Genomic DNA, 57,671 nt, shown 5'->3' with positions numbered 1-57,671 from the left:
ATGCTTTTCAGGTTTTCAGGAGGAATATATTATCAAGCTCCATTTTACAAAGAAATTAAAGATTTAGACGGAAGTTTTAATAGTGATATCAAAGCTCAAAAATCAATACAATTTATTGCAGCTAATGATTATGAATTCAAAATGGTAGATAGACCTTTTAAATTAACGACCGAATTGTATTACAAAAAAATGAATAATCTAATCCCGTATTATCTTGATAATGTGAGAATAAGATATGCAGGTGATAACAATTCTGAAGGTTACGCTTACGGAGTAGATGCTAGGCTTTTCGGGGAGTTTGTACCAGGTGTAGATTCTTGGATTTCTGCAAGTTATGCCAGAACCAAAGAAAATATTGATGGTATGGGCTATATTGCAAGACCTACAGACCAACGATTTAGAATTTCGATGTTTTATCAAGATTTTATGCCGAAATTTCCAACCATGAAGGTCAATTTAATGTTGGTTTTTGCCAATGGTTTGCCATCAGGAAGTCCTATTGTGATTGATTCTAACACGGGTTTACCAAACATTGCAAGTAGATATGTTTACCAAAAGAATTTACCAAGCTACAAAAGAGTAGACATAGGATTGACCAAAGTTTTTATAGACCAAAAAGACAATAAAGCATCTGGAAATTTCTGGGGAAAATTTAAGGAATTAGCACTAGGAGTACAGATTTTCAATGCTTTTAATATTAATAATACAATTGCTAATCAGTGGGTTACGGATGTTAATTCTAGCAACATATATCCTGTGCCAGTAAGATTGACCGGTAGATTTTTTAATGTAAAATTAGAATTCAAATTTTAAAAAATATTATATGAACACAAAAAACACAAGAAACCATGAAAAATTTATTTATTGCAGTAATGATGATTGCATCAGTTTTGAGCTATTCTCAAGACTATATAGGCAAAAAAGAGTTTGATACTAATATTCAAGGCTGTTGGAAAGGAACGGAAAAAGACCAACAGTACGAAGGAATTACCAAGTATTGGGTAAGTTGTAGGCTGGAAGATGGTAGAAGTTTATTACTTTTCGTAACAATGGATAAGTTTGGAAATGTCAATCAGCATACAGAAAATGGAAATTGGTGGACTAACGACGGTAAGTTTTTTGAATACCACAAAAAAGCAGATGCTCTCGATATTTACGTTTATAAAATATTATCTAAAGAAAAAATAGAGTTTAGGTCTTATGAGATAAATGGAAAGAAAGATGACACTTATTTATTCACAGACGAAAAAATTGAAGATTTATAAATAATTTCATATTATTAAAGAAAAATATTGTTATTTTTGGAATTGAAAATTTAGAAAATGAAAAAAATTATTAGTGGTTTGAGTTTTTTGGCAATTCTATTTCTAAGCTGTAATTTGTCAAAAGCTCAATTGTATGACTTTGCTATTGGAGGTCAAGTAGATACTGGTGTAGGAGAATCATTAGTTGGGGTAAGTGCTAAATGGCAGCCTACAAGATTTATAGGAATAGAATTCGGTGGAAATTATGGTGGCGGATATACGGTAGTACAACTAATTCCTCAGTTTGTATACACCGTAAGTGAGCAAACTGATGGTTTGGCATTTTATCTTGGTGCTGGTCCTTCGTACATTACAGGTGGTCATCCAGAAAAACTAAAAACTTTCAACATTGTAGGTACTGCAGGTGCTGAATTTGAGTTGGTAGATTTTCCTATAAGTTTTTTTGCGGATTGGAGACCAAGATTATATCAAAAAGAGCCAGGTTTTTATAATACCATGCAGATTAAAAAAGGATTTGAGCCAGGTAGATTTAGTTTTGGTTTAAGATATACTTTTTAATTAATAAAAAAAGTCCTGAAATTTTTCAGGGCTTTTTTATGTATTTTGTTTTATTTTTCTTTCTGATAAATTTTTGAATCTTAGAACCAAAAGAACGGCAGAAATAGTAAGGCCTATTCCTAGTGCAATCCACATCCCAAACGCTCCCATTTTTAGAACTACAGTGAGATAGTATCCTAGCGGAATGGTTATAACCCAATAAGCAATAAAGGTGAGAATTGAAGGAATTTTAACATCTTGAATTCCTCTGAGGCAACCCAAAGCTGTAACTTGTATTCCGTCTGAAAGTTGAAATAATGCTGCAATAATCATGAGTTTAGAAGCTAATTTCACTACATCTAAATCTTCTTTTTTAGTGAAAAATGTTGGTAAAATATCTCTTCCTAAGATGAAGAAAATGCCACACATCAACATAAAAATGAATGCTATTTTTAGATTATTGAAACCTACTTTTTCTAGACTTACAAAGTCTTTTTCGCCTAGTTTTCGTCCAATCATCACGGTAGATGCTACGCTGAATCCTACACAAAGATTAAAGGTAAAGCTAGCCATAGAAAGCGCAATTTGATGGGCTGCAATATCTCTAGCAGATATTAATCCACAGATAAACGCTGCACCAGCAAAAGCTGTCACTTCAAAGAATAACTGAAGTGCAGTTGGGAAACCTAGTCTGATTAATTTTTCAAAAATATCTTTGCTGAAAAGGCTTAATTTTAGACTAAATTCTTTTACATACCTTCTTGTTTTGCTTTCTTTTACTAAGACATAATACAAGAAAACCAACATGCAAATTCTTGCAATAAAAGTTGCCCAAGCAGAACCTGCTACTCCCCAAGAAAATATTTTAATGAAAATATAATTAAGAATAATATTAATTACATTCGCAATAATTGTGGCTTTGGTAACTCCTATGGTGTAAGAAAGTCCTTCAGAAACTTCTCTCATGGTTTGAAACATCATAAAAGGTATGATACTCAGCGTTACAATACTTAGAAAAGTAATGGTGTCTGGTAAAATTTCTTTGGGTTGACCAAGATGAGGCAAAAATGGAATTAATCCGAAAATAAGTCCAACTAAAATAAGTCCAACGCTAAGATTGACTACAAAACCATGTCTGAAAACGGAATTGATTTTATCATGTTGGTGTTGTGAGTGAGCTTCTGAAACCAAAGGTGGAATTGCTAATGAAAATCCTAATCCAAAGATAAATACAGAAAAGAAAATAGCATTGCCCAGCGAAACAGAAGCCAAAGCTTTTGCGCCAAGAAGTTTGCCTACAATAATATTGTCGAACAAGTTTACAGAAACTTGTCCTACCTGCGTAAGCATCACCGGAAGTGCCAATTTCAAGGTTTCCTGTGTAAATTTTTTATCTAGAAATTTCATTTACTTATTTGTTTTTAGCCAAAGCTTTTTGTTCTTCTTTTTGTGTTTTTTTGTATACGTAGATGCTCATCATCACACTAAATTCATACAAAATAAGTAACGGAAAAGCTGCAGCCAACATACTGAAAACATCTGCAGGAGTAACAATAGCTGCAACTACCATAATCACTACAATGGCATGTCTTCTGTAGGTTTTTAAAAATTGTGGAGTCAAAATTCCTATTACTGTTAAAAAATATACCAAAACCGGAAATAGAAAAACAACGCCCATGCCTAAAACCACTTGTAAAAAAAGTGTAGTATAATCTGATAAATCGAATAATTGCGTGATAGAGTTGGATATACTGAATAAAAGTCCAAAATTAATGGCTAATGGTAAAATAAGAAAATAACCTACCAAAACCCCAAGCATGAATAAAATCCAAACAAAATTGATTACAAAAGTTGAGTTTTTTCTCTCTTTTGGATGAAGAGCAGGACTTATAAATCTCCATAATTCCCAAATAATGTACGGAAATGCCAAAACCATACCTCCAAAAATAGAGACAGACATCATCACGTCAAACTGTTGAAGGAGTTTTTTTTGTTGTACCTTGAATGTATCAGGAATGGTAAAACTCTGATGTCCAAAAAACTCTTGTGAATAATGATTGATTACTCTAAATGTGACAAAATCATTTTTTGTAGGTGCGAAAAACACATGGTCCATTATCCAATTGATATTAAAACCAACAATTAAAGCACCAATGATAATGGCAATAATAGAACGTACCAAATGCGCTCTTAGTTCGCCAATGTGTCCTAAAAAGGACATTTCTTTTTCTTCTGACATATTTATTTTAGTTCCGAGTTTTCGAGTTTAGTATTTTTGAAACAATTAATATCATTTTTATCAATTTATTCCTTCATCAAGCAATTTATGCAAATCGATAATTCCAAAATAATTTCCACCTTCAGTAACTATTAATTGACCTATATTATTTTGTTTCAAAATAGTCATTGCTGCTTTTGCTAGAGTGTCTTTTTCTATAGTTTTAGGGTTTTTAGACATAATGTCATTGGCGATAATTCCACCGATATTATCGGTTTTTAAGAGCATTCTTCTTAAATCTCCATCGGTAATTACCCCTACTATTTTATCATTTTCAGTAACTACAGTAATCCCGTGTTTAGAACCAGATATAGATACAATAACATCTTTTATACTAGAATTGATATCAACAACTGGTCTCTGTTCTGAAACAAATTGCTCTACTTTTGCTGTGAGATTTTTACCCAAATTTCCACCAGGATGGAATTTTGCAAAATCTTGGTCTTTAAAATTTCTAAGTTCCATTAAGCAAACTGCCAAAGCATCTCCTATAGCCATTTGTACAGTGGTAGAACTTGTTGGTGCTAACTTATTTGGGCAAGCTTCTACTCTTACTGAAGAATCTAGAATAATATCCGAAGCCTCTGCTAATTTAGATTTTAAATTGCCCGTCATCCCAATCAAAGCATTAGAATAATCTTTTAGAAAAGGCAATAGATAAGTGATTTCTGGTGAATTTCCAGAATTAGAAATACACAAAACCACATCATTTTTTTGGATAACTCCTAAATCACCATGTATAGCCTCTGCAGCATGTAAAAACTGAGACGGTGTGCCAGTGGAATTTAAAGTTGCTACAATTTTATTTCCCACATGAGCAGATTTTCCTATGCCTACTACAATTAATTTTCCTGTAGCTTTATATATTTCATTCACTACATTTTCGAAACGTTCGTCTATTCGCTCTTTCAGAGAAACTAATTCTGAAATTTCTACTGAAATCGCATTTTTTGCAAGTTCTATTATATTGGTCACTTTTATATTTTTTTTAAAATTTTATCAATTTTTTTTAAATTTGTTAAAGATAATATTTATTAAGATAGGTTTTAAAATATTAAAGTTTTCTTAAAAAAATCTATATAATTGCAGTAAAGTACCATTATTTCTTACTTTTGAATCATAAAAAAATATATTTTAAATATTTTAAATATTTTCAGATATCATTAAAAAATCTTATCTTTGGTAAGATGCAAATTTAGTAAAACTTACACTAAAAGATGAAGCCTAAACACGAAGATTTAACTATAGCCCTAAAAAAATACTTTGGATTTTCAAATTTTAAGGGCAGACAAGAGCAGATTATTTCTACATTATTAGAAGGGAATGATGTTTTTGTATTGATGCCAACAGGTGGTGGCAAGTCTCTATGTTATCAATTGCCTGCTTTAATTTCTGAAGGAACCGCCATTGTCGTTTCCCCATTAATTGCTTTGATGAAAAATCAAGTAGATGCCATCAATGGTATTTCTGCTGAAGAAGGAGTAGGTCACGTGCTGAACTCTTCTCTAAATAAAACACAGACCAAACAAGTTTTTGATGATATAAAAAGTGGAAAAACCAAGTTGCTTTATGTAGCGCCAGAAAGTTTGGTAAAAGAAGAATATCTTAATTTTTTGAAAGAAATTAAAATTTCTTTCGTGGCGATAGATGAGGCACACTGTATTTCTGAATGGGGGCATGATTTCCGTCCAGAATATAGAAACCTAAAGCTTATTATTGATAAAATTGCAAAAGTGCCAGTTATTGCATTGACTGCAACTGCAACTCCAAAAGTACAAGATGATATTCAAAAAACTTTGGGAATGAACAATGCAATGGTTTTTAAAGACAGCTTTAATAGACCTAATCTTTACTACGAAATTCGCCCAAAAGTAAATGTTGATAAAGAAATTGTAAAATTTATCAATCAGCACAAAGGAAAATCTGGAATTATCTATTGCCTTAGCCGCAGAAAGGTAGAAGAATTTTCTCAACTGCTACAGGTGAACGGGATTAATGCATTGCCTTACCACGCTGGTTTAGACCAAAAAACTAGAGTAGCCAATCAAGACAAATTCTTGATGGAAGAAGCAGATGTTATCGTGGCTACAATTGCCTTCGGAATGGGAATTGATAAGCCTGACGTAAGATTTGTAATCCATTATGACATCCCAAAATCTCTTGAAAGTTATTATCAAGAAACTGGTAGAGCGGGCAGAGACGGAGGAGAAGGCATATGTCTAGCTTTTTATGACCCAAAAGATATAGAAAAATTAGAAAAATTCTTAGCTCAAAAACCAGTTTCTGAACGTGAAATTGGTCTTCAACTTCTAAATGAAGTGGTAGGCTATGCAGAAACTTCTATGAGCAGAAGACAGTATTTATTATATTATTTCGGAGAAGAATTTGACCCAATTAATGGAGATGGTGCTAAAATGGATGATAATTCTGTAAATCCACCAAAACTGAAAGATGCTTCCAAAGACCTGAAAAAAGTCTTAGAAATTGTAAAGGATTTAGAAGAAAAATTCAGGACCAAAGATTTAATTTCTGTGATTTCTGGTAAAGAATCTGCTACTACCAAAGCGTATAAATTAGAAAATTCTAAGCATTTCGGAGTGGGTAAATCAGAAAGTGATAATTATTGGAAATCAATCATAAGACAAGCTACTGTTCAGAATTTCTTAACAAAAGATATAGAAACATATGGTGTACTGAAACTTTCAGAAAAAGCCAAAAATTTCTTAGCAGGAAAAGATAAATCTGAATTTATGATTGCCGAAGATAGAGAATTTGATTTAGCAGCTATCGCAGATGCAGAACAAGTGCAGGTACAAGCGGGTGGTGGACTAGACCAAAATCTATTCGGACAATTAAAGGAATTAAGGAAAAAAGTGGCCAAAAAACACGGAATTCCTCCTTACACCGTTTTTATGGACCCTAGTTTAGAAGACATGACGGTGCAATATCCGATTACTGTAGAAGAAATAGCTAAAGTCTATGGAGTAGGTGAAGGTAAAGCCAAAAAATACGGTAAAGAATTTGCCGATTTTATTGCCAAATATGTAGAAGAAAACGATATTGAGAGAACTCAAGATATGGTGCTAAAAACCGTAGCCAACAAGTCATCTCATAAAGTTTTTATCATACAAAATACCGATAAAAAAATAGATTTAGAAGATATCGCCAAAGCAAAAAATTTAACGATGGATGAATTGCTTTCTGAAATGGAATCTATTGTATATCAAGGTACTAAGTTGAATATTGATTATTATATAGACGAGAATTTTGACGAAGATATCGTAGAAGAATTTATGGATTTTATGAATGAATCTGAAAGCGATTCTATGAAAGTCATTTTAGCAGAATTTGGTGATGATTTGTCTGATGATGAAGTAAGAATGCTCAGAATTAAGTTTATTTCAGACGTTGCGAATTAGTTTTTAAAAATCTGAATAGAAACGGGCTTTAGCCCGTTTTTTATTAAATAAAATTTAATTTGAATTAGCCAAAATTTATAAAAATTTGTAGAATTGAAAAAAAAATCAATCCTTTTCATTCTTCCAGACCTTAATGCAGGCGGTGCAGAGCGTATTGTAACTACCATTGCCAATCATTTGCCAAGAGAAAAATTCTCTCCCAGCATTTTACTGCTTAGGAAAGAAGGTTTGTATCTAGATTTTTTGCAAAAAGATGTTGAAATTGTCGATATCAAAACACCTAGGATTAGGCATTCTTTAAAACCTATTTTACTGCAAATTAGAAAGAGAAAACCAGACATTGTTTTTAGTGGTTTTGGAGAAGTAAATGCCTATTTATCGCTCTTTATTAAACTTTTCCCAAAGACTAAATTTATAGCCAGAGAAACCAATGTGGTCTCTAAGCATGTTACCAGAAGAGAAATAAGATTTTTTTATAAATTTTACAACAATTATCACAAAATCATTTGTCAGAGTGATGATATGAAAAATGATTTGGTTGAAAATTTTAAAATTAAAAAAGAGAAACTTATCAAAATCAACAATCCCGTAGATTTCAGTTTTATTGAAGAAAAATTAGAAAATTCTGTAAAACCAGAAAGCTACAAAAGTGATTACAAAAATGTAGTAGCCGTGGGTAATTTATCTTCAAGAAAAGGTTTTGATAATTTGTTAAAAGTTTTTGGTAATCTGAAAGATAAAAATATCATATTGCATATTTTAGGTGACGGAAGAGATAAAGAATTGCTTCATCAAATGAAGAAAGATTTAGGATTGGAAAACTTAATTTTCCATGGAGTACAAAAAAATCCTTATCCATTTCTGAAGTTTGCAGATTTATTTGTTTTAAGTTCCAGATACGAAGGTTTCCCGAATGTTTTGTTAGAAGCAGGAGCTTGCGGAACTTATTCATTAGCCAACAATTGCAAAGGTGGAATTAATGAAATTATTCAACCAAAAATTAATGGAGAGATTTCAGATATTGAAAATCACGTAGAATTTGCAAAGAAAATTCTAGAAATTTTAGAACGAAAACACGATTCTGAAATGATTAAAAACTCTATAAACTCTAGATTTTCTAAAGAAATTATTTTAGAAAAATATTTTGAAGTTTTTGAAAAAATCTAAACAAAAATTTGTAAGAAAAATTCGATGAACACAATTCATAATTCCTTGTGAAAACACTTTGTGTCTTTGTTTTTAAAACCGTATTTTAGCCGAAAATAATTTATAACGAAAAATAAACATAAAATGTCACAATTCGATGTTACTGTAATCGGTTCTGGGCCTGGTGGTTATGTTGCTGCTATTAGATGCGCACAATTGGGCTTCAAAACTGCACTTATTGAGAAATATTCTACTTTAGGCGGAACTTGTCTTAATGTAGGTTGTATTCCTTCAAAAGCTTTATTAGACAGTTCAGAGCATTTTCATAATGCGGCTCATAATTTTGAAAGCCACGGAATTATCATCAACGAGCCAAAGGCAGATTTGGCAAGAATGGTTGCCCGTAAAAATGAAGTGGTAGAAATGACTACTAAAGGAATCAATTTCCTAATGGATAAGAATAAAGTAACGGTTTTTGAAGGTTTAGGAAGCTTCGAATCTGCTACTAAAATTATAATTTCTAAAAAAGATGGTTCTTCAGAAAGCATCGAATCTAAATATACCATTATTGCAACTGGTTCTAAACCAAGTAATTTGCCTTTCATTACTTTAGATAAAGAAAGAATTATTACTTCTACAGAAGCTTTAAATTTAAAAGAAATTCCGAAGCATTTAGTCGTAATTGGTGGTGGTGTAATTGGTCTTGAATTAGGTTCTGTTTATTTGAGATTAGGTTCACAAGTGACAGTAGTGGAATTTATGGACAAAATTATCCCAACTATGGATGGTGCTTTGTCTAAAGAACTACAAAAAGTTTTGAAAAAACAAGGCATGAAATTCATGCTTTCTACAGGTGTACAATCTGTGGAAAGAAATGGAGATTCTGTAAAAGTAACTGCTAAAGATAAAAAAGGTGAAGAAGTTTCAGTAGAAGGAGACTACGTTTTGGTTTCTGTAGGCAGAAAACCATATACAGAAGGACTTGGCCTTGAAAATGCTGGTGTAGATTTAGATGAAAGAGGAAGAGTAAAAGTAAACGACCATTTACAAACCAATGTTGCGAATATTTATGCGATTGGTGACGTGGTAAAAGGTGCAATGTTGGCTCACAAAGCGGAAGAAGAAGGCGTTTTCGTGGCAGAAACTTTGGCAGGACAAAAACCTCATATTAATTATAATCTTATTCCAGGTGTAGTTTATACTTGGCCAGAAGTTGCAGGAGTTGGCAAAACTGAAGAGCAATTAAAAGAAGAAGGAGCAGCTTACAAAGTAGGTTCTTTCCCGATGAGAGCTTTAGGAAGAAGCCGTGCTTCTGGCGATATTGATGGCTTAATAAAAGTTTTGGCAGACGAAAAAACCGACGAGATTTTAGGTGTTCATATGATAGGAGCGAGAGCAGCAGATATGATTGCAGAAGCGGTAATTGCGATGGAATTTAGAGCTAGTGCAGAAGATATTGCACGCAGTTCTCATGCACATCCTACATTTACAGAAGCGATAAAAGAAGCGTGTTTAGATGCAACAGGTAAACGTGCGATACATATGTAATTCATTAAAAAATTAAAATATTTTAAAATTAAAGAGAAGTTTCGGCTTCTCTTTTTTTGTAAATTTGATATAAAATATTATAATGCGAAAATTTCTAAAACATCTTTCTTTAATTATAATTGCTGGGTTAATTTGTTATTTACTTTTTGATTTTGGTGATTATTGTTCTAGTGTTGGACTTATTTTCATTATCCCTTTTTTAGTTATTTTGTTTATAATTAATGTTGTTTTGCTTTCAATTTATAATGAACATAAAAATGAAAAAAATAAATCAGATAGAAATAGAGTTACTAAATTGTATTTTTTATGTACAATAGGTGCTATTTTATTATTTTTTTTAATACGTTATCTTTATCATCATAGTTATGATGTAATTTGGATAGGAGAAAGTCAAGAAAATTACAGAGTAAGTCTTACTTTATTAGAAGACAATCATTTTGAATTAAAATATAGAGGCAATCATGGAAAATGTGTTAAAAAAGGTAAATATGAGAATAAAGGAAATTACATATTCTTAAAAAGAAAAGATTTAATTGAAAATTATGATGTAAAATTAGATAGTATTTACTTTTTCAATAAAGATAAAAGTGAATTAATTCCGCAAAATAAAAATTCAAGAACTTTACCTTTTGATGCAAGTAAATAATCATGAAAAAATATCTTTTATTCCTACTTTTACTAAGTTTCACTTTCGGTTTTTCTCAAAATATAGATTTGATTAAAAAAGAAGTTGAAAAAATTAACAACACCAAAAATTTCAAAATTAAAACCATTCCAAATGATTATTTTGTTGATATAAAAAAAGAAGCAAGAGATAACGGACAAGAATTAAAAGGATATTACAGGAATTATCAATTAAGGAAAATTACCCATTTTGAGGGACTTTCTGCTTGGAATATTGTAACTGAATATTATTATAAAGACAATCAATTAATTTTTGTTTTAAATTCTAAATATCAGTCAGTTAGCGAAAATGGTTTTTTAGAAAAACCAAAATTACTTTATAAAAATAGGTATTACTTCCATAACAATAAACTGATAAAGAAGTTAGAAGAGGAAAAATCTGAATCTTTTGATTTTATCAAACTTTCAAATGAATTTAAAAAAGATTTAAAAAACCAAAAATAGAGAGAAGTACTTTTGCTTCTCTTTTTTTATTCTTATCTTTATAGACAAGACAAAAAGTAATAAAATGCACAATATAGACATTGATTTTATTGAAATGACTTTGGATATTATGAAGTATTCCATCAATAGAGTTACGGATAATAGTCCAGAATTAGGAAGTCCCAAAAAAGCTTCAGAACTCAAAGAATTGGTAGGGGAGACCATTACCCCAGAAGGAATTTCAGGGGAAAAAGCTTTCAAAATTTGGACAGATATTTTGTCTAAAGCCAATGTTCCTATCAATCATCCCAGAAACTTATCTTTTGTCCCTTCTGCGCCTTCCAGAGCATCTATTTTGTTTGACTTGGTGACTTCTTCTTCCAATATTCACGGTTCGTATTGGATGCTTGGTGCTGGTGGTATTTTTGCAGAGAACCAAGCTATGGAATGGATTGTATCTCTTACAGGTCTTCCAGAAGGTGCTTTTGGTGTTTTTACACCAGGTGGTTCTGGCGCTAATCTTTCGGCGATTGTGACGGCTAGAGAATTTTGGAGAAGTAAAAATCCTGAAAATAAAAACAAAAAAGGCTTAATTATAACTTCTGGCGGTGCGCATTCTTCGGTAATTATGATGGCAAAAATTACAGATACAGACGTTTATCTCATTAATAAAGAAGAAAAACTGAATGCAAAAGATGTAAGAGATGAAATTCTGAAAATGTCTTTGGAAGACAGAAATAGACTTTTTGCTGTTATTGCAACGGCAGGAACTACTAACGCAGGTATTATAGATGATTTAGACGGAATTGCCAATCTTTGTCAAGAAATGGGACTTTGGTTTCATGTAGATGCAGCATATGGTGGTGGCGCTTTGGCCTCACCAAAAGTAAGACACCTTTTTAACGGTATAGAAAAAGCAGATAGCATTACGATAGATCCTCACAAATGGTTGTTCACCACTTACGATTGTGGAGCAGTTTTGTACAAAAATCCAGATTTTGCAAAGGAAGCTCTTTCTCAACACGGTTCTTATTTGGATATTTTTCAAGATGAAGGAGCTAAAGGCTTTAATCCATCAGATTATCAAGTACAACTAACCAGAAAATTACGAGGTTTATCGCTTTGGTTTTCCTTAGCCATGCACGGAACAGAAACTTATAGAAAAGCTGTAGAAATTGGCTTAGATTTAGCACAAAAAGCTAAAGAATTAATAGATGAAAACCCGAATTTAGAAATGGTAAGAGAACCGGGTTTAAGCTGTGTACTCTTTAGAAGAAAAGGCTGGAAACCAGAAGATTATTACAATTGGACTTACAGAAATCATAAAGAAAATATTGCTCTTGTGACACCAACCAAATGGCAAAAAGATAATGAATTAGAAACAGTTGCAAGATTTTGTTTCATAAATCCAGATACTACTGAAGAAGATTTGAAGATTATTTTAAAAACTATGAATTGATTTCAGATTGAAGCTTTCAAAAATAATAACTTACCTTTGCAATACTTTGTTAAAGTTTGAAATCTTTGACAAAGTTTTAAAAATAATACAATGAAATTAGGAAAAACTCAAACGTTAAAAATAGCAGAAATTAATAATTCTGGAGCTTTTTTGGAATCAGAAAATGGTGAACGCGCTTTTTTACCCAAAATATTTTTAGATGAAAACGCAGAAATAGACAATGATGTGGAAGTTTTCGTTTATCAAGATGATGATAGGTTGAAAGCCACTACAGAGATCCCCAATGCAGAAGTAGGAGAGTTTGCCGTGATGAATTGTGTGCAATCTTTGCCAAGTGGTGCTTTTATGGATTGGGGAATTATAAAAGATTTATTTGTTCCTTATAAACAACAAAAAGGTAAAATTATCGAAGGAAAACGTTATTTGGTTTATGTTTACATAGACGAAGCGTCTGGAAGAATTACAGGAACTACCAAGTTCAAAAGAAACCAAAATTACGAAAATGTACCTTTCAAAGCGGGTGAAAAAGTAGATTTAATTATCGCTGGACAATCAGAATTAGGTTGGAATGTGGTTATCAATAAAAAATATCTAGGATTGGTCTATACATCAGATGTTTTCAAAAAACTCTATCCTTTGTCCGAAGAAATTGGCTACATCAAAACCATTAGAGAAGATGGTAAAATTGATGTTACGCTTCAGAAACAAGGTTTTGTACAAAATATAGATGAGTTCAAACAAAAAATTCTAGATAAACTGGAAGAAAACTACGGGTTGCTTTATCTTACTGATGATTCTTCACCAGAGGAAATTAAAGAGGAGCTACAAATGAGCAAAAAGAATTTCAAAAAAGCAATTGGTGGTTTGTATAAAGAAAATATTATCGAGATTTTAGAAGACAAAATTAAACTCATCAACGAAGAATAAAAAAAGAGCAGTAATTACTGCTCTTTTTTAGTTTAATTTCTATTTTTTATCAATAATGAACCTTGAAACATTCTTCCATCTGAAACTTTGATGATGTACCAATAAGTTCCCGAAGGAAGTACTCTACCATTGAAATGACCATTCCATTCAAAAGTTCCATTCGTAATTGTGCGCAGAACAATGGTGCTTTGTCTATCTAGTACAGTAACTTCAGAATTAGGGTAGTTCTCCATTCCATCAATTTTCCAAGTGTCATTGATTCCGTCACCATTTGGTGTAAAACTATTAGAAATATTGAAAATTGTGAAATTCATTTGCCCGATGATACAACCGAGTTTAGTTCTTACAAAAACGGTATGGTTTCCGTTTCCTAAGTTTTTGAATTCATTAGAATTTTGCCAATTGATGTTATTCAAAGAATATTCAAAATCACCAGTAGAACTTAGAAGCACTTTGGCATTGTTATTAAAAATTTCAACCTTTAAAATATTAGCTAATATGGATTGTTTTACTAGGGTAGAGCTGGTGTTTTCACAGTTACTGGCATTGGTAACTTTTACGGTGTAAGTTCCTTCTTTATTTACAGATATTTTCTGAGTTTTTTCGCCATTATTCCAAGAGTACGAACTGTATCCACCGCCTGCGTCTAATTCTACAAAAAGACCTCTGCAATATTCTGCTTCGGCAGGCAAATTAACCAAAGGTTTTGGATTGAGCTGAAGAATGAGTTTTACGGTTTTCCAACATCCGTCTGTAGTTGAGATTTTTACATTGAAAATATTTTGCCCAATAGTGAGATTTCTATTTTTAAAATCTGAAATTTTTTGATTGTTTTGATCAAAATATTCGAAAATATAAGTGCTAGAATTGCTAATTAAATTTTCTTGATATTGCGTTAAATCTTCTAATTTTGAGTTAGAAGTGGTATCATTACAAAATGCCAAATTGTATTCATTGGCAGGAAGTGAATTGGCTGTAAGAGTAACTTTAATTTCTAGTTTTTGACTTTCGCAATTGTTGAGAGTTTGAGTTGCGAAATATGAAGTATTGTCTTGAAGTAATGTATTGTTATTTAATAAATTACCATTATTATCGTAAAATTGAATTGAAGTGCCTGAAATCACCAAATCTTTCACTTTTGCGTTTCTGGAAGTACAAAAATCTTGATTAGGATTTGCAGTTGGAAGTGGGGTAGAATTTACTTTCACTTGAATAGAAATCTTATCACTTTCGCAACCATTAATGGTCTGAGTTGCATAATAAGTATTTCCATCAGTCAATGGAGTTGTAATATTTAAAACATTTCCAGAGTTATCATACCATTTTATGTTTTGACCAGAAATTTGAATATCTGAAATTTTTGGAACATCAATCTCACAAAATGTTTGCGGTGATGATGCAACTGGTAAAGCTTGAGAACTAATAATCACTTTTTGAGTTTGGGTGAAAGTGTTTCCGTTACCATCATCATATTTCCAAGTAATGTTGTAAGTTCCGGACGCAAAATTAGATGTTTGATCATTTGTAGTTGCAGTTATAACATTTCCGCAACCGTCAGTTGCAGTAGGAGCTATTAATTTTGTATTACAATCACCTTTTATTTCTGGTAAATCTGTAATATCGGGTTTGGGTGGAGAGGGACTACCAATTACTACATTTAATGTGAAAATTCCACCACAAGTATTAGGGCCAGTTGCTCTTACAAAATATTCTCCAGAATCTGAAATTTGAGCATTTTTAATTATCGGATTTTGTTCAAATGAATGAAAGTTATTAGGTCCAAACCATTCATAAGTATCACCACCTTCAGCTTTTAATTCTAAATTTTTTCCGTTACAAATTGGGGTGTAACTTACTTTTACATTAGATTCACAATCTGCAAATTTTGCGATGTATAAATCATTACCATAACCTGTTTGCTGAAATGTTCCAGGAGTTGCAATTCCTTTTGTGTTTTGATGATTTAAACCAGTGATGTAAATGAAATTATTTATATCTTTAGTAATAAATCCAAGTTGAACTCCATAATTTTCTCCTCTGTAATAGGTAATCCAATCAATTTGGTTGTCTGGTTTAATTTTTATGTAAAAATCAGAATAGGGTTTAAAAATATTAATATATGCATTTGATGTTGCAATATCATAAGGATGCCATATTGTATTTCCTGAAAAAAAAGTATTTCCATTCTCATCTACATAGCTACAGTCATGTATTTCAATGTCCCAAAATTTTTTTTCAATAATATTATTAGATGGTATGTCAACTTTAACAATTCCAGCTTTATAAGGATCAATACCTTTTCTCATGAATTTGCCCGTAATGTATAAAGTATTGTTTATGATTCTACCATTAATTAGGTAGTCATTACCATCAAAACCAATATAGCTACTTTTAATAACACTTTTACCATCATCAGAAAAAACCACATATAAACCATCTCTTTCATACTGAATAGAAGAAGCTAAAGTAGGTTGAAATGAATCTTTAATAAATATTTTATTAGAACTTGTAGTTCCTAATAAATGTATTTTATTATTTGAAATATTAATAATTTTTAAAAAACCTGTTGATGCGTCTTCTCCTCCATAATATGAACTCCAAATCATATTTCCATCAAGATCAAATTTACTGAGGAATCCATCAGTTTCATTAGATTTATTATATTCTTGAAATGTTCCTAAAGTGCCTAGAGAGTTTTTACTTCTGGTCATACCTGAAATATAAATGTAATTTTCAGCATATGAAATGTCGTAAGGATAATCAACACCTGGTCCGCCAAAAAGTTTTTCATAAACTAAATATCCATTTGAATTTAATTTCAATAAAAATATATTTCTATTAAATTGTGTTGAGATTTTACCAGATATAGTACCAATAAAGTATACATTGGAATCATTATCAAAATCTGCTCCATTACCTTCATCTTGTAAAGCAAATCCATAATAAGTACCCCATTCTCTTTTTCCATCTTTATCTAATTTTGCAATAAAAGCATCACTATAACCACCTCTATAAAATGTTTGTGGAGTACCAGCTGTTGCGATGTTGAAATAGCTACTTGTAGTACCTACAACATAAACATTTCCATTTTTATCTGTTTCTATTAGTCCAAATTCATTTCCATTTCCACCATAATACGTTCCCCAAATTCTCGTAGGAACAGGATCTATAACTACTGTTTTATCAAAAGAATCTTGTGGAGCAGCAAACCCGAAAACGCCATTTTCAATTTCTCTGAATTGAACAGATAAATCTGTTTTTTTAGAAGGTTCTTCCATCCAAGAATGCGGAATATTTTCTTGCATCTCTCCGAATCTTAAATTCATAGAGAGTTTACCATCTTTGAGTTTGGTTTTTGCTCCTTTAAATTTGAGTTTGATATCTGAGATTCTTCCACCTGGATTTACAATGAAATTATATTCTACAGATTTTGTGGTGTCTTTTGGTTTAAAGAAAACCAAATCTACATTTGGGTAGATGTTTTTATATGTGATTTTTTGGTAACGGTGAACTTGGGTTACTCCTTCTGGTTTATTGGGAATGTTATAGTAGTTTTCGTAGTCGGTAGATTTTCCTTCGGCTATAATTTCGGGATTTTTATTGGCATTTAGAAAGTCTATGTCAACCCTATGAAATTTAAATTTATAATCAAATTCTTCTTTTGGCTTTCTATCTATACTGCTCAGAATATCATTAACCTTTGATTTTTTCTTTTTTTTTGTTTTTTCAACTTCGTAAACATCATAAGAAAATCCTTCTTTTTTAATCTGTACGTTCAACCCACCAGAATTGAATAAATATTTTACTTTTGGGTTTAGTTTTCCGTCTTGGTCTATGATTTGGCCTTTGTTTTCATAAAAATAATAGTCAGATTGAGCAGTGAAATTATTTTGAGAATAAATAAAAGTATTTACGAATAAAAATAATAATAAATAAAGTTTTTTCATGGTCAGATTTCGATGTTCAAAACTAAGAAAAACTTTAGTTTTTCACAACCAAAACCATATCATCATCTAAAAATTTATATCCATAATCATAAACAAAGTAATATTGTGCTCCATTTTTATACGTTTTGAGATGTGTAATGTATCGAAAATCAAAACCAGCTAGAGAAAGCTTATTCTTGGTTGTTTTGGCTTTATTATCTACAAAGTTTTGTTCAGAGAGAATTCTGAAGTTTTTGCGCAATTTATGATTTATATTGCGCATTAGATTGCTAGAATCTTTGTTTTGTTTATTGTTGTAAGCATTTCTACAAGCATCGTTGCAGAATTTTTTATCACTTCTACCTATAATTTTTTCTCCACATTCTAAGCAGGTTTCCATTGGTTTTTAGATTTTTATCAAATGTAAGGAAAAATAAATTTTTATAGCAAAACAATATAATAATTTATTGACTATATTTTATAGCCAAATTTTTTAAAAAACATTTTTTTTACAAATACCTTTGCCCGTAAAAAGACATCTTAATTTTTTTCTAATGAGTTTATTAGTAATTATTTAATTATGTTGTACTAAGTTTATTATCCAATTATAGTAATTCATAAAATTATAATTAATCCCATCAAAATTGATAATTCTTTCTCCAAAAAATTAGAAAAAATCAGAATTTTATATTCCGTTTCTTTCTATCACCATTCCCAATTGAAATAAGGTTTTTACTTGATGTTTTTTCTTAATTTCCTTAATTGCCTTTTCTATAGATGATTGAGAACCTATGCGAAGATGGCTTTGTTCTTTGAAATAATCTGATATTTGTTTCTGGTTATATCCTTCTTTTAAAAGACTGATAATGGTTTTTTCGTTGATATTCATAACATTCATTTTTTATTCTTGTTGTTAAAAATACAATTTTATTTTTTATGATAAGCATAATTTTTTAAAATGTTAATCCTTTTAGTGTCAAACTCCTATCAACTTAAGTTGGTATATAAAAAAATCCGCCCTAGAGCGGATTTCTCATATTTACATCTTTTATTGTTCTCTTTTGATGACATCTTTAGCTTTTGATGATGGTAGATAAACTTGGAAACCTAGACCAAAAGTAAGTCTGTGAGTATATCCTACGTTTCCGAAACCAGCATTGGCGTCATATTTTAACAATCCTTCTAATCCTACATGAGGAGTAAGGAAATAAGCATAACCAGGCCCGAATCCGAAATTTAAACCATTAGAAGAAGCTCCTCCTTTTGAGATTGAAGTTCCTCCAATACCTGCGTTAGCTTCTAAAAACCATCTTCCGTGTTTAAGGAAAGTGTCTACACCTTGTTCTCCTGGACTTAGGTAGTAGCGTCCTAAAGCACCTACATTATAAATAAAAGTGGTAGGAGCGTCTTTAGCTCCACTGAAACCTAAATTTACATATCCACCTACTGCTACATTGTCTTTGATAAACCATGCTGCTTTAGGTTGTATAGCAAAACTGTAACCAGCTCCACTATTAAGACCGAAGTCTGCTCCTAGTAAGTTTCCACCTACCATTACATTTCCTTTTTGGATTTGGGCGTTTGCCACTCCAAAAAGTGCAAATGCTCCCATGAATAATAATTTTTTCATCTTAATATATTTGTTTTGTTTAACAAATTTAATCTTTTTATGAATTCAATGTTGTTTTTTTTTGATTTTTTTTAATGTTTTCATTTTATGTTATTAAAAAATTAAATTTTTTAGTCTGTTTTTTTGGTTATTGATGTATTATAAAATGCTATGATGATTCAACGATTTCTAGTGTTTATAAGGTTCTATTTTTCAATTGATTTGTTTTTTCTTAATTAACCATAAACTTTTTTTTAACATTAGTATAATGCTAATGGTATTTTTTTAAATTTTAATAATAAATGAATATTTTTCATAATTATGTATTGTTTTTTTGTTTAATTTTAATGGTTGAAACAAAACTTAAAACAAAACGCTATGAAAAAAATGTTTTTATTACCAGTAATTGCTTTATTGGTAATTCAGGTTTCTTGCAATAAGCAGCCAGAAAAAGTAACAGAACTTAAAAAAGATTCTTCTGTGATTGAGAAAACTCCACCCGTTTCTACTTCTGAATTTAGCAAAGAACTGAAATTTAATAATTATTCTTTTACCATTGCAGCCAAAGACGGAGTACTTACCCTTACACCATCAGGTCTTACCAATGACAATATGCCTCTTACCAAAAATTTTACAGGTACTATTACTAATGTAGAAGTAGATGATATAAATGGAGATAATGCACCAGAAGTTTTTGTTTATTTTTCTGATGGTGATGATAAAAAAGGTTCTTTAGCCGCGTATTCATCTAATGCTGGTAAATCTATGAGCGAGGTTTCTTTCCCTGAAATGGATGCTAAATCTAAAGAGGGGTACAAAGGCTATGATGAATTTGCTATGGTGGAAAACTCTTTCGTTCAGCGTTTTCCTATTTTTGATGCTCAAGGAAAAAAAACAGGTAAAACACGCCAAATACAATACAAACTAAAAGATGGTGAGGCCATGCGTGCACTTGTATTAGACAAAGTAGTAGAATACTAGTTTTTTTATTTTTTTAATGTGCTTCGTTCAAGCCTAAAGATGATTTATAAATATAAAATGATAAAAATGAAAAGTAAAAAAATATTTTTCAAAATATTAATATTGAGTTTTGCTCTATCTCATAGTCTTTTTTTCTCTCAAGATACCATCGCTGTAACAGATACCTTAAAAGCTTTCCTTAATAAAGATTTTAAAAAAGAAGAAAAGAAAATTACCAAAAGCCAAGAGTTTTTTATTGATAATCAAAACAGTAAAAAGCAAAGAAAAATTTTAAGCGAAATCAATGAAGAAATTCAAAACGCTAATCTTATCTTAAAAAGAGGGATTGATTATAAGAATTTCACCTCTGAGCTCAAAGCAGTTTCTGATTTGCAAAAAATAGCTTTTAATGATGTTTCTGTTAATAAAGATAAAATTCAATCGGTAAGAAATCTTACTCTTACTTCTATTTGGCTAGATGAGATCTTGCTAAGAACAGAAGTTCAAATGAAGAAGATTAAAAAAAATAGTGACCAACTTTCTTCCAGCCAGACCAAATTAGATTCATTAATTATTAGTGATGTACTCTATGTGACGCCTAAGGATGAACAAGCTAAAAAATTATACTTACAAAGATTTGACCAGGTAACAAAGGATGTCGAAGGACTTAATGACCGTTTCAAAAAAGCATTAGACAGCATCAATGCTCTAGAAATAAATGCAGATAAATTTAAGTTTTTATTACAAGACAACATAATTACTACAGATAAACTGAGAAATAAGGTTCAGGAAGAACCTCTTAAATCTGATAAATCTTTGTTTGATAGTCATATCAATTCTAATAAATTTGGAGAAACTTTTATCCTTTCTACGGTAAAAGAATTTGCTTTGCTTATTTTTTATGTTAAAAATCATTTCGGACTAATTTTTCTAATGTTTTTTGTAGCATTTTCTATTGCTTCATACCTTAAAATTCTTAAAAGAAAATATATCTCAGCAGGCTTTTATGATAACTTTAAGTATCCAATACAGATTTTTAAAAAACCAATTTATACAGCAATTATCATTTCTGTTACTGTTTTACAATTCTTTTTTCCTAGTCCACCTTTTGCTTTTTTATCTATTCTTTGGGCCATACTTCTTTTTTGCCTAGCTAGATTTTCTAAAAATATAAACAGCAAAACTGAAAAAACTATTTGGAGAGTGTTCGGAGGAATTACATTAATGGGTTTATTTCTAAACAACATTCTACAGCCATCTATAGGAGAAGTAGTTTTACTAGCTTTAACTGCCTTAATTACTTTGGTAGCATCTCTTTATTATTCTTTTAAACATCCCGAGGAGTTTCCTTATCCATTAACCTTTATTTTAAAAGGAGTTGCAGTAATAGAGTTTTTAGGTTTTATCTTATTGGTTTTTTTAAGCAATTATAATCTTGGGAAAGTATTTATTACTACGGGTATTTTTATCATTTTCCTTTCTCATCTTTTAATTGTCACTTTATATAGGATTTTAGATATTTTGAAATTTTCAGACTTCTTGAAAGAACCTGAAGATGATGAAGAAAAAACAATTAATCTAGAGCAATATGAAAGTCATGAAATTTCAGGGTTAAGATTATTCTTATTATTCATTGCCTTATTTGTACTCATATTTAGAAATTCATATTGGTACCAAAGTTTCATTGGTCCATTTAGCCAAAGTCTGGGTGAAGAGCAAAAAATAGGAAGTTTTTCATTTTCTTATAGCAATATCATCTTGTTTTTTGTAGTGATTTTTGTATCCTCATTTATTTCTAAAATTGTTTCATTCTTATCTACAGGTAGTAGAGGTACAGATGCAAGTACCAAAAACCAAATTGGAAGTTGGATGCTCCTTATCAGAATTGCCATTATGTCTATAGGTGTACTTTTTGCTTTTGTTATTTCTGGCTTCCCTATTGATAAAATTACCATTATATTAAGTGCATTAGGCGTAGGTATTGGTCTCGGTTTACAAACCATTACCAATAATTTGGTCAGTGGTCTTATCATTGCTTTCGAAAAACCAATTAACGTAGGTGATATTATAGAAGTGGGAGGGCAATTAGGTAAAATGAAATCTATGGGCATCAGAAGTAGTGTAATCACTACTTTTGATGGGGCAGATGTTATCATTCCTAATGGTGAATTGCTTAATCAAAATTTAACCAATTGGACTCTTGGAAGTGCCAAAAGAAGATTCGAAATTAAACTAGGAGTTGCTTACGGTACAGACCTTAAAAAAGCAAAAGAAATTCTGCATGATATTCTAGTTTCTCATGAAGGAATTTTATCTGTGCCAGAACCTATGGTTTGGGTCATGAATTTTGGCGACAGTTCTATTGATTTTTCTATTAAATATTGGGTGCCTCATTTCGGGGTAGGTAATGATGTACACTCTGACTTGATTATAGAAATTGATCAAAAATTTAAAGAAAATAATATTGAAATCCCTTTCCCTCAGAGAGATGTTCATATCATTGATGAACAGAGTTTAAGCAATAGAGAAAATAAACAAAATAAATAAACTATTAATTTTTAAAACAAATCAAAATGAAACACAGTTTTCTTACACTAGTTGCGGCGTCTGCTCTTTTATGGAGTTGTACCTCACAAAATGCAACTGCTAATGCTACAAAAGACGAAGTAAATGTAACTTTGGATCTTGTCAATGTAAACAATGATAAAGTAAAAGTAGTGGCTAAACCTGCCAAAATTACTTCTACTACGATTATCTATCAGGTGCCTAGAATCATTCCTGGTACATATGCCATTGCAGATTATGGTAGATATATAGAGGACTTTAAAGCCTATGACAAATCAGGAAATGCACTTTCTGTTTCTAAAACAGATGTTAACTCTTGGAAAATTGAAAACGCCAATCAATTAGACAAAGTAGAATACCTAGTGAATGATACTTTCGATTCTGAAGAAGGTGGTGCTTTTGATGAAAATTCTAAAACCATTTTCTCTCCTGCAGGTACTAATATCTTGGCTGGAGAAAACTTCCTTCTTAATCTGTGTGGTTTTGTAGGATATTTTGATAATCAAAAAGATTTTCAATATAACCTTACCATAGACCACTCTGCTAATTTAGTAGGAACTACTGCTCTTACAGATCAAGATGCTAGTGCTAACAAAGATTTTTTCAAAATTCCTAGATATGCAGATGTGGTAGATAATCCTATCATGTATGCCAAACCAGATATAGGCACTTTTACGGTAGATGGCATGGAGGTAGATTTACATGTCTACTCTCCTAGAAACAAAGAATTAAATGCTAAAAAATTATTGCCAGAGTTGCAAAAAATGATGACAGCTCAGAAAAAATTTTTAGGAGATATCAATCATACCAAAAAATATGCAATCTTGGCTTATATCACTTCTATGCAAAAAGATGATGCCAGAGGATTAGGAGCTTTAGAGCACAATAATTCTACTACGGCTACTTTTGCTGATGAAATGAAGGTTGATGAATTGATTCATGTGATCTCTCACGAGTTTTTCCATACGCTTACACCGCTAAATGTACATTCTAAAGAAATTCATTATTTTGATTTTAATCAACCGAAAATGTCTCAACATCTTTGGATGTACGAGGGCTTTACTGAATATTTTGCTAACCTTTTCCAAGTAAAACAAGGATTGATAGACGAAAAGAAATTCTTTGCATTGATGGCTGATAAAGTTCACAATTCTAAAACAATGTACCAAGACGACCTATCTTTTACAGAAATGAGTAAAAACGTACTAGACCCAACCGTAAAAAAACAATACCCTAATGTCTATGAAAAAGGAGCACTCATGGCAATGTGCTTAGATATTATCATCAGAGAAAAAAGCAATGGCGAAAAAGGGGTAAGGGATGTAATGGGAGAACTTTCTAAAATTTACGGACCTAATAGACCTTTTGATGATGCAGATTTAATCCCAGAATTTACTAAAATAACCTACCCAGAAGTTGGTGAGTTTTTACAGAGCCACGTAGTAAAAGGTGTGCCAGTAGATTATAACCAATACCTTTCTAAAGTTGGAGTTGAAAATGCAACGGTAAAAGTTCCAGTTAATCTAGCTCTTTTGGTAGATAACACTCGTTACGTTAGAATTGATGCAAATAGAAATGTCTTTATTAATGCGCTAGATGGTAAAAATGAATTCATCAAAGCAATTGGTTTCCAAGATGGTGACCAAATCATTGAATTTGAAGGTAAAAAAATTGACGGTGGTAATCTTAATAGTGTTTTTATGCCTATTTATAAATTACAAGAAGGGAAACCTTTTGCTGCTAAAGTGATGAGAAATGGCAAAGAAGTTGATCTTAAAGGTAATGTTAAACTTAATTATGTAGATGGTCCAGGATTTGTAATAAGCAACCCAGCAAAAGAATCTCTAAAAAATAAATGGTTAAAATAATCTATAAAACAATTAAAATATAAACAATGAAAAAAATCATTTTCTCACTAGCAACTTTAGGATTAGTCTTAGTTGCTTGTAAAAAAGAAGCTTCTCCAGCTTCAGACGCAGTAAAAACTGATTCCGCGGTAGTCTCTTCAGATTCTTTAGCAGACCCTGATACTACAGATACTATAGCTGCTGCCAATTATACCGCTGCAGCTACCAACACACAAACCGCTGAAAAAGTAAGAAAATTCTTACAAACAGAATTCAAAAAAGATGTTGATTCTAAAGCACTTCAAGATAATGATAAAAAATTTATTCAATTCGAGTTTGATATCAATGATGATGGTAAAAAAGAAATTTTTGTAGGTCTTAATGGTCCTTATTTCTGTGGAACTGGTGGCTGTACCCAATACATCCTAAACGAAGATGGAACCAAATTAGCCAACTTTACAGTATCTGATTACCCTGTGGTGATTGATAATACCAAAACCAATGGTTACAAAGACTTATTCATTATGAGTGGAGGTAAATACAGAATTGTAAAATTTGATGGCAAAACTTATCCTTCTAATCCTTCTACACTACCAGAATTAAAAGTTGTACCAGGAGACGGATTGCCTAGAGCTCTAAATTATTTGAACGAACCATATCCGTGGTTTAAATTCTAATAAAGTAAATTCTAAAGCGTAAATCCGCTTTTTTACAAATACCTTAAATATTTTTTATTTAAGGTATTTTTTTTATAAATAATTATGATGAATACTATCAATCAAGAATTTCTTATTTTGTAACAATAGTAGCATTACATCTAAGAAGATTACTCTAGTTTTGTCCCAAAATCAAGCGTAGAGAATGAAAAAAATATGTCCCAACAAAATCAATACAATAAATGAAAAGGAAATTCTGGTAGTAGATGTCAGAGAAAATTTTGAATTTAAAGAGTATAGAATTGATGTGGAGAACATAGAAAATATTCCACTCTCTGAAATTGATAATAAAATCCAAGAATTTCCAGATAACCGAGAAGTCATCTTGGTGTGTAATAATGGATTAAGAAGCGAAATGGCGCTTAAATTTTTAGAACAAAGAGGCTTCAGAAACCTCAAGTTTATAGAAGGGGGTATTGTAAAATGGATTCAAAACCATCTCAAAATCATTGGTAATGCTCCCGACATTGTTTCTCATTCTTTGTCTTTAGACAAAACTTGTGGGAAATAATTATTCACTTGCTCATAGTTTTCATATTTTATTATTTGTGTGCGATAGATTAATTTTATCTATCGCTTTTTTATTTTTTGATGTGTGTAACCTATGTTACTGTATGATAAATGTCACTCTTTTACTTTTGTTGAAAATTTTAAGATAAGGTGTTTACTTTATCAAATACACTTCTTATTTTTTATATAACAATTAAAATATCAATATCATTAGATGAAAAGAGTACTGATTTTTACCATTGCACTGAGCTTTTTTTCTAAAGTTTCCGCTCAAGAAACCATTACCGTTTCTAAAGAAGAACTTTTACAAAAAGTGACAGAAAAAAACCTTCAACTTAAATTGGCCAACCAAGAAGTAGAAGTGGCTAAAGCTGAACTTTTGCAGACCAGAGCCATGTATCTCCCAAATGTTAATGCTTCATATACCGCAATGACCACCAATAATCCTTTGATGGCTTTTGGCTCTAGATTAAACCAAGGGAGAGTGACCATGCAAGACTTTGACCCATCTAAATTAAATAACCCAGATAACATTTCTAATTTCGCAACCAAATTAGAGGTGCAACAGCCTATCTATAACCAAGATATGGTTTACCAAAAAAAAGCTGGTCAAGTAAAAACGGATGCTCTAGCTATAAAAGCGGAAAGGACTTCAGATTACATCAAATTCGAAGTCGCAAAAGCTTACATGCAATTGCAATTGGCATACAAAGCCGTAGAAACATTAGAAAATGCTAAAAATACTACGCTTGCTAATAAAAAAGTTATTGATAATTATTTCAAAAACGGAATGATTCAAAAGTCTGATGTACTCTATATGGACGTAAGGGTTTCTGAAATCGAAAGCCATCTTCAATTCGCAAAATCAAACGTGAGAAATGCATCAGATTATATCTATTTTCTGTTAGGTGAAGATAGCAACAACCATATCTTAAAACCAACCGAAAAATTAGATTATCAATCTTATATGCTAGAGGAAACTCCCAAACTAAATGCATCTAGAAAAGACCTACAAGCCTACGAAAAATCTCTAGAAGCTTATGACCTGATGATTAAATCTTCTAAATCTAAGTTCTTACCTAGATTAAATGCATTCGGAAGTTTCGAAATGTATGACAACAAACCTTATCAGTTCGATTCTAGTGGCTATTTACTTGGTTTACAATTGTCTTGGAATGTTTTTGATGGATTGAAATCTAAATCAGAACAAGAAAAATATAAAACCGAACGCATAAAAGCAGAAACAGAATTACAACAATATACTCAGCAATCTCAACTCGAAATCAACAAAGCTTCTAGACAAGTAAAAGATGCAGACAATAAGGTAAATCTTACCAAACAAGCATTAGAACAAGCAAAAGAAGCCTACAGAATTCGAAAAAATAGATATGACCAAGGGCTTGAAAAATCATCAGACTTATTGGTTGCTGAAACCATGATGTCTCAAAAAGAACTAGACTACAATCAAGCTATATTTGAGTACAATACCGCTTTAGAATATTTCAAATTCCTTAAAAACTAGATAAAAGTCAGAAGTTTATTATTAATCAATCATCAACCAACATCCATTATGAAAAAACATATTTACATTACACTTTTGGTAGGAGCTATCACATTAGTGAGTTGTTCCAAAGAAGAAAAATCTGTGCAAAATCAAGACCAACCAATTTCTGTAACCCTAAGTAATACCACATTTAGCAATACTTCTTATGCTACTGCCAGTGGAAAATTGGTTTCTAAAAATTCAGTCAATGTAAGCACTAGAATGATGGGTTACATCACTTCATTACGAGCAGAAGTAGGCCAACAAGTATCTGCTGGACAAACCTTGGTTAGCATCAATAATACCGATATTCAGGCAAAAGGCGGACAAGCTTCTGCAGGTATAGCACAAGCTCAAGCTAATTTCAATATCGCAAAAAAAGACTACGAAAGATTCCAAAATTTATATAAAAATCAAAGTGCTTCGCAAAAAGAATTAGATGATATGCGAGCCCGCTACGAAATGGCAAAAGCAGGTTTACAAGCCGCTCAAATGATGAAAAATGAAGTAAACGCTCAGTACAGATATACCAATATCACCGCACCTATCTCTGGTGTCATTACCGCTAAATATGCTGAACAAGGGGATATGGCAAGCCCAGGAATGCCTATTCTTACCATAGAATCACCTTCTATTTTACAAGCGCAAGTATTGGTGTCTGAACAAGACATTACCCTTATCAAACAAGGGATGGCCGTAAAAGTAGTCATTAAAAATACCAACCAAGAAGTGAATGGAACAGTAACTGAAGTAAGCAGGTCTGCATCTAATACGGGTGGACAATATATGGTGAAAATTACAGTTGCCAATTCACAAAGTCTTTTGCCAGGAATGTACGTAAACGTACAGTTTCCTTTCAAAAGAAGCGGTAGCGTGAATACAGATTTCCAGCAAGGGGTTTCTGTACCTAAATCTGCTTTGGTAGAACAAGGTCAGCTCAAAGGAATTTATACCGTAAGTTCTAGCAATACTGCAGTTCTTCGTTGGGTGAAAACTGGTAAAATCATTGGTGATGAGGTTGAAATTCTATCCGGATTAGATGCCAAAGAGCCTTATATTATTTCCGCAAACGGAAAATTGTACAACGGTGCTAAAGTAAGTGTAAAATAAGAGGAGCATTAAAATTCGATTTTAAAATCTTAATTCTCAAATCTCGAATCTCAAATTTAAAAAATTATGCAAGAAGGATTTTCAGGACGTATCGCCGAGTTTTTTATCAATTCAAAATTAACCATTTTGTTGATGATTGCTTTGATGATTATTGGCGTTTACAGTTCTACATTAATACCAAGAGAAGAAGAACCTCAGATTATAGTTCCAATGGCAGACGTTATGGTAGGCTATCCGGGTGCTAGTCCTGCAGAAGTAGAAAACCGTGTGGTGAAACCTTTAGAAAAAATTATTTCTAATATCAAAGGGGTAGAACACGTACATTCTATGGCGATGAATGGTAGAGCCATGATTATAGTTCAATTTTATGTAGGTCAAGATACCGAACGTTCTTATGTGAAGTTATATGATGAACTCATGAAAAACAAAAACATCTTTCCGAAAGGTGTTTATGAACCGATGGTGAAAACCCGTTCTATTGATGATGTTCCTATGCTAGGTCTTACTCTTTGGAGCGAAAAATATGATGATTACCAAATTCGTCAGATTTCAGAGGAAGTAACTTCAGAAATTAAAAAAATAAAAGACGTCTCTTTAACCAGCGTTATCGGAGGTAGGGCTAGACAGCTCAAAGTGATTTTGGATAAAGATAAAATGGCCGAAAGTAATGTAGATGCTCTAGGCGTAATGCAGATGATTCAGGCCAATAACGGGAGTTCACAATCTGGAAGTTTCAGCAGTAATGATCAAGAATTTCTTTTAACCACGGGTCAATTTCTAGCTTCGCAAGAAGATGTAGAAAATCTGGTAGTAGGAACTTCTCAAAATATGCCAGTATATCTGAAACAAATAGCCAAAGTAGAAGATGGAGCTTCATCGCCAAGCAATTACGTAAGCTTCGGATATGCTAATAATACAGAAAAAGCTAAGAAATTTAAAGACGAATATCCTGCTTCTACCATCTCTATTTCTAAAGTGAAAGGAGCAGATGCGATGAAAATTTCAGAGCAAATTCTAGAAAAAGTAGACCAACTGAAGAAAACCATTATTCCAAGTGATGTACACGTAGAAGTAACCAGAAACTACGGTGAAACGGCCTCTCATAAAGTATCAGAGTTATTGTTGCACTTAGGGGTAGCAATTATTGCAGTTACAGTTTTGGTGATGCTGGCTATGGGCTGGAGAGGAGGTCTCGTAGTGTTTTTCTCTGTTCCTTTAACATTCGCTTTGACCTTATTCAGTTATTATATGCTAGGTTATACGCTGAACAGAATTACGCTTTTTGCCCTTGTTTTTGTAGTGGGAATTGTGGTAGATGACAGTATTATTATCGCAGAAAATATGCACAGACATTTCCACATGAAGAAATTGCCATTTAAACAAGCAGCTATTTTTGCGATAAATGAAGTAGGAAACCCTACTATTTTAGCAACGTTTACGGTAATTGCCGCCATTTTACCAATGGCCTTCGTTTCTGGGATGATGGGACCTTACATGTCGCCAATGCCAATCGGAGCTTCTATTGCCATGATGCTTTCATTGTTCGTCGCTTTGACTATTACACCGTATTTAGGTTTCCATTTATTAAAAGTAAAAGACGAACACGAGCATAAAGAAGAACAAGGCTTAGAAACAGGTTGGATTTATAAATTATACAAAAAAATAGAACAACCTCTTCTTGACAATAGCAAAAGAAGATGGACCATGCTAGGAATTACTGTTGTCTTATTAATGATTTCAGTAATGGCATTCTTTACCAAATGGGTTGCTGTTAAAATGCTTCCTTTTGATAATAAAAATGAAGTGCAAGTCGTGATTGATATGCCTGAAGGTTCTACGCTAGAAAGAACCAATGCGGTAGCCAAAGAAGTAGCACAATACTTAAAAACAGTACCTGAAATAGTAAATTATCAATCGTATGTAGGTTCATCAGCACCGATTACTTTCAATGGTTTAGTAAGACATTATGATTTGAGAGGGGGTAGCAATATGGCAGATATTCAAGTGAATTTATTGCACAAAGAAGACCGTGATGAACAAAGCCACGATGTAGCAAAAAAAATAAGACCTGAAATTCAGAAAATTGGTAAAAAACATGGGGCTAATATTAAAATAGTAGAAGTTCCACCTGGTCCACCAGTTTTGTCCACCATTGTAGCAGAAATCTACGGACCAAATTATGAAGACCAATTAAAAGTTGCTGACCAAGTTCAAAAAATCCTACAAAATACCGATGATGTGGTAGATGTAGATTGGATGGCTGAAGCACCACAAACCGAATTTAAGTTGGTGGCTGATAAAGAAAAAAGTATGCTGAATGGAGTAGCGCCAGCACAGATTGTGGGCAATGTAACTTATCTTCTGGGCGAACATCCTGTATCTTATCTTTATGATGAAAAAACGAACCAACCGGTAAACATCATCATGAAATTAAATGATGCCGATAAAACCAGCCTTCAAGATATTACCAGCCTTAAAGTGAAAGGACAAATGGGCAATATGGTTCCTGTGGCTGATTTGGTGAAAGTAGAAAAAGATTCTTTAGCTAAAACCATTTACAGAAAAGACCAAAAAAGAGTTGCCTATGTTTTAGCTGACATGGCAGGTGGATTAGAAAGCCCTGCTTATGCCATCTTAGGAATGGAGGATAAACTCAAAAAAATAAAATTGCCTGCAGGTTACAAAATCAATGAGTTGTACATGAATCAACCAAAAGATGAAAGTGATTTTACCGTAAAATGGGACGGAGAATGGCAAATTACACTAGAAGTTTTCCGTGATTTAGGAGCTGCTTTTGCTGTGGTAATCATCATTATCTATATGTTGATTGTAGGTTGGTTCCAGAATTTTAAAACACCTATGGTGATGATGGTAGCTATCCCGCTTTCTTTGGTAGGTATAGTGTTAGGGCACTGGTTACTAGGGGCATTCTTTACCGCTACTTCTTTTATTGGGATGATTGCTCTAGCAGGGGTAATGGTAAGGAATTCGGTACTCTTGATAGACTTTATAGAAATTAGATTAAATGAAGGAATTCCGATGAAACAAGCCATCATAGATGCAGGTGCTGTAAGAACCACCCCGATTTTATTGACCACAGGGGCAGTAGTGATTGGTGCTGTGATTATTTTATTCGACCCTATTTTTCAAGGTTTAGCTATTTCACTGGTTTTCGGGGCTATCGTTTCTACATTATTAACTCTTATTGTAGTGCCTTTAATCTACTATATGTCTGAAAATAAAAAATGGAGAAAAATTCATGAAGAAAGAGCTGCAGAATATGGAGAAAGCATCTCTGAGGAATAAAAATAAAAAGTAAAAAGAAAGAGTTGGAAGTGAAAACTGGAAGTTGAATCCACAAATAATCGATAAGATATTCTTTATTATTTAAAATTCAACTTCTAACTTTCAACATCATTAATCGAACACTCAATAATCCTAAAAATATGAAACTACTATTAATCACCACCATCAAAGAATTTGAAAAAAACGTAAAAGACCTTTTGGTACATTCTGGAGTCAATGTATTTTCTTACACTGCCGTTAAAGGTTATAAGGCAGAAAGCAAAGAAGCTCATGCAGACAATTGGTTTGCTTCTGAGGTTACAGAAAGCAATTCTCTAATGTTCATGGCTTTTGTGGCTGATGATAAAATGGACGAAATCTGTGGCAAAGTAAGAAATTTCAACGCCAAACAAGAATTTCAATCCAAAGTTCACGTAGCAACACTTGACATAGAAAAATCAATATAATCTAAATATGAAGACAAGAATTATACACGCTGTAGCCGGTTTTATGATTCTTTTAAGCCTAATTTTAGGACTAAAAGTAAACGAAAACTGGTTTTACCTTACAGGTTTTGTAGGGCTTAACCTTTTTCAATCGGCATTCACCAACTGGTGCTTACTGGAAAAAATATTGAAGAAATTCGGAATCGAAGATTAATCATTTGTGTTTTTAATGGCTGTAAGAAATAGATTTCTTGCAGCTTTTTTTATTTACTCTTTTTGCGTCAATTTTTCTTAGATTTTAATTTCAGAAAAGTTTTTTTATAATTTTAAATTAAGAATTTATAATTGTTTTATAAATTTAACTCACTAAAATTCAACAAATTATCCATTTACAAACGACTACAAACGAATTTAAATGGGTAAGTACCGATTATTTTTTCTACTTCCTCACAACTTTGCATCAGAGATTCGAGGGAATTACAGAACGACTCGTTTCTAACGTTTAATTTAAAATTTATTTATTATGTCTTTAAGAAACAAAGTGACGTTGATTGGTCACACCGGTAAAGAAGTAGAAATCGTAAATTTCGAAAAAGGAAAAATCGCTAAAGTATCTCTTGCTACCAATGATTTTTATACCAATTCTCTTGGTGAAAGAGTAGAAGAAACACAATGGCACAATCTGGTTTTCAACGGAAAACTAGCAGATATTATGGAAAAATACGTGCAAAAAGGAAAAGAAATTGCCGTAGAAGGTAAACTAACCTACAGAACGTATGACGACAAAGACGGACAAAAACGCTATTTTACAGAAATTAGAGTAGATGAATTGGTTCTTTTAGGTGCCAAATAGAGAAAAACACAAATGAAACTATCGCCTTGTCATTTTTTTGGCAAGGCTTTTTATTTTTAAGATTTCATCTTTGCATTCAAAATCACTATTTTTGAAAGATGAAAATCAATATCAGACCAATCCAATCCACAGACAACGTCGTTTTAGCCAAAATTATCAGAAGTTGCTTTCATGATTTCGAAGTAAAATGCACTGCAGGAACTGTCTATCAAGATCCTACAACAGATGATTTATTTGCTTTGTTTCAAACTCCGAAATCTCAACTTTGGGTAGCGGAATTAGACGATAAAATTGTAGGCTGTTGCGGAATTTTCCCCACCGAAAACTTGCCAGAAAATTGCACAGAACTCGTAAAATTCTATATTTCAGAAAACGGAAGAGGAAGAGGTATTGGCAGATTATTATTAGAAAAAACCATAGAAACCGCCAAAGAATTTGGCTATTCTCAGATTTATTTAGAAAGCATTCCTGAGTTTTCTACTGCCGTTACCATTTACGAAAAACAAGGCTTCCAATTTCTAGAAAAACCACTAGGAAATTCTGGACATGGAGGTTGCAATCTTTGGATGCTGAAAAGCATGATTGATGTTTCATAAATGATGATAGATAAATGATTAATGTTAAATTGATATTTAGGCAACAAGTATTCATCCAGCATCTAACATCCAGCATCCAGCAAATTTTTTTTGCGTATTTTTGCAAATCAGTTACCAATTATCATTTATCAATTACAAAAAATGAAGCCAAGTTTAGCGAAAGGAACCAGAGATTTTACAGCGCAGGAAGTTTACCGCAGAAAATACATCATCAATACTTTACAAAAGAATTTTGAACTCTTCGGATTTCAACCTTTGGAAACGCCAAGTTTTGAAAATTTATCGACTCTAACCGGAAAGTACGGTGAAGAAGGCGATAGATTGATTTTTAAAATCCTTAATTCTGGAGATTACGCAAGTAAAACCAAAGAGGAAGATTGGAATGCTAAAAATTCTCAAAAACTAATTGCTCAGATTTCTGAAAAAGCCCTTAGATATGACTTAACCGTTCCGTTTGCACGTTTTGTAGCCATGAATCAAGGAACGCTTACTTTTCCTTTTAAGCGTTACCAAATTCAACCAGTTTGGAGAGCAGATAGACCACAAAAAGGCCGTTTCAGAGAGTTTTATCAGTGCGATGCAGATGTGGTGGGTAGCGAAAGTCTTTGGCAAGAAGTAGAATTGGTGCAGTTGTATCTAAAGTCGTTCAAAGAATTACAAATTCCTGTAAAAATACACATCAATAATCGTAAAATTCTTTCTGGTTTGGCAGAATTTGCCAATATTTCTGAGCAATTGATAGATTTTACTGTTGCTTTAGATAAATTAGATAAAATTGGGAAAGATGGCGTAGTAAAAGAACTTCAAGAGAAAAATATTGCTGATGAAGCCATTGAAAAACTAAGTTTCCTTTTCGATAATAAACCTCAATCTGAAGTTTTAGAAATCCTAAAAACCAATTTCGCTAATGTAGAAATCGGGAAAAGTGGAGTAGAAGAACTAGAATTTGTTTTAGAAAATTGTAAAAATTTAGGAATTGAAGACGAGTTGGTGTTCAACATTACTTTGGCTCGTGGTTTAGACTATTATACTGGCGCTATTTTCGAAGTGAAAGCGCAAGGGGTAGAAATGGGTTCTATTGGTGGTGGTGGTAGATATAACAACCTTACCGAAGTTTTCGGCGTGAAAAATATTCCTGGAATTGGCATTTCTTTTGGGTTGGATAGAATTTACCTCGTGATAGAAGAACTGAATCTTTTTCCGCAAAATTCTGAAAGAAAAATAGAATTTCTTTTTGCCAACTATGGCGAAAAAGAAGCGGCAGAAGCGATGAAAGTTTTAGCAAAACTTCGTGAAAAAGGAATTGCTGCAGAAATTTACCCTGAAAGTGCAAAACTTAAAAAACAATTTACCTACGCCGAAAAGAAAGGCATAGAAAATCTAATTTTCTTGGGTGAACAAGAAATATCAGAAGGAAACATCACCATCAAAAATCTAACTTCTGGTGAGCAAAAAACAATGAAAATAGAAGAGTTTTTAAAATAATTATTTATTGGAAGCTCTTGAATATCATATCGTAAATGGTGATCATCTTAAGGAATTTTTAACTCATAATGATAAAGTATATCCTTTCAGAGAAGCATTGATAGAAGGAGATTCTTCTTATGATGTGAATGAATTAGAAATATTTTTTCAGAAAAGAGCAGATTATTTCAAAGCATTATTTCCTGATGAAAATTACCGCGAGAAAGTAGTTTCAGTATTTTTAAAAATGGATAAAATTCCCTCTGAAGCAACAGTCTATTTTTGGTTTGGTAATGATGAATTTTGCTTGAGAAATTTAGCGTTTTTATTAGACGTTTTCCAAAATAAAAATTGGATAAAGAAAAGAGTTTTACCAGATAATAAGACTTGCGAAGACTTTTTTCAGCAAATAGATTTTAGAGAAAATTCTGAAATTATAAAATAAAAGCCATCAAAACGATGGCTTTTTCATTAGTATTCAGTTTTTACCTCTTCTATTTTTTCCTCCACTTTTTCCTTGATGTCTTCCATCTTAGTTTCTGCCTGTGATTTGTACTCATTGTACTTATTTTCGGCTTGGTTTTTTAGGTCTTCAGCTTTAGTTTTTAGTTCATCACTGAATTTATTGATATTATCTTTAGCATTGTTGATAAAATCATTTACTTTTTGTTTTTCCTCTGGAGTAGCTCTTTTATATCTCCAAAATGCCAATGCTCCTAAGCCGGCTAAAAGCCCAACTATTTTTACTCCTTTTTTCATAATTGTGATTTTTTTGTGTTAATATTTTTGTGAGTGTGTTTTCTAAGTGAAATTTTATCGCCCTATAAAGTTACAACATTTATTCTATACATTACAGAATTTGTAGAATAATTTTATCTTTGTTTTAAACTTCAATTAAAATGCTTAATTACCTAGAAATCAATAAAAAATCTTGGAATAATAAGGTCGCTTTTCACTTAACTTCTGACTTTTATTTTGTGGAAGAGTTTATAGCGGGCAGAACTTCTCTTAACGAGCCAGAATTAGCACTTTTAGGAGATGTTAGTGGGAAGAAAATCCTACACTTGCAATGTCATTTCGGACAAGATTCTATTTCATTGGCCAGAATGGGTGCCGAGGTCACAGCGGTTGACTTATCAGACAAAGCCATTGCCGAAGCCCAAAAATTAGCCGCTCAATGTGGCGTAAATGTCAATTTTATAGAAGCAGATGTTTATCAACTTCCTCATATTTTAGAAGAGGAATTTGATGTGGTTTTTACCAGTTATGGAGTAATAGGTTGGTTGCCCGATATGAAAAAGTGGGCCCAGGTGATTTCTAAATTTCTAAAACCTAATGGTACTTTTGTAATGGTAGAATTTCATCCTGTGGTATGGATGTTTGATGATGATTTTACCTATGTCAAATATCCTTATTCTAGCAAAGAACCTATTATAGAAACTTATGAGGGAACTTATGCAGACCAATCTGCTCTTCTTTCTCAAGAATATGTCATGTGGAATCATTCTTTGGCAGAAGTCATCCAAAACCTCATCAATAACGGTTTTAGTCTTAATGATTTCCAAGAATATGACTGGTCTCCCTACGCTTGTTTCAAAAAAACAATAGAGTTCGAGCCTGGTAAATATAGAATTTCTGAATTATTTGACAAAATTCCTTTGATGTATTCAATAATGGCCAAGAAAAAATAAAGATTTGATGCCTTAGTATTAATTTTTATTAAAAATATGATTTATATCAAAAAAAAATTATATATTTGGATTATAATCTGAGTTTGATTATAAAAATACAATGAAAAAATGTTCCTCTCACGAAAGTGAGAGGATTTTTTTGTTTTACAACCTCTTTTCGTGGTAATATTTATTCTATGTATGGTAATATACGTGTAACGTGACAAAACGCAGTACTTATCATAATACTACAGATGTTTTAGCAAAGTAACTTTGTTAAGCATAAATAATAAAAAAATCATGAAAAAAGTAATTACTACTCTAGGAATATTATTCTCTGGAGTTATTATGGCACAAACAGGCCATTTAATGCAAGGTATAGGTTCTGTAAATATGTCTATGGGAGGAGCTTCTACGGGTCAGGTGATTGATATAAGCGGAGCACTACAATGGAATCCTGCGGGAATCACAGAGTTTTCTGGCAACGACCTTTCTGTAAGCGCAGGACTTTTTATGTCTAATCCTAAATTGTCTTCTTCTTTTAACAATGGTACTGCTACCATGTCTGGCACTACCGAAGACCAAAAACCTAATTCTGTAATGCCTGCAGTTGCATTTACTTTTGGGAAGAATGATAAACATAAATTTGGCGTTTCCATTTTTGGGGTAAGCGGATTTGGGGTAGAATATCCAGAGGATATGACCAATCCTGTTTTAGCACCACAACAGTATGGTGGTTTTGGTAATTTAGAATCCAATTATATGTTGATGCAAGTAGGTTTTGCCTACGCATACAAGTTGAGTAATAATTTATCCATCGGTATCCAACCAAACATCAATTATTCTAGTTTGAAAATTCATCCTAATCCATTGGCAGGCCCCAGCATGACCATGGGCTATCCTAATTCTGACAATGCTTCTGCATTTGGTTTTGGAGCGCAGTTTGGGGTGTATTACAAATCAGATTCAGGTTTCAAACTAGGAGCTTCTTACAAAACTCCAGTGTTCTTTAATGAATTTAAATTTGATAACACTTATCTTGACGGTTCTGCCGCTCCTGAAAATAAGTTCAGAATGGATTTCCCGGCTATTTATTCTATTGGTACAGGGTATTCTAATAAAATGATAGACTTAGCATTAGATTACAGATATGTAGATTACGAAAATACCAAAGGTTTCAAAACCACAGGATGGAACATGAATGGTTCTATCGCAGGTTTTGGATGGCAAAATATGTCTATCGTTTCAGCTGGTTTACAATACAAAGGTTTTGAAAAATTCCCTATTAGAGTAGGATATACCTATAGCTCAAACCCAATAAAACCAGAATTGGCAATGTTCTCTATTCCTGCTTCTGCCATCATCAAACATGCTTATGAGTTTGGGGTAGGGTATAAAGCAACGCCTAAATTAACCATCAACGCCAACTACCATTACGGAACTAGCGCTGGTTCTACTACAGGACAATTGCTAAATCCTATGATGGCGTCTCCATCTAACCCATATGGAGCAATACCTGGAAGTTCTGTTTCTTATGAAATGAATACTTCTATGGTTCAGTTAGGGGTAGACTATCATTTCTAAAATGCAAATGATGAAAAACCAAACGCCTCTCAAAATCTTGAGAGGCGTTTTTATTGTATTTAAAGTTAAATCTTAACCTAAGAAAGGATATTTATAATCTGTAGGAGATAAGAAGTTTTCTTTAATACTTCTAGCAGATACCCAACGCAATAAATTCATTTTAGAACCAGCCTTGTCGTTTGTTCCAGAAGCTCTAGCTCCTCCAAATGGTTGTTGACCTACCACTGCACCTGTTGGCTTATCATTAATATAGAAATTACCCGCAGCATTTTCTAGCGCTTTGGTCGCCTCATTAATCGCATATCTGTCTTGAGCGAAAATAGCACCTGTTAATGCGTATGGTGAAGTTTCGTCTACCAATTGTAAGGTTTTTTTCCAATCTTTATCTTCGTAAACATAAAGAGTAAGAATAGGACCAAAGATTTCTTCTTCCATACTTTCGTAGTGAGGATTGCTGGTCTCTATTACTGTAGGCTCTACAAACCAACCTTTTTTGGCATCACAACCACCACCGAAAATTACTTTAGCCTCTTTAGATTTATTAGCTCTATCGATATAGCCTTTGCATTTGTCAAAAGAATTTTTGTCGATTACCGCATTCACAAAGTTAGATGGGTCTTCTGGGCTTCCCATTTTTATTTCTGCCAATTGCGCTCCCATTATTTTTTTCACTTCTTTCCAAAGAGATTTAGGGATGTAGGCTCTAGAAGCGGCAGAACATTTTTGTCCTTGATATTCAAAAGCACCTCTTACCAATGCCGTAGCAACTTGACTAGGTATAGCAGAAGGGTGGGCTACTACAAAGTCTTTACCACCTGTTTCACCTACTATTCTTGGATAAGTTTTATATAAATGAATGTTTTCGCCAATTTGTCTCCATAAAGATTGGAAAACTTCTGTAGAACCCGTGAAATGGATTCCCGCAAAGTCTGGGTGACTTAGAATCTGCTGAGAGGTTTCTGCACCTCCAGAAAATACCATATTGATAACCCCAGCTGGTAAACCTGCTTCCATCAATACATCCATTATTACTTTAGCAGAGTAGATTTGGGTGGCAGAAGGTTTCCAAACCACTACATTTCCCATCAAAGCCATAGAAGTTGGCAAATTAAGCGCAATAGCGGTAAAATTAAATGGAGTAATAGCGTAGGTAAAACCTTCTAGTGGTCTGTATTCTGCTCTGTTCCAGATGCCGGCATCTGATACCGGTTGCTCAGAATACAATTCTGTCATAAATTGTACGTTAAATCTCAAGAAATCTATCGCTTCACAAGCACTGTCTATTTCTGCCTGAAAAACATTCTTGCTTTGTCCAATCATGGTAGCAGCATTGATTTTATCACGGTATGGTCCTGCCAATAAATCTGCGGCTTTTAAAAAGATTGAGGCACGCTGTTCCCAAGGTAATTCTGCCCATTCTTTTCTGGCTTTCAAACAAGATTTTATGGCATCATCTACGTGCTTTTTGTTTCCTTTATAATAGAAGCCTAACGTATGTTTATGATCTTGAGGAGAGTGTAAACTGGCTTTTTCATCAGTTTTTACTTCCTTTCCGTCAATAATCATTGGGATTTCTACTTTTTCTTTCCACATTTTTTTATAAGTGGAGATGAGAGATTTAATCTCTGCAGAACCGGGAGCATAGCTTCTTACAGGTTCATTTTTAGGAGCGGGTACTCTAGAAATTGCAAATGACATATTTTTAATTTTTATATTAAAATTGATTCTTTACAAAAATACAATATATAAAAGACTACACAAAAAAACTGCCCTTATTTAGTAATTTTATCTATTATTTAGATGAAAACGAATAATTAAATAATTAAATGTTTTGTTTCAAAAATGTTTTATTTTGTCTAAAAATAAAAACAATGAAAAATAGAAAGCTATTTACTGGTTTATTGGCATTATTATTCTTCTCTTCCTTATGCACTTCATGTGTAGGAATTCCTGAGGGAGTAACCGCTGTAAAAGACTTTAAAAAAGAGAAATACCTAGGTAAATGGTACGAAATAGCAAGATTCGATTACCGCTTCGAAAGGAACTTAGATAACGTTACTGCAGAATATTCTCTAAATAATAACGGGAGTATTAGGGTCTATAACAAGGGCTTCAATACTCAAAAACAAAAATGGGCGTCGGCCGAAGGGAAAGCTAAATTCGTCAATTCTGAAACAGAAGCCCGGCTGAAGGTTTCTTTCTTTGGGCCATTTTATGCAGGGTATAATGTGGTAGATATAGACCCAGAATATCAACATGCTTTAGTCTATGGTAGCAATACCCAATACATTTGGATACTCTCTAGAACCAAAACCATAGACGAAGCCACTAAAAAAAGATTCCTAGAAAAAGCCAAAAAAGATGGATATGACGTGTCTCAACTCATCTGGGTGAAACATGATAAGGGATAGGGTTTTTGATTAATAAAAAACCGTAGAATACAATTATTCTACGGTGTCAAATAAAATAGGTGTCCTATTTTGAAAAAAAACTATTCTTATTCAGATAAATCTTCTATTTTTAAGATTCCTGTGCGGTTGCAAGCTACTCTGAAGCGTTTATAATCTGTTTTACCTTCATATTGAAATTGCATAATAATGTTCAGGAGATATACTTTATTGCCTTTGATGGTGGTAATGTTATCTTGTTCGTCCAATTTATAAAGAGGTACTCTAGGGTTGTCCATTTTTTGGGTAAAACTGTTGATATATATTCTTAAAATATCATTAATACCAGAGATTATGTACTTGCTATTTTTTTCTAGTTTGTTTCTATCTATTCTTACTCTTTTTCTATAAAGTAGAATTTTCTCATCGTTTATTCTATTCTCTGCTTCTACCAATGGTGACCTGCTGCGGAGTTTATCTACCTCTGTAGGAACTTTATTTTCAGAAATAAAATCTGCACCTTCTTTACTCCAACCAATCGGTAAATCCTTAATACTCATATTAATCTTATTATCAAAAAACTTAGGCCCTAGTTTATGTGCAAAATAATAACGCATCAAATCCTTTATTCGGTCTTTTAGCATATAACTTACCACTAGTGCTGCAAATAATGGCATGGTGAAATTCCCAAATTTCTGTTGAAAAGAAAAGGCTATTGCCGTGGCGAAAATCATAGAAACTCCGGCAGCTATGCTATAGTAGATTTGTTCTACAAAAAAGCCATCTCTTTTCTGGTCAGATTTTAAATAGAGGTCACTTTCTATATATTTTTTTAGTATGCCTTGCCTATAGATTACTTCTTGGTTTTTTCTCTGACTTTCTTCTTCGGCTACTTGGTAGCCTTTTTCATTTTTATATTTTATTTCAGATTTAATCAAACCTTTTAATCGTTCAATTATTTCTAGGTGCTCGGGGTAATTGTTTTCTATAAAATAAGTAAGTCTGTAGGTGTGTTGGTCTATAATATTGCTCATAAATTCATCTCCAAAGAAAAAATAGTTCAATACTTTTTCAGTAACTGTAGGAGCATTGATGATGGTTCTCAGGCTTCTATATTTTTGGGTGATTTCTTCTATGTTTTTAATATAAGATTCACAGAGAAAAGGGGTGTCTTCTTTTAAGGTATTGCTGTAAATGTGTAGAATTTCATCTCTCATAGAACTTTTTAATATCGCCATAAACATCTTGATTTGATATTCATACTCGCGTTTATTAGTTCTAGTAGGGTCTGATGCCATGGTACGAAATGAGTTTTCGAGATTGGCCATCGGAGAGCATTCTTCTCCCATAATTTCTCTTAGCAGAAATCTAGGGGTAATGAGTCTTACATTAGATTTTACATCAATATAGAATTGCTTTTTGCTGTAGGTAAGAGAGTTGATATCTAAGCTATTGGGAATGTAGAGCCAAGTGTTAATGGCAAAGTCGTTAATCCTAGTCTTTCTTCTTACTACAAAACCTACTTTGAACTCTATAGAGAATTTATCGTGTATTTTAGCTTTTATATCAATCATTTTGTTTTCTTATTTATTTAAAAAAATAATCCGTTGGTGTATCCTAACCATTTTAAAACGGTTTCTCCCCAGAGTATAATCATTGCCCAACTCAATATCATCATTGTGATTCCAAATTTGAAACTATCTGTAATGCTATACTGATTGGTGGTGTAGAGCAGTGCTGCTGGCTTACTGTTAAATGGCAATACATACACATGTTCTATTAAAAGAGCCAATGGAAAGGCTAAACTCAATACCGGATACCCAAATCTATTGGCTATGCCTATGGCTATTGGTATAAATATCAAGGCACGCATGGTCTTAGATTGAAATAATAACGCACTGAAGAGCATAAGGCCTGTCAATACCAAATACAACACCCAAAATGGAGTAGAAGCACAAATTCCTAAATGGTTAAAGGTTACTTCTACCAATGTGGCTGGCAAACTGGTAGCTTCTAATCCCGCCCCTAAGGTATAGGCTCCTGCAGAAAATATCATCAAATGCCAAGGAATATCGATGTCATTCCATTTTACAACTCCTATCCCAGGGGTTAATGCTACTACTGCACCTATAAAGGCCACTACCGTTTGGTTGATGCCATGTTGCTTATCTGTTGCCCAAAGAATAAGTACACAGATAAAGATAGCAATGGCTTTGTATTCTTCACGGGTTACTTTTCCCATTTTTAAGTATTCTTCTCTCAAACTTTGCAATCCTCCTTCTATTTGTGGTTGGTCTTCACCTTTTTTTAAAGGGAACATTAATTTTGCTCCAACCAGCCAACCCAGTAATATTAGGATAATGGCTAACGGAAATGCTGCAATAAACCAATCTTGATAACTAAATAAGCTCCATCCCATAGCTCCGGCAATTAAAGATGCTGCTAGTAGATTAGCACCAGAACCCGTAAGAAAGCCTGAGGCACCGATGTTTATTTGAAAAAGATTTTGCAAAACTAAATTTCTACCAAAATTATTTCTGTGATTGCCACCAGTAGCTCCATAGATGGCTGCGATTACCATAAATATAGGCAGTAGAATAGTGGCTTTAGCAGTAGTGGCTGATATAAATGCTGAGAGAACCACGTTGATTACTAAGAAACTGAAGATAACCCAAAAAGAATTTTTACCAAATTTGATGACAAACCATAGCGCAAATCGTTTGGCTGCTTGTGTTTTTACCAACATACTTGCCAAAACAAATGATAGAATGTTTAGCCACATCACTGGGTGACCCAGCTGTGAAAATGCCTCTTTTTCTGTGGTTACCTGTGTCATTACAATCGCTAATATCACAAATAATGAAGTCAGGTAGTTAGGGATAGCTTCTGTAATCCATAAGATAATGGCTGCTACAAAAATGGCCAACATGGCATAGTTTATTTTTTCAAAACCTTCTGCGCCTAATTCTTTATATCTTGCTAGAGCATCTTTTCCTAGTACTTCTGGGTCTATTTTATTGAGAAAGGGAATGTCCAATACGAAATAAAGTAAAACAAAAGATAAAATTGCTATGGGGCCTCCCAATTTCATCATCCATTTTTCTACTCCTGTCTTTTCTATTTTTGGAAGTTTTTCTAGCTTATAGTTGTCCATATTTAATGGATTAAATTCTGAAGTGTGTTCCATTATTAAATTTTTAATTTAATTCGATACAAGTTTCCTGTTTTGTCACAGCCTATCCATGCTATTTTTTTGTTTCGATCTACACAGAGGCCTTCTGCTTTTCTCACCATAGGAATGTCTTGTTGTGCAATGATTTTTCCATTGAGCTTACAATGGGTGATTTTATATTGTTTGCTATCTATTATCCATAGGGTATTGTCTGTTTCATCATAAAAAATGTCTGACAAAAATGTGGCATATGGTAGGTCTAGAGAGATAATTTTTTTATTAACAGTAGAATATTTAAAAAGCCTGCAGGGTTCAGATTGATTGGCAATGTATAAGGTGTCTCTTCCGCAAGTTAATCCTTCTAAACCTCTATTGTAAGCAGCATTGGGTATGCTTATATTTACTATTTTGTTTAGTTTTTTTTCGTTTTTAGACAATTCATAAACAGACATGGTGTTTTCATCTGCCAGATAAATGGTGTTTTTACGAGAATCTATGGCAATGGCTTCGAAATCACCAAATTCATCAAAGGGCAGTTGCCTTTTGATTTTTCCCTCGAAATTTATTTCATAAATGCTTCCCTTGTCTGTAATGGCAAGCAATGCAGATTGGTCTTGATTGAAACTAAGGCCTGAGAGATTTTTCAGCCCCGTTTTGTATTCCTTCCAATCTTTTTCCGAAGGAGTATTTACAGCAGCTATGCTGTCCTCTTTTTGGGAATCGAGCGCGAGGACAGCCAAAGCTACTGCTAGTATGTTTTTGATTAAGACCACTTAGTATATGGGTTTTTCATCAACATAGAATTGTAATATTTCACATCACCAGTTACTTCTTCGCCTAGCCATTCAGGCTTTTCGAAAGATTCTTCTTCACTGCTTAGTTCTACTTCTGCTATAGTAAGTCCTTCGTTTTCACCATAGAACTCATCTACTTCATATGTATGTGGACCTGCTACTACGTGGTATCTGGTTTTGTCTATTACCCCAGGTTCACATATTTTTAAAAGTTCATTTACTTCTTCTACTGGGATTTCTTTTTCCCATTCGTATCTGCTAGCTCCAGACGCACTGCCTATGCCTTTTATGGTGATAAAGCCTTTATCTCCTTTTACACGCACTCTTACGGTACGTTCTGGTACAGAGGATAGGTAACCTTGTGTGATTCTTGTACTTTTGGTAGATAAAGCTTTATAATCACCTTTTACCAAAAACTTTCTTTCTATTTCTTGTGCCATTTTTTTATTATTTATTAGTTTGCTAATGGTTTGTTGATCATTCCGATGACTCTTTTGATGGCTTGAAGATAGTTGATATTTTCTACACCTTCTAATTTTACATCTACAATGGTTTTTTTAATGTCTTCTAGCTCAGTAGATTCTGAGTTGATGGTTACTATTTTTGCACCATTTACTAGTACATTGCCTACTTCGCAGATGGTATTATTCACCATGTACCCGAAACGTTGCTTATGCACTCTTACTGCAGCCAAATCAGGGTTGTTTTCTATCATACTGATGAATTCTTCATAAGTGTAAGTTTCTTGGGTTAATGCTGGCATTTCTACCATAAATGCAGGGAATACTTCATTTCTTAATACTTCTGCAGCTATAGGGAATTCTCCTTTCATTAGAGGGTTCCATTGTTCTAGTCCATCTACAGTTTGTACATAGGTCTTAATGTCCATTTTACCGTCTCTTATCTTGGTATTGTTTATGTCATTGGTTCTAGATAAAATGTAGATTTCATCACTACTTCTTTCCCATACTTTTTCAGGAACTGGTATAGATAATCTCGCCATTCTTTTGGCTGCTTCATCAAAGTTTTGTCCGAACGTACGGAACTCAAATCTAGGTTTTGAGATTGCACCAATCTCCATTTGTTCTTTACTCATCGTAATTTTTTATATAATTTGTTTATTTGTATTAGTTAGCATTGTTGTTAGATGCTGCTTTAGTTGGGTTAGCAAAGGTCACAAAAGTGCTAGAGGCATCAGGTTTTCTTCCATACGATTTTTTGCCAGATAAACTAATGCCGTTGAAGTCTAGAGATGTCACCAAAACACCAGATTTATCTTCTAGATATACCGCATCTCCAGAGGTACTTAACCCGAACGTTACCGTTTCACCATTATACTCTGTAGGGATAGATACAAAACCCTTAGATGGTATTTTGATATCTCCTAGAATTCTTTTAGGTTTTGCACCGTTTGAGGTTTTTATGCCGTCGTCGTAAAATGCATACCCGTTCAAGCTTACTTCTATATCAGAGTCATTGTAAACTTCTACCCAGTCTGGGTCAGTAGAATCTTTAGTACCATCTGCAAAGGCTTCATTGATAAACAATTTTACTACTGAAGACGCACCCACTTTATAGCTTACAGTAGCTGTAGGGGCTTTTGCAGGGTAATAAGTAGTCAGGTTGTTTTCATTGTTGGCTTCTACATAATATTGTACTGTAGTGTCTTTAGGATAAGCAGGAATGATACCTGAGTACATAAATTTTTCTGAAGTGGCAGGCATATCTACAGATTTAAAAGTACTTTCAGTTGAAGTTTTATAATATAATTTAACTGCTGTTACTCCTTTTAGGTCGGTTATTTTTGCCATTACAGTTACCGTTTCTGTAGAGTTGGGGGCTATAGGTGTGGCTGCTACACTTACTATTGTGGCTGGCCCTACATACATTTCATCTTCTACACAAGATTGCAGTCCTACTAGAGATAAGATGAATATTGAGAGTTGTAATAAATTTTTCATTGTTTAAGTTTTACTATTATTAAAAATCAATTTGAATTCTTGCGGCCACCATATGGAAGTCTACACCTGCTTTTCCGTCTGCTTCTACCACTTGCGAAGGGTCTTTGGTAGGGTTTCCGTTTACATCATGTCCTACAAAGAGTTTACCTTTTCCGTTGGCATATCTATCGTTGTTAGAATATTGATAATCTAAAGAGAATCTTACATTTTTAGAGGTGTAATAGTTAATTCCAAAAGTGTAGTTTTCTCCTGAGCCTCCCAAAACACCACCACTGTTTAGGTCCATATAATCATATCTAGCAGCCAATTCTATATCACCCCAGCTTCTTCCTCTTTTTACTTGATTGAATTTTGCGCCATTGTAATCATACTTTTGTTTTCCACCGAAAAGCAGATAACTGGCCATAACATATCCTCCGTGGAATTTCTTTACACTTTTGTTTACGTTAGCTGGAGCATCTTTTAGAATGTGTACATCGTCTTGTACATAGGCAGATTCAAATCTTAGTCCCTTGTAGTGTCCTGCAATTTCATAAGTAGAGTAGAGGCTGAAGTTTACATTCGGAATTACATCAGTATCTAGGTATTTTTTTCTGTTGATGCTGGTGGCATTTCTAGTGCTTATTCTTACACCTCCATATTCACCTGGGTCTACGTCTGTAGAAGGTTTACGTCTAGAAACAGCTGCTCCTAGATGTAAACTAGCATCAGAACTTTTGTATAAAGGTTGGAAAACCACTTTTGCGGTATGTGCCAATCCTTCTTTTCTGCCATAATCTTTGTTGTTGTCTTCTACATAAGTTCTGGTTTCTGAATCTTCTACAGCATGGAAGAATACTCCATAAGAAGCAAAAATCCATTTCTTTTGGTATTTAGCATTTACCCCCACACTACGGTTTGGCCCTAGATTATTGGCCACCATAGGTCTTTCCATTAATGGTTGATATCTAGATGAGGTGTTTCTAGTCAGTTGGAAATTTTCTTTGAAGTTACCCGCTTGTAATTCCCAGTCATTGAAGCCTGTGTATCTTACAATAGCATCTTTCAGTTCTAAAACGCCATTAGCAAAATTGACATCTACTTCACCATACCATTCTGGGGTTACTTGCCCTTTTACAGCGAAACGTGCTCTTCTGATGCTGGCACCGTCTCCTATTGGGTCATAATCTTTGTCTTGACCGAAAAAAGTAGCCGCATCTACGTGTACACGGATGTCAAACCATAATTTGTAATTAGAATCTTTAGATTCCATGACTAGAATTCCATTTCTTTCTTCGGTCTGAAGTGGTTTTCTGTCAACTTTTATTCCGTATTGGTCATACCTTACAGAATCTTTTTCGTTTTGGGCGTAGGCGGTCAAGGACAAGCCTAAGCATGCCATAGAAAGTATTAACTTTTTCATGGTAAGTTATTGTTTAAGTTTTAAATTGTTTTTAGATAATTAATCAGGTTTTGTTCGTGAGAAAGTCCTAGTTTGCTCCGCAATCTGTACCGGGCTATTTCTACACTTTTAGGTGAAATGTTGGTGAGTGATGATATGTGTTTTGTAGAGAATCCTAGCCTTAGTAAGGTGACCAATCTTTTGTCGTTTTCCGTAAGGTGAGGGTGGTGCTCTGTAAGCCGTATGTTAAAATCTTTGTGTAGGTTTTCTATTTGAGTATAAAAATGTTCTATTTCTTGTGAGAAGTTCATTTTCTGAAAAACCTCTCTTTCTAGTTCATCTAACTTTTTATTTTTTTCTTCAGGGAGGTCTATGCTTTTTAAGTTTTTTAATTTTTGGTGTATTTTTTCTAAAAATGCTTTTTGCTCGGTAATGTTGAGGGCAATATTGGTAAGTTCTTTTCTTTTGAGCTCTAGTTTTGTATTGAGTTTGTCATTTTCTAGCAAAATGGTTTTTACCTCCATCGCAGAAAGTGATTTTTGGTTTTCAAATAAGTTCTCTTGATGTTTCAAAACTTCTTTTTGAGCCTTCAGTTTTAGTTTATTTTCTTTTGCTAAATAAAATATTACACCTACCAAAAGAATAATAATGCTCACCAAAAAGAGTGGGGTAGCGATGTTGATGATGTTATAATCATCTCCATTGTTGATATTGCTTTCTTGAGAAATATATTGTTTACTGATGAGGTGCAAGGTAAAATAGGAAATAAAAAATGCCAAAGATGGAGCGAGTACAAATACGATCATCCAACGGGCTATTTTTTTTATTTCTATTTGTATATTTTGTTTGGTAAGAGCATTTCCCAATACTGCTGCCATTATAATCTGTGGAAAAGATAGAGGAATAACCAATAGTGGAGTGCTGAAAAGTAGAATCACCAAATTAGAAACACTGATAACGACAAGGGTAGTTTCCGTACTAGCATTGGCGTTGGCTTGTGCCAAATGTTTTACATTGTTTTGGGTTTTGTAAAAAGTAAACAGTACAATAAGCAATACAGCTGCCAAATAAATAAAGTAATCTTTACTCATGGGCAAGGTGTCTAACGCAAATTGATAATTAGTCTTAATGCTTTTAATCAATAAGATAAGCATTCCTCCATTGTTGATTCCTATCAATAATGCCAATACTATTGCATTCAGATAGATGCCAATCTTAAGATATTGGTTGAGTTTTAAATAGTGTAAATTAGTGTTGACAATGTATTTTTTATAAAACAAAGTCACAAAGTAGGACAATGCAATGGTTATTAACGGAGCAATGGTCCAGACTATACTGTTTTTTACAAGGTATCCCCAGTCTATAGTTCCTGTGTTATAGTATTGCCAACCTACCAAAGAGCCTACTAATGCATAGATTACTGAACTTAATTTGCTTATTTTATAGGTCAATAATACTGCGAAAAATGCTGAAAAAGCTAAGGTCAATGAAATAATGGGCGATGAAATCTCTATAGCTTCTCCTTGACTACTACAGGTCAATAGGCCTCCCAAAATTAGACCTCCCATACTTATGCCTATTATTTGGGACGCATTAAAGTATCGAGTAGAAAAGAGTCCACTGAAACTGAATGCATAGTCTGAAGTACTCAGCCACCATCCAAAAAATAGAGAAATTAATATGAGAGAGAGTACCAGCATTAGATTCCTCTTTTAATTGACATGATTAATAGTTGGTCTGCTGCTTTCTCTGCCGCATCAGATAGATTTTCGATGTGCAATGCAAAATATCTTAAATGGAATTTTTCACTCAACTTTAAAGTATTAAAGTCATGAAATACTCTTCTCTTTAAATTCTGCGCTTGTTTATCGGTTTCTTTTTCATAGAAATACACTCTATGTATTTTTTCGTTCAGATTCTCAGGGTTTTTAAAATATGATTTTGCTGCTGGTATTAGATTTTCTACCGCCATGGTAGACAGCTCTGTAAGTCTTACAAAATCTGCGTACAATTCTGCAGGTACATAAGGCCTTTCAATTTCAAATTGAAATAAGCTACTTTCTAATATATCTACTATGTCATCCATATTTTCTATCAATCTTATAATATCACCACGTACTCTGGCAAGTGAAGTTAGACTGTAGATATTGCTTTCTATTTTATGCCTTAGGTTGTCTGCCTCGTTTTCTAATGCAGACATGCTCTCAAGATTGGTGTTGAATTGTTCTGTATGGTTATAGAGATAATTTTTAGTTCCTTCTTTAAAGACAATTAAAGCTTGATCAATCACATCAAAAAAATGATTAATGTTGTTAATCGTGTCATTGGTTTGTTTAAATTTAAACATCTCTTTTGTTTTTTTAAGAAACTGTTAACGGTTTCATTTCTACAGAGACAAATTTAAACTTGTAGACCATTATTAAGTGTTTTTCAAAATATGAGTTATGTCAGTTGTTTTTTTGTAGATTTTTTATTTTTTGTAAATATTTGTAAATTAATATTTTATAAAATTTATGTAGTGTAACTTGCTTGTTTGTTATGCTAATAATCATTATGCCGTAGAGTTATTGTTTAGCAATTTTATGTTTATAAAATGACTTTTTAGGACTTTTTTACCTTAATATCTGTTCTATATTTTAACCATTTTTAACACATAGAATTGCGTTGACTCTATTTGTCTGTTTTTTTCTTTAAAAAAAACTCTACCAATGTTTTCACAGAGGTAGTCCTTGGGAGTATACATAGATATTATTCCTTAGCTTATGCTATTTATTCTTTTACATTATTTTTTAAATGAGAATGCTCTTTCTGTCTTATTTTTTTTTGTAAAGGGTAAAAAAAATCTCCACTGCAATTCAAAGTGGAGATTTGTAAGGTGTTATATTTCAATTTCTATTTTTTGATGATGGCATTCAATACTTCATCTTTATCTAGTTTTTTGGTGCAGAAGAACCAATCTTTACAATCTAGATGCTCCTTGTCTTCCATTCTTTCTTTGGCTACGCCACAAGAACCAGCGGTAGGTACAATCACATCATCACCAGGTCTCCAGTCTGCCGGACAAGCAATGTCGAAATTATCAGCTGTTTGTAGGGCGATTAATGTTCTGTAGATTTCATCAAAATTTCTTCCTACACTTAGTGGATAATATAAGATGGTTCTTATCGTTCCTTTAGGGTCAACAAAAAACACGGCTCTTACTGCTTTTGTGCTGCTTTCTCCCTCCATAATCATTCCGTATTTTTTAGAAACTTCCATCGTAATGTCTTCTATCAAAGGAAACTTAACTTCTATGTCTTTCATTCCCTTGTATTCTATTTTTTCTTTAATGGTTCTTAACCATGCGATATGGCTGTATAAACCATCTACAGAAAGTCCTAGCAATTCACAGTTGGCCTCATTGAACTGCTTTTCCATGTGGGCGAAAGTCATAAACTCAGAAGTACACACCGGTGTGAAATCTGCGGGGTGACTAAAGAATACTACCCATTTCCCTGCATAATCTTTTGGGAAATTGATGGTTCCTTGCGTAGTGATGGCTGTAAATTCTGGGGCTTGGTCCCCAATTCTTGGCATAAAGGTCTGATTCTCCATTTTTATTTAATATTTATTGTTAAGTTTATAGTACAAAAGTCTCAGAATAAATCATTTTAAAAAGTAACTCTTGTTTCTTTGTTTGTAAAAAGATTTTCGTATATTATAGATGTGATAGATGAAGTTTCTTTTTGTTATTTGTTTCGTCTATTGATATAGATAATTATGTTACTTTTGTTGTCGTATTTTTGCAATAAATACACTAAGTTTGTAGAATTAAGAAAACCAATACACACGATGAAAGAATTTTGGAACGACCGCTATGCGGAAAAAGAATTTGTCTATGGCACATTGCCCAACAAATTTCTTCAACAATCCATCAATGAATTGCCCCAAGGAAAAGTACTTTTTGCAGCAGAAGGCGAGGGTAGAAATGCCGTTTTTGCTGCTAAAAAAGGTTATGTTGTTTCTGCATTTGATATTAGTGAATCTGCCAAAAACAAAGCCGAAGCTCTAGCACAAGAACAGCAAGTAACCATAGATTACTTGGTAGGCGATGTTTTTGATTTGGGATATCCCGAACAATCTTTTGATGGTTTGGTGCTTATTTTCGCACACTTTCCAGCGGCTGAGCGCACTGCCATTCATGCTCATTTGCTTTCCCTATTAAAACCTGGAGGCGTTATTATTTTTGAAGCTTTTAGCAAAGAGCAATTGAACTATTCTTCTGGTGGACCGAAAGAAGCGGAAATGCTTTTTTCTTTAGAAGAGATTCAGAAAAACTTTCCTGGTGTCGCTTTTAAATTTATTGGTCAAAGCATTATTCACTTAGACGAAGGTCCTTACCATCAAGGTGAAGGCTCTGTCATCCGTTTTGTAGCCCGTAAGAACTAAAAATAAAACGCAAGCAATATCATCGCTTGCGTTTCTCATTTCTACTTTTTTTATCTCTTTTCCAACTGCCGTTTCAATTCAAAATTTTAGATTTACAATCACCCATCACCCATCACCCATCATCCATCAATCAACTATCATTCATCATTCATCACTCATCACTCATCACTCATCACTCATCACTCATCTCTTTAGCACTTCATCTAAAAACATCAATGTATGTTGCCAAGCTCTCTTAGCCATTACGGGGTTATAATCTTTAGATTCTGGGTTAGTAAAAGTATGTTTAGAATAGGCATAAGTATAGATTTGCCAATCTGCCTTACCTTCATTCATTTCTTTGATGAGGGCATTCACCATTTCTTGTGGCACACTTTGGTCTTCGGCAGGGTGTTCTATTAAAATTTTAGTATTTAAAGTGCCATTAGGTCTCGAAGCATCTTTACCCAAACCACCGTGAATGCTGATAACACCTGCAACTGGTAACTGAGCTCTAGCGGCTTCTAATGCGCCAGTTCCCCCGAAACAATACCCAATGACTGCCACTTTATCAGCACCTGCTTTTTTCAGTTGCTCTAGTGCTAGTGCTATTCTCTTTTGGTAAGCCTGATAATCTTGTTTGTATTGTCCTGCAATTTTAGCAGCTGCTCCATTGTCTGTTGGCACATTTCCTTCACCGTAAATATCGGCAATAAATGCAATATAGCCAGCTTTTTCTAGGTCTAGGGCAGCTTGTTTGGCTTCGTTGTCTATTCCTTTCCAAGCGGGGAGTATCAACACGCCTTGTAGCTTTTTTCCTGCGTTAGACGTCACCAAACCATTTAGTTTTTGGGTGCCATCAGCATAAGAAACAGGTTTTAGTTGTTGTGCAGATACGCTCATCAGAGCAAGAGTAAGAAATCCAATAGAGAATAATTGTTTCATTTTCATTTATTTTTATTGTTGAAAATTAAGCATTTATTTTAACATAATATTCTTATTGTTAAGAGATAAAATAAAACGTTTTGATAGATGACTAGTAATTTCATCATCAACTATTATAACTTCTGCTGTATATTTGTACCCAAAATTTTACTATGTCAAGAATTCTCATCATAGACGACGAAGAAAAAATCAGAACACTGCTTTCTAGAATTATCGCTTTAGAAGGGTTTGAAGTTTTTCAGGCTTCGGATTTGAAAAGTGGTCTCAGAAAATTAGAAATTTCTGATATTGATGTATTGCTTTGTGATGTGAAATTACCAGATGGCAATGGCGTAGAGTTTTCTAAATTGGTCAAAGGAAAATTTCCCACCATAGAAATTATTTTGTTAACAGCATTTGGCAATATACCAGATGGGGTACAAGCCATTAAAAACGGAGCTTTTGATTATATCACCAAAGGTGATGATAACAATAAAATCATTCCTTTAGTATACAAAGCTTCAGAGAAAGTAGCACTTAATAAAAGAGTTCTTCAACTAGAAAAACAATTGGGAGATAAGCTTTCTTTTGACCACATCATTGGCAAGTCTAAACTCATAAAATCTGCAAAAGAGGCTGCCCAAAAAGTAGCAACCACAGATGCTACAGTATTGCTTACAGGTGAAACAGGAACAGGTAAAGAAGTCTTTGCACAAGCGATTCATAATGCCAGCCAAAGAAACCATCAGAATTTTATTGCGGTTAATTGCTCTGCATTCAGCAAAGAATTATTAGAAAACGAATTGTTTGGTCACAAAGCGGGTGCTTTTACAGGTGCTCTCAAGGAAACCAAAGGTATTTTTGAGGAAGCCAATAACGGTACGGTTTTTTTAGATGAAATAGGGGAAATGCCTCTGGATTTGCAAGCCAAACTTTTGCGTGTTTTAGAGTCTGGCGAATTCTTAAAAGTGGGAGACAACAAACCCATAAAAGTCAATGTAAGAATTATAGCCGCTACCAATAGAGATTTGCAAAAAGAAATTATAGCTGGTCATTTCAGAGAAGATTTGTATTATAGAATCAATATTTTCAATATTTCTTTGCCAGCACTCAGAGATAGGATAGTAGACATAGAAGAATTGGCACTGTATTTTCTTAAAAAGTTTGCTCATAGTACCAGTAAAAAAATAAAAGGTATTTCCGAAGATTATCTAGAATCTCTAAAAGTGCATTCTTGGAAAGGGAACATTCGTGAACTGAGAAATGTGATTGAAAGAAGCGTAATTCTCTCTGATGGTGATACCTTAAACGCTGATTCTCTCCCTTTAGATTTCGAAAAAGTTCAAAGTAAAGAACCTAAAATCTTATCCGCTTTCGAATTGGCAAGTGCAGAAAAAATTCATATCCAAAAAGTTTTGAATTATACCAACGGTAACAAAACCGAAACCGCCAGATTGCTCAATATTGCTCTTACTACGCTTTACCGAAAGCTAGAAGAATATCAATTAAAATAGTAACCCTTTCATTTCGATAGTATAGACCCTTTCATTTTGAAAGGGTTTTGTTTTATAGCATAGGGTGATTTTTGTTTTATTGTGTTGAATTACAGTGTTTTGAGTGTATTTCTTTCTTTTTGGAATTAGAATTGAGAAGGTTATGGCAAATAAATATAGATAAAAATGCAAAACCTTAGTAAAAAACAAACCTATAGTTCTTGGAAATCTTGGCACTTATTGGCTGCCTATTTCGGGACTTTAATCACTGCCACATTAATCATTAAAAACTTTTTTTAATCCTATGACTGCCACACTTACTCTACTAGGAATAGTACTCTTTGTAATTTTCTTTTTAACCATCAAATTCTTCGAAAAAGTATGATACTCTTATTTTTTATCGCCTTAGCCGCATTTTTCTACATGACTTATGTGCTTATCAAACCAGAAAAATTTTAGAATAGTTTAATAATAATGTAAATAATTACCATGAATAGTTTAAAACAAAGCCTTACAGAAATCTTGATCTATGCAGCAATATTACTGCTTCTATGCACGGTATTTTCATTGAGTAAATTATTGTTTTCCCCATTTTAATAACCCATACAATGAATACAGAAATTTTAGGAATCATTTTTACATTTGCCATCACCGTCTCTCTAGCAATACCTTTGGGTAGATATTTTGGCAAAATATTCAGCAATGAAAAGACTTGGCTGGATAAAATTTTAAACCCAGTTGATCGACTTTTTTATAGACTCTCAGGCATAGACCCTGAAAAAGAAATGAATTGGAAACAACATTTGGTGGCACTTCTTACCATCAATATGGTTTGGTTTCTCATCGCCATGTTCGTATTAACCAACATGGGTTGGCTTCCTCTAAATCCGGATAAAAATCCTTCAATGAGCGGAGATTTAGCTTTTAACACTGCCGTTAGTTTTATTACCAATACCAATTTGCAACATTATTCTGGCGAGACTGGAATGTCTTATTTAGGGCAATTATCCCTTATGCTATGGCAGTTTATTTCTGCAGGATGCGGAATGGCCATTGCAGCTGTTGTTTTTATGGCCATGAAAGAAAGAACTACCGATAAATTGGGTAATTTCTACTTCTTTTTCGTGAGAAGTTGCACCAGAATTTTATTACCAATAGCAATAGTAGTAGCTACTTTATTAGCTTTTAATGGTGTTCCCATGACTTTCGAAGGCAAAGATGCAATCACCAATCTTCAGGGTGATAATGTTGAAGTCAGCCGTGGCCCTGTAGCTGCTTATGTAGCCATCAAACATTTAGGAACCAATGGTGGAGGTTTTTTTGGGCCTAATTCTGCCCATCCTTTTGAAAACCCTAATTACATCACCAATTTTATAGAAATCGTTACCCAAATGCTCATTCCATTGGCAATGGTTTTTGCAATGGGATACATCATAAAAAGAAGAAAATTAGCATGGACAGTTTTCGGAGTCATGACGGTTGGTTTTCTTCTATTGACAATACCTACAGTGATTGCTGAAGTTAATGGAAACCCAGCCATTTCCAATATGGGAATTTCACAAACTATGGGAAATATGGAAGGTAAAGAACTACGTTTTGGTTCTGCAGCATCAGCATATTGGAGTATTGCTACCACCGTTATTTCTACAGGAAGTATCAATGCTATGCACGACAGTTTCATGCCTATAAGCGGGATGAACCAAATGTTGGGAATGATGGTAAATGCATTTTATGGTGGTGTAGGAGTAGGTTTTCTCAACTTCTATATCTTCATTATTCTGGCAGTTTTCATCAGCGGATTAATGGTGGGTAGAACACCAGAATTTCTTGGTAAAAAAATAGAAGCCAAAGAAATGAAAATTGCGATGATGATTGCATTGCTACATCCATTCCTCATTCTTACAGGAACTGCCATTGCCAGTTATACTTATGCTCAAAATCCTGAAACTTATGCCAGTTGGCTTAATAATCCTGGCTTCCACGGCTTCAGCGAAATGTTGTACGAATTTACTTCTTCTAGTGCTAATAACGGTAGTGGTTTCGAAGGCTTGGGAGACAATACCCCATTCTGGAATATCGCCTGCGGAATGGTAATGTTGATGGCGAGATATTTACCTATCATAGGCCCAGTGGCCATTGCAGGAAGTTTGGCTGCCAAAAAATACATCCCAGAAAGTGCAGGAACTTTAAAAACAGATAACGTTACTTTCGGATTGTTGGTTTTTGCTGTCATTGCCATCGTTGCGGCTTTGTCTTTCTTCCCAGCTTTAGCTTTAGGACCTATTGCAGAATATTTTAGTCTCTGAGAAATGCAAGTGAATATTATTAAAACTTCTAACTTTTTACAGCTCACTTATAACGAATAAAAAAATGAAAAATAACAATCAAAATAAATTGTTTCAACCAGAATTAATAAATGAAGCTTTGAAACAATCTTTCATCAAGCTACATCCAGCCAAAATGATTCTCAACCCTGTAATGTTTATGGTTTGGGTAGGTACTTTAGTAATGGCGGGCGTTTGTGTCTGGATTGCTTTGGGAGAAAGTAGCCAAGGAAGTTTGGTGTACAACCTTATCGTAACCTTCATTCTTTTTCTTACCCTTTTATTTGCCAATTTTGCGGAAGCTATTGCCGAAGCCAGAGGAAAAGCGCAGGCAGATTCTCTAAGAAAAACCAGAGAAGAGACCCCAGCCAAATGGATCAATCCTATGGGTGAATTAACGTTGAATGAAGTAACCTTAATTTCTTCTAGTCAATTGAAAAAAGGAGATATCTTTATCT

52 protein-coding genes (2 of these 52 cut by a window edge) are annotated in these 57,671 nt (G+C 33.3%); 32 read left to right on the top strand and 20 right to left on the bottom strand.

The annotated features are described in order from the left end of the window. The 3 genes in view from IEW40_RS02775 to IEW40_RS02765 are tightly spaced (at most 57 nt apart) and all read left to right on the top strand, a layout consistent with a single transcriptional unit that may run on beyond the window. Window positions 1-813: the 3' end of a TonB-dependent receptor plug domain-containing protein gene (locus IEW40_RS02775; protein WP_229663369.1), read on the top strand. The gene continues 1,395 nt to the left of window position 1, outside the view; only the last 813 of its 2,208 coding nucleotides appear in the window; its start codon lies beyond the left edge, outside the window; its stop codon occupies window positions 811-813. Between the two features lie 35 nt (window positions 814-848). After that, window positions 849-1,265, top strand: coding sequence for a hypothetical protein (locus IEW40_RS02770; RefSeq protein WP_188616554.1), 417 nt, complete (start codon window positions 849-851; stop codon window positions 1,263-1,265). Window positions 1,266-1,322: 57 nt separating this feature from the next. After that, entirely contained in the window at window positions 1,323-1,823 is a 501-nt protein-coding gene (locus IEW40_RS02765; RefSeq protein WP_188616553.1) for a hypothetical protein, read from the top strand. 36 nt (window positions 1,824-1,859) lie between these two features. Here IEW40_RS02765 and IEW40_RS02760 read toward each other — a convergent pair whose 3' ends face one another. The 3 genes from IEW40_RS02760 to IEW40_RS02750 are packed head-to-tail and all read right to left on the bottom strand — an operon-like array spanning window position 1,860 to window position 5,061. Then, on the bottom strand, window positions 1,860-3,209 hold the full coding sequence (locus IEW40_RS02760) for an MATE family efflux transporter (RefSeq protein WP_188616552.1): 1,350 nt from the start codon (window positions 3,207-3,209) through the stop codon (window positions 1,860-1,862). Window positions 3,210-3,213: 4 nt separating this feature from the next. After that, window positions 3,214-4,041: a twin-arginine translocase subunit TatC gene (gene tatC, locus IEW40_RS02755; RefSeq protein ID WP_188616551.1), complete on the bottom strand. Its 828-nt coding sequence runs from the start codon at window positions 4,039-4,041 to the stop codon at window positions 3,214-3,216. Between the two features lie 60 nt (window positions 4,042-4,101). Further along, window positions 4,102-5,061: a KpsF/GutQ family sugar-phosphate isomerase gene (locus IEW40_RS02750; RefSeq protein ID WP_188616791.1), complete on the bottom strand. Its 960-nt coding sequence runs from the start codon at window positions 5,059-5,061 to the stop codon at window positions 4,102-4,104. A gap of 236 nt (window positions 5,062-5,297) precedes the next feature. On the opposite strand from IEW40_RS02750, the gene recQ reads away from it, so the two are divergent. From recQ to IEW40_RS02715, 7 genes are all read left to right on the top strand, one after another. Next, window positions 5,298-7,499 (top strand): DNA helicase RecQ, encoded by a 2,202-nt coding sequence (gene recQ, locus IEW40_RS02745; protein WP_188616550.1) that lies wholly within the window; start codon window positions 5,298-5,300, stop codon window positions 7,497-7,499. 93 nt (window positions 7,500-7,592) lie between these two features. Next, the gene (locus tag IEW40_RS02740) at window positions 7,593-8,666 is read left to right on the top strand and encodes a glycosyltransferase (protein WP_188616549.1); all 1,074 of its coding nucleotides are present in this window, start codon (window positions 7,593-7,595) and stop codon (window positions 8,664-8,666) included. A gap of 123 nt (window positions 8,667-8,789) precedes the next feature. Continuing rightward, window positions 8,790-10,193, top strand: a complete 1,404-nt coding sequence (gene lpdA / locus IEW40_RS02735; protein ID WP_188616548.1) for a dihydrolipoyl dehydrogenase — start codon at window positions 8,790-8,792, stop codon at window positions 10,191-10,193. 82 nt (window positions 10,194-10,275) lie between these two features. Further along, on the top strand, window positions 10,276-10,839 hold the full coding sequence (locus IEW40_RS02730; RefSeq protein WP_188616547.1) for a hypothetical protein: 564 nt from the start codon (window positions 10,276-10,278) through the stop codon (window positions 10,837-10,839). Between the two features lie 2 nt (window positions 10,840-10,841). Further along, window positions 10,842-11,321, top strand: a complete 480-nt coding sequence (locus tag IEW40_RS02725; RefSeq protein WP_188616546.1) for a hypothetical protein — start codon at window positions 10,842-10,844, stop codon at window positions 11,319-11,321. 64 nt (window positions 11,322-11,385) lie between these two features. After that, complete coding sequence (locus IEW40_RS02720) at window positions 11,386-12,759, top strand: pyridoxal phosphate-dependent decarboxylase family protein (protein WP_188616545.1); 1,374 nt, start codon at window positions 11,386-11,388, stop codon at window positions 12,757-12,759. Between the two features lie 90 nt (window positions 12,760-12,849). Continuing rightward, entirely contained in the window at window positions 12,850-13,686 is an 837-nt protein-coding gene (locus IEW40_RS02715) for a CvfB family protein (protein ID WP_188616544.1), read from the top strand. A gap of 32 nt (window positions 13,687-13,718) precedes the next feature. On the opposite strand, the gene IEW40_RS02710 is transcribed toward IEW40_RS02715, so the two are convergent. From IEW40_RS02710 to IEW40_RS02695, 4 genes are all read right to left on the bottom strand, one after another. Next, window positions 13,719-17,633 (bottom strand): T9SS type B sorting domain-containing protein, encoded by a 3,915-nt coding sequence (locus IEW40_RS02710; protein WP_188616543.1) that lies wholly within the window; start codon window positions 17,631-17,633, stop codon window positions 13,719-13,721. 34 nt (window positions 17,634-17,667) lie between these two features. Continuing rightward, window positions 17,668-18,012, bottom strand: a complete 345-nt coding sequence (locus IEW40_RS02705; protein ID WP_188616542.1) for a hypothetical protein — start codon at window positions 18,010-18,012, stop codon at window positions 17,668-17,670. A gap of 285 nt (window positions 18,013-18,297) precedes the next feature. Continuing rightward, window positions 18,298-18,501 (bottom strand): hypothetical protein, encoded by a 204-nt coding sequence (locus tag IEW40_RS02700; protein WP_188616541.1) that lies wholly within the window; start codon window positions 18,499-18,501, stop codon window positions 18,298-18,300. Window positions 18,502-18,660: 159 nt separating this feature from the next. After that, window positions 18,661-19,242, bottom strand: coding sequence for a hypothetical protein (locus IEW40_RS02695; RefSeq protein ID WP_188616540.1), 582 nt, complete (start codon window positions 19,240-19,242; stop codon window positions 18,661-18,663). Between the two features lie 357 nt (window positions 19,243-19,599). On the opposite strand from IEW40_RS02695, the gene IEW40_RS02690 reads away from it, so the two are divergent. The 14 genes from IEW40_RS02690 to IEW40_RS02625 all read left to right on the top strand — a co-directional run bounded on the left by IEW40_RS02690 (window position 19,600) and on the right by IEW40_RS02625 (window position 35,561). Beyond that, entirely contained in the window at window positions 19,600-20,202 is a 603-nt protein-coding gene (locus IEW40_RS02690) for a hypothetical protein (RefSeq protein ID WP_188616539.1), read from the top strand. A 66-nt stretch (window positions 20,203-20,268) separates the two neighbouring features. Continuing rightward, the gene (locus IEW40_RS02685) at window positions 20,269-22,728 is read left to right on the top strand and encodes a mechanosensitive ion channel family protein (protein WP_188616538.1); all 2,460 of its coding nucleotides are present in this window, start codon (window positions 20,269-20,271) and stop codon (window positions 22,726-22,728) included. Between the two features lie 26 nt (window positions 22,729-22,754). Next, window positions 22,755-24,614, top strand: coding sequence for a M61 family metallopeptidase (locus tag IEW40_RS02680; protein ID WP_188616537.1), 1,860 nt, complete (start codon window positions 22,755-22,757; stop codon window positions 24,612-24,614). 26 nt (window positions 24,615-24,640) lie between these two features. Beyond that, a complete protein-coding gene (locus IEW40_RS02675) occupies window positions 24,641-25,270 on the top strand; it encodes a COG3650 family protein (protein WP_188616536.1) in 630 nt (209 codons plus the stop codon). A gap of 184 nt (window positions 25,271-25,454) precedes the next feature. Then, window positions 25,455-25,820, top strand: a complete 366-nt coding sequence (locus IEW40_RS02670) for a rhodanese-like domain-containing protein (protein WP_188616535.1) — start codon at window positions 25,455-25,457, stop codon at window positions 25,818-25,820. 213 nt (window positions 25,821-26,033) lie between these two features. Further along, a complete protein-coding gene (locus IEW40_RS02665) occupies window positions 26,034-27,341 on the top strand; it encodes a TolC family protein (protein ID WP_188616534.1) in 1,308 nt (435 codons plus the stop codon). A gap of 48 nt (window positions 27,342-27,389) precedes the next feature. Then, window positions 27,390-28,472: an efflux RND transporter periplasmic adaptor subunit gene (locus IEW40_RS02660; protein ID WP_188616533.1), complete on the top strand. Its 1,083-nt coding sequence runs from the start codon at window positions 27,390-27,392 to the stop codon at window positions 28,470-28,472. 66 nt (window positions 28,473-28,538) lie between these two features. Next, window positions 28,539-31,778 carry an efflux RND transporter permease subunit gene (locus IEW40_RS02655; protein WP_188616532.1) on the top strand — a complete coding sequence of 1,080 codons (3,240 nt, stop codon included), beginning with the start codon at window positions 28,539-28,541 and terminating at the stop codon, window positions 31,776-31,778. A 140-nt stretch (window positions 31,779-31,918) separates the two neighbouring features. Further along, the gene (locus IEW40_RS02650; protein WP_188616531.1) at window positions 31,919-32,224 is read left to right on the top strand and encodes a hypothetical protein; all 306 of its coding nucleotides are present in this window, start codon (window positions 31,919-31,921) and stop codon (window positions 32,222-32,224) included. 7 nt (window positions 32,225-32,231) lie between these two features. Next, the gene (locus IEW40_RS02645) at window positions 32,232-32,417 is read left to right on the top strand and encodes a YgaP family membrane protein (RefSeq protein WP_188616530.1); all 186 of its coding nucleotides are present in this window, start codon (window positions 32,232-32,234) and stop codon (window positions 32,415-32,417) included. Between the two features lie 309 nt (window positions 32,418-32,726). Continuing rightward, the gene (locus IEW40_RS02640) at window positions 32,727-33,056 is read left to right on the top strand and encodes a single-stranded DNA-binding protein (protein WP_188616529.1); all 330 of its coding nucleotides are present in this window, start codon (window positions 32,727-32,729) and stop codon (window positions 33,054-33,056) included. Between the two features lie 98 nt (window positions 33,057-33,154). Next, entirely contained in the window at window positions 33,155-33,652 is a 498-nt protein-coding gene (locus tag IEW40_RS02635; RefSeq protein WP_188616528.1) for a GNAT family N-acetyltransferase, read from the top strand. Window positions 33,653-33,793: 141 nt separating this feature from the next. After that, the gene (gene hisS / locus IEW40_RS02630; protein WP_188616527.1) at window positions 33,794-35,137 is read left to right on the top strand and encodes a histidine--tRNA ligase; all 1,344 of its coding nucleotides are present in this window, start codon (window positions 33,794-33,796) and stop codon (window positions 35,135-35,137) included. Between the two features lie 7 nt (window positions 35,138-35,144). Beyond that, window positions 35,145-35,561: a hypothetical protein gene (locus tag IEW40_RS02625; RefSeq protein WP_188616526.1), complete on the top strand. Its 417-nt coding sequence runs from the start codon at window positions 35,145-35,147 to the stop codon at window positions 35,559-35,561. Window positions 35,562-35,587: 26 nt separating this feature from the next. On the opposite strand, the gene IEW40_RS02620 is transcribed toward IEW40_RS02625, so the two are convergent. Further along, entirely contained in the window at window positions 35,588-35,875 is a 288-nt protein-coding gene (locus IEW40_RS02620; RefSeq protein WP_188616525.1) for a YtxH domain-containing protein, read from the bottom strand. Window positions 35,876-36,015: 140 nt separating this feature from the next. On the opposite strand from IEW40_RS02620, the gene IEW40_RS02615 reads away from it, so the two are divergent. Further along, the gene (locus IEW40_RS02615) at window positions 36,016-36,807 is read left to right on the top strand and encodes a class I SAM-dependent methyltransferase (RefSeq protein ID WP_188616524.1); all 792 of its coding nucleotides are present in this window, start codon (window positions 36,016-36,018) and stop codon (window positions 36,805-36,807) included. Between the two features lie 279 nt (window positions 36,808-37,086). Further along, complete coding sequence (locus tag IEW40_RS02610) at window positions 37,087-38,370, top strand: OmpP1/FadL family transporter (protein WP_188616523.1); 1,284 nt, start codon at window positions 37,087-37,089, stop codon at window positions 38,368-38,370. A gap of 72 nt (window positions 38,371-38,442) precedes the next feature. Here IEW40_RS02610 and pruA read toward each other — a convergent pair whose 3' ends face one another. Continuing rightward, window positions 38,443-40,068: an L-glutamate gamma-semialdehyde dehydrogenase gene (pruA, locus tag IEW40_RS02605; protein WP_188616522.1), complete on the bottom strand. Its 1,626-nt coding sequence runs from the start codon at window positions 40,066-40,068 to the stop codon at window positions 38,443-38,445. Window positions 40,069-40,241: 173 nt separating this feature from the next. Here pruA and IEW40_RS02600 point away from each other — a divergent pair, with 173 nt between their 5' ends. Continuing rightward, window positions 40,242-40,781, top strand: coding sequence for a lipocalin family protein (locus IEW40_RS02600; protein WP_188616521.1), 540 nt, complete (start codon window positions 40,242-40,244; stop codon window positions 40,779-40,781). Window positions 40,782-40,867: 86 nt separating this feature from the next. On the opposite strand, the gene IEW40_RS02595 is transcribed toward IEW40_RS02600, so the two are convergent. The 10 genes from IEW40_RS02595 to IEW40_RS02550 all read right to left on the bottom strand — a co-directional run bounded on the left by IEW40_RS02595 (window position 40,868) and on the right by IEW40_RS02550 (window position 51,659). Further along, window positions 40,868-42,331, bottom strand: a complete 1,464-nt coding sequence (locus tag IEW40_RS02595; RefSeq protein ID WP_188616520.1) for a hypothetical protein — start codon at window positions 42,329-42,331, stop codon at window positions 40,868-40,870. A gap of 17 nt (window positions 42,332-42,348) precedes the next feature. After that, window positions 42,349-43,944 carry an SLC13 family permease gene (locus IEW40_RS02590; RefSeq protein WP_188616519.1) on the bottom strand — a complete coding sequence of 532 codons (1,596 nt, stop codon included), beginning with the start codon at window positions 43,942-43,944 and terminating at the stop codon, window positions 42,349-42,351. A gap of 2 nt (window positions 43,945-43,946) precedes the next feature. Continuing rightward, entirely contained in the window at window positions 43,947-44,702 is a 756-nt protein-coding gene (locus IEW40_RS02585) for an SdiA-regulated domain-containing protein (protein ID WP_188616518.1), read from the bottom strand. Continuing rightward, on the bottom strand, window positions 44,693-45,163 hold the full coding sequence (locus IEW40_RS02580) for a CYTH domain-containing protein (protein ID WP_188616517.1): 471 nt from the start codon (window positions 45,161-45,163) through the stop codon (window positions 44,693-44,695). Before IEW40_RS02580 ends, IEW40_RS02585 begins: the two co-directional genes overlap by 10 nt. Window positions 45,164-45,177: 14 nt before the next feature. Beyond that, window positions 45,178-45,819 (bottom strand): hypothetical protein, encoded by a 642-nt coding sequence (locus IEW40_RS02575; RefSeq protein WP_188616516.1) that lies wholly within the window; start codon window positions 45,817-45,819, stop codon window positions 45,178-45,180. A 31-nt stretch (window positions 45,820-45,850) separates the two neighbouring features. Then, the gene (locus IEW40_RS02570) at window positions 45,851-46,684 is read right to left on the bottom strand and encodes a lamin tail domain-containing protein (RefSeq protein ID WP_188616515.1); all 834 of its coding nucleotides are present in this window, start codon (window positions 46,682-46,684) and stop codon (window positions 45,851-45,853) included. Between the two features lie 19 nt (window positions 46,685-46,703). After that, on the bottom strand, window positions 46,704-48,086 hold the full coding sequence (locus IEW40_RS02565; protein ID WP_188616514.1) for an OprO/OprP family phosphate-selective porin: 1,383 nt from the start codon (window positions 48,084-48,086) through the stop codon (window positions 46,704-46,706). A 20-nt stretch (window positions 48,087-48,106) separates the two neighbouring features. Continuing rightward, window positions 48,107-49,765, bottom strand: a complete 1,659-nt coding sequence (locus tag IEW40_RS02560) for a LuxR C-terminal-related transcriptional regulator (RefSeq protein WP_188616513.1) — start codon at window positions 49,763-49,765, stop codon at window positions 48,107-48,109. Continuing rightward, window positions 49,765-50,412, bottom strand: a complete 648-nt coding sequence (locus IEW40_RS02555) for a DUF47 domain-containing protein (protein WP_188616512.1) — start codon at window positions 50,410-50,412, stop codon at window positions 49,765-49,767. The genes IEW40_RS02560 and IEW40_RS02555 overlap by 1 nt, the downstream gene beginning before the upstream one ends. 545 nt (window positions 50,413-50,957) lie before the next feature. Beyond that, window positions 50,958-51,659: a peroxiredoxin gene (locus IEW40_RS02550; protein ID WP_188616511.1), complete on the bottom strand. Its 702-nt coding sequence runs from the start codon at window positions 51,657-51,659 to the stop codon at window positions 50,958-50,960. Window positions 51,660-51,896: 237 nt separating this feature from the next. Here IEW40_RS02550 and IEW40_RS02545 point away from each other — a divergent pair, with 237 nt between their 5' ends. After that, window positions 51,897-52,493, top strand: a complete 597-nt coding sequence (locus tag IEW40_RS02545; protein WP_188616510.1) for a class I SAM-dependent methyltransferase — start codon at window positions 51,897-51,899, stop codon at window positions 52,491-52,493. A gap of 183 nt (window positions 52,494-52,676) precedes the next feature. On the opposite strand, the gene IEW40_RS02540 is transcribed toward IEW40_RS02545, so the two are convergent. Next, window positions 52,677-53,417, bottom strand: a complete 741-nt coding sequence (locus IEW40_RS02540) for a dienelactone hydrolase family protein (protein ID WP_188616509.1) — start codon at window positions 53,415-53,417, stop codon at window positions 52,677-52,679. A 152-nt stretch (window positions 53,418-53,569) separates the two neighbouring features. On the opposite strand from IEW40_RS02540, the gene IEW40_RS02535 reads away from it, so the two are divergent. From IEW40_RS02535 to kdpB, 4 genes are all read left to right on the top strand, one after another. Further along, entirely contained in the window at window positions 53,570-54,910 is a 1,341-nt protein-coding gene (locus IEW40_RS02535; RefSeq protein WP_188616508.1) for a sigma-54-dependent transcriptional regulator, read from the top strand. A gap of 360 nt (window positions 54,911-55,270) precedes the next feature. After that, window positions 55,271-55,348 carry a potassium-transporting ATPase subunit F gene (locus tag IEW40_RS14250; protein WP_188616790.1) on the top strand — a complete coding sequence of 26 codons (78 nt, stop codon included), beginning with the start codon at window positions 55,271-55,273 and terminating at the stop codon, window positions 55,346-55,348. Window positions 55,349-55,497: 149 nt separating this feature from the next. After that, window positions 55,498-57,195, top strand: coding sequence for a potassium-transporting ATPase subunit KdpA (gene kdpA / locus IEW40_RS02525; RefSeq protein ID WP_188616507.1), 1,698 nt, complete (start codon window positions 55,498-55,500; stop codon window positions 57,193-57,195). Window positions 57,196-57,259: 64 nt separating this feature from the next. Further along, window positions 57,260-57,671 carry the 5' portion of a potassium-transporting ATPase subunit KdpB gene (gene kdpB / locus IEW40_RS02520; protein ID WP_188616506.1) on the top strand. It continues 1,631 nt past the right edge of the window, so only the first 412 of its 2,043 coding nucleotides appear in the window; its start codon is at window positions 57,260-57,262; the stop codon falls past the right edge of the window.

Source organism: Cloacibacterium rupense (assembly GCF_014645495.1).
Taxonomy (GTDB): Bacteria; Bacteroidota; Bacteroidia; order Flavobacteriales; family Weeksellaceae; genus Cloacibacterium; species Cloacibacterium rupense.
The sequence above is the reverse complement of the archived record's forward strand: the minus strand, read 5'-3'. Positions and strand labels throughout refer to the sequence as shown.

Bases quoted from the DNA above. Each gene is read 5' to 3' on its own strand.
- IEW40_RS02645 (WP_188616530.1), top strand. From the start codon at position 32,232: ATGAAGACAAGAATTATACACGCTGTAGCCGGTTTTATGATTCTTTTA.
- IEW40_RS02655 (WP_188616532.1), top strand. From the start codon at position 28,539: ATGCAAGAAGGATTTTCAGGACGTATCGCCGAGTTTTTTATCAATTCA.
- lpdA (WP_188616548.1), top strand. From the start codon at position 8,790: ATGTCACAATTCGATGTTACTGTAATCGGTTCTGGGCCTGGTGGTTAT.
- IEW40_RS02700 (WP_188616541.1), bottom strand. From the start codon at position 18,501: ATGAATATCAACGAAAAAACCATTATCAGTCTTTTAAAAGAAGGATAT.
- IEW40_RS02640 (WP_188616529.1), top strand. From the start codon at position 32,727: ATGTCTTTAAGAAACAAAGTGACGTTGATTGGTCACACCGGTAAAGAA.
- IEW40_RS02675 (WP_188616536.1), top strand. From the start codon at position 24,641: ATGAAAAAAATCATTTTCTCACTAGCAACTTTAGGATTAGTCTTAGTT.
- IEW40_RS02540 (WP_188616509.1), bottom strand. From the start codon at position 53,417: ATGAAACAATTATTCTCTATTGGATTTCTTACTCTTGCTCTGATGAGC.
- IEW40_RS02680 (WP_188616537.1), top strand. From the start codon at position 22,755: ATGAAACACAGTTTTCTTACACTAGTTGCGGCGTCTGCTCTTTTATGG.
- IEW40_RS02705 (WP_188616542.1), bottom strand. From the start codon at position 18,012: ATGGAAACCTGCTTAGAATGTGGAGAAAAAATTATAGGTAGAAGTGAT.
- IEW40_RS02770 (WP_188616554.1), top strand. From the start codon at position 849: ATGAAAAATTTATTTATTGCAGTAATGATGATTGCATCAGTTTTGAGC.
- hisS (WP_188616527.1), top strand. From the start codon at position 33,794: ATGAAGCCAAGTTTAGCGAAAGGAACCAGAGATTTTACAGCGCAGGAA.
- IEW40_RS02760 (WP_188616552.1), bottom strand. From the start codon at position 3,209: ATGAAATTTCTAGATAAAAAATTTACACAGGAAACCTTGAAATTGGCA.
- IEW40_RS02615 (WP_188616524.1), top strand. From the start codon at position 36,016: ATGCTTAATTACCTAGAAATCAATAAAAAATCTTGGAATAATAAGGTC.
- IEW40_RS02710 (WP_188616543.1), bottom strand. From the start codon at position 17,633: ATGAAAAAACTTTATTTATTATTATTTTTATTCGTAAATACTTTTATT.
- IEW40_RS02730 (WP_188616547.1), top strand. From the start codon at position 10,276: ATGCGAAAATTTCTAAAACATCTTTCTTTAATTATAATTGCTGGGTTA.
- IEW40_RS02660 (WP_188616533.1), top strand. From the start codon at position 27,390: ATGAAAAAACATATTTACATTACACTTTTGGTAGGAGCTATCACATTA.
- IEW40_RS02595 (WP_188616520.1), bottom strand. From the start codon at position 42,331: ATGATTGATATAAAAGCTAAAATACACGATAAATTCTCTATAGAGTTC.
- kdpA (WP_188616507.1), top strand. From the start codon at position 55,498: ATGAATACAGAAATTTTAGGAATCATTTTTACATTTGCCATCACCGTC.
- IEW40_RS02695 (WP_188616540.1), bottom strand. From the start codon at position 19,242: ATGAAAAAATTATTATTCATGGGAGCATTTGCACTTTTTGGAGTGGCA.
- IEW40_RS02620 (WP_188616525.1), bottom strand. From the start codon at position 35,875: ATGAAAAAAGGAGTAAAAATAGTTGGGCTTTTAGCCGGCTTAGGAGCA.
- IEW40_RS02580 (WP_188616517.1), bottom strand. From the start codon at position 45,163: ATGGCACAAGAAATAGAAAGAAAGTTTTTGGTAAAAGGTGATTATAAA.
- pruA (WP_188616522.1), bottom strand. From the start codon at position 40,068: ATGTCATTTGCAATTTCTAGAGTACCCGCTCCTAAAAATGAACCTGTA.
- tatC (WP_188616551.1), bottom strand. From the start codon at position 4,041: ATGTCAGAAGAAAAAGAAATGTCCTTTTTAGGACACATTGGCGAACTA.
- IEW40_RS02570 (WP_188616515.1), bottom strand. From the start codon at position 46,684: ATGAAAAATTTATTACAACTCTCAATATTCATCTTATCTCTAGTAGGA.
- IEW40_RS02670 (WP_188616535.1), top strand. From the start codon at position 25,455: ATGAAAAAAATATGTCCCAACAAAATCAATACAATAAATGAAAAGGAA.
- IEW40_RS02650 (WP_188616531.1), top strand. From the start codon at position 31,919: ATGAAACTACTATTAATCACCACCATCAAAGAATTTGAAAAAAACGTA.
- IEW40_RS02725 (WP_188616546.1), top strand. From the start codon at position 10,842: ATGAAAAAATATCTTTTATTCCTACTTTTACTAAGTTTCACTTTCGGT.
- IEW40_RS02590 (WP_188616519.1), bottom strand. From the start codon at position 43,944: ATGGAACACACTTCAGAATTTAATCCATTAAATATGGACAACTATAAG.
- IEW40_RS14250 (WP_188616790.1), top strand. From the start codon at position 55,271: ATGATACTCTTATTTTTTATCGCCTTAGCCGCATTTTTCTACATGACT.
- IEW40_RS02545 (WP_188616510.1), top strand. From the start codon at position 51,897: ATGAAAGAATTTTGGAACGACCGCTATGCGGAAAAAGAATTTGTCTAT.
- IEW40_RS02665 (WP_188616534.1), top strand. From the start codon at position 26,034: ATGAAAAGAGTACTGATTTTTACCATTGCACTGAGCTTTTTTTCTAAA.
- IEW40_RS02635 (WP_188616528.1), top strand. From the start codon at position 33,155: ATGAAAATCAATATCAGACCAATCCAATCCACAGACAACGTCGTTTTA.
- IEW40_RS02565 (WP_188616514.1), bottom strand. From the start codon at position 48,086: ATGAAAAAGTTAATACTTTCTATGGCATGCTTAGGCTTGTCCTTGACC.
- IEW40_RS02560 (WP_188616513.1), bottom strand. From the start codon at position 49,765: ATGCTGGTACTCTCTCTCATATTAATTTCTCTATTTTTTGGATGGTGG.
- IEW40_RS02720 (WP_188616545.1), top strand. From the start codon at position 11,386: ATGCACAATATAGACATTGATTTTATTGAAATGACTTTGGATATTATG.
- IEW40_RS02555 (WP_188616512.1), bottom strand. From the start codon at position 50,412: ATGTTTAAATTTAAACAAACCAATGACACGATTAACAACATTAATCAT.
- recQ (WP_188616550.1), top strand. From the start codon at position 5,298: ATGAAGCCTAAACACGAAGATTTAACTATAGCCCTAAAAAAATACTTT.
- IEW40_RS02610 (WP_188616523.1), top strand. From the start codon at position 37,087: ATGAAAAAAGTAATTACTACTCTAGGAATATTATTCTCTGGAGTTATT.
- IEW40_RS02600 (WP_188616521.1), top strand. From the start codon at position 40,242: ATGAAAAATAGAAAGCTATTTACTGGTTTATTGGCATTATTATTCTTC.
- IEW40_RS02535 (WP_188616508.1), top strand. From the start codon at position 53,570: ATGTCAAGAATTCTCATCATAGACGACGAAGAAAAAATCAGAACACTG.
- IEW40_RS02575 (WP_188616516.1), bottom strand. From the start codon at position 45,819: ATGAGTAAAGAACAAATGGAGATTGGTGCAATCTCAAAACCTAGATTT.
- IEW40_RS02765 (WP_188616553.1), top strand. From the start codon at position 1,323: ATGAAAAAAATTATTAGTGGTTTGAGTTTTTTGGCAATTCTATTTCTA.
- IEW40_RS02550 (WP_188616511.1), bottom strand. From the start codon at position 51,659: ATGGAGAATCAGACCTTTATGCCAAGAATTGGGGACCAAGCCCCAGAA.
- IEW40_RS02690 (WP_188616539.1), top strand. From the start codon at position 19,600: ATGAAAAAAATGTTTTTATTACCAGTAATTGCTTTATTGGTAATTCAG.
- IEW40_RS02685 (WP_188616538.1), top strand. From the start codon at position 20,269: ATGAAAAGTAAAAAAATATTTTTCAAAATATTAATATTGAGTTTTGCT.
- IEW40_RS02715 (WP_188616544.1), top strand. From the start codon at position 12,850: ATGAAATTAGGAAAAACTCAAACGTTAAAAATAGCAGAAATTAATAAT.